53 protein-coding genes (2 of these 53 cut by a window edge) are annotated in these 55,267 nt (G+C 72.2%); 22 read left to right on the forward strand and 31 right to left on the reverse strand.

Annotated elements, in window-relative coordinates; genetic code table 11:
• The 3 genes from ACWGN5_RS12270 to ACWGN5_RS12280 form a co-directional block, all read right to left on the reverse strand.
• Positions 1-743: the 5' portion of a nuclease gene (locus tag ACWGN5_RS12270; RefSeq protein ID WP_453513814.1), read on the reverse strand. Its footprint begins 169 nt before the window's first position; only the first 743 of its 912 coding nucleotides appear in the window; its start codon is at positions 741-743; its stop codon lies beyond the left edge, outside the window.
• Between the two features lie 99 nt (positions 744-842).
• Entirely contained in the window at positions 843-1,124 is a 282-nt protein-coding gene (locus ACWGN5_RS12275; RefSeq protein WP_453513815.1) for a DUF397 domain-containing protein, read from the reverse strand.
• On the reverse strand, positions 1,106-1,939 hold the full coding sequence (locus ACWGN5_RS12280) for a helix-turn-helix domain-containing protein (RefSeq protein ID WP_453513816.1): 834 nt from the start codon (positions 1,937-1,939) through the stop codon (positions 1,106-1,108). Before ACWGN5_RS12280 ends, ACWGN5_RS12275 begins: the two co-directional genes overlap by 19 nt.
• A gap of 132 nt (positions 1,940-2,071) precedes the next feature.
• Between ACWGN5_RS12280 and ACWGN5_RS12285 the strand changes: the two genes are divergently transcribed.
• The 3 genes from ACWGN5_RS12285 to ACWGN5_RS12295 all read left to right on the forward strand — a co-directional run bounded on the left by ACWGN5_RS12285 (position 2,072) and on the right by ACWGN5_RS12295 (position 3,925).
• Positions 2,072-2,293, forward strand: coding sequence for a hypothetical protein (locus tag ACWGN5_RS12285; RefSeq protein ID WP_351183142.1), 222 nt, complete (start codon positions 2,072-2,074; stop codon positions 2,291-2,293).
• Positions 2,290-2,505, forward strand: a complete 216-nt coding sequence (locus tag ACWGN5_RS12290) for a hypothetical protein (RefSeq protein WP_030317441.1) — start codon at positions 2,290-2,292, stop codon at positions 2,503-2,505. The genes ACWGN5_RS12285 and ACWGN5_RS12290 overlap by 4 nt, the downstream gene beginning before the upstream one ends.
• Positions 2,506-2,626: 121 nt before the next feature.
• Positions 2,627-3,925, forward strand: coding sequence for a S8 family serine peptidase (locus ACWGN5_RS12295; protein WP_453513819.1), 1,299 nt, complete (start codon positions 2,627-2,629; stop codon positions 3,923-3,925).
• 37 nt (positions 3,926-3,962) lie between these two features.
• On the opposite strand, the gene ACWGN5_RS12300 is transcribed toward ACWGN5_RS12295, so the two are convergent.
• Positions 3,963-4,886, reverse strand: coding sequence for an RNA polymerase sigma-70 factor (locus ACWGN5_RS12300; protein ID WP_453513932.1), 924 nt, complete (start codon positions 4,884-4,886; stop codon positions 3,963-3,965).
• A 65-nt stretch (positions 4,887-4,951) separates the two neighbouring features.
• On the reverse strand, positions 4,952-5,425 hold the full coding sequence (locus ACWGN5_RS12305) for a carboxymuconolactone decarboxylase family protein (RefSeq protein WP_453513820.1): 474 nt from the start codon (positions 5,423-5,425) through the stop codon (positions 4,952-4,954).
• 142 nt (positions 5,426-5,567) lie between these two features.
• Between ACWGN5_RS12305 and recO the strand changes: the two genes are divergently transcribed.
• The 4 genes from recO to ACWGN5_RS12325 all read left to right on the forward strand — a co-directional run bounded on the left by recO (position 5,568) and on the right by ACWGN5_RS12325 (position 9,380).
• A complete protein-coding gene (gene recO, locus ACWGN5_RS12310) occupies positions 5,568-6,317 on the forward strand; it encodes a DNA repair protein RecO (RefSeq protein ID WP_030684767.1) in 750 nt (249 codons plus the stop codon).
• A 110-nt stretch (positions 6,318-6,427) separates the two neighbouring features.
• The gene (locus ACWGN5_RS12315; protein WP_453513822.1) at positions 6,428-7,951 is read left to right on the forward strand and encodes a RodZ domain-containing protein; all 1,524 of its coding nucleotides are present in this window, start codon (positions 6,428-6,430) and stop codon (positions 7,949-7,951) included.
• A gap of 77 nt (positions 7,952-8,028) precedes the next feature.
• Positions 8,029-8,853, forward strand: coding sequence for an isoprenyl transferase (locus ACWGN5_RS12320; protein WP_453513823.1), 825 nt, complete (start codon positions 8,029-8,031; stop codon positions 8,851-8,853).
• Between the two features lie 20 nt (positions 8,854-8,873).
• Positions 8,874-9,380, forward strand: coding sequence for a hypothetical protein (locus tag ACWGN5_RS12325; protein WP_453513825.1), 507 nt, complete (start codon positions 8,874-8,876; stop codon positions 9,378-9,380).
• Between the two features lie 57 nt (positions 9,381-9,437).
• On the opposite strand, the gene ACWGN5_RS12330 is transcribed toward ACWGN5_RS12325, so the two are convergent.
• The 4 genes from ACWGN5_RS12330 to ACWGN5_RS12345 form a co-directional block, all read right to left on the reverse strand.
• Positions 9,438-9,848, reverse strand: coding sequence for a Fur family transcriptional regulator (locus ACWGN5_RS12330; protein ID WP_453513826.1), 411 nt, complete (start codon positions 9,846-9,848; stop codon positions 9,438-9,440).
• Positions 9,849-9,920: 72 nt separating this feature from the next.
• Positions 9,921-10,817 carry a metal ABC transporter permease gene (locus tag ACWGN5_RS12335; RefSeq protein ID WP_453513827.1) on the reverse strand — a complete coding sequence of 299 codons (897 nt, stop codon included), beginning with the start codon at positions 10,815-10,817 and terminating at the stop codon, positions 9,921-9,923.
• 2 nt (positions 10,818-10,819) lie between these two features.
• The gene (locus ACWGN5_RS12340) at positions 10,820-11,587 is read right to left on the reverse strand and encodes a metal ABC transporter ATP-binding protein (RefSeq protein WP_453513829.1); all 768 of its coding nucleotides are present in this window, start codon (positions 11,585-11,587) and stop codon (positions 10,820-10,822) included.
• Between the two features lie 11 nt (positions 11,588-11,598).
• Positions 11,599-12,564 (reverse strand): metal ABC transporter substrate-binding protein, encoded by a 966-nt coding sequence (locus ACWGN5_RS12345; protein ID WP_453513831.1) that lies wholly within the window; start codon positions 12,562-12,564, stop codon positions 11,599-11,601.
• Positions 12,565-12,719: 155 nt separating this feature from the next.
• Here ACWGN5_RS12345 and ACWGN5_RS12350 point away from each other — a divergent pair, with 155 nt between their 5' ends.
• Positions 12,720-14,099, forward strand: a complete 1,380-nt coding sequence (locus ACWGN5_RS12350) for a glycine--tRNA ligase (protein WP_369144149.1) — start codon at positions 12,720-12,722, stop codon at positions 14,097-14,099.
• Between the two features lie 64 nt (positions 14,100-14,163).
• Here the strand turns inward: ACWGN5_RS12350 and ACWGN5_RS12355 are convergent, their stop codons facing one another.
• From ACWGN5_RS12355 to ACWGN5_RS12370, 4 genes are all read right to left on the reverse strand, one after another.
• Entirely contained in the window at positions 14,164-14,856 is a 693-nt protein-coding gene (locus ACWGN5_RS12355; RefSeq protein ID WP_453513832.1) for a VC0807 family protein, read from the reverse strand.
• A gap of 108 nt (positions 14,857-14,964) precedes the next feature.
• On the reverse strand, positions 14,965-15,555 hold the full coding sequence (locus ACWGN5_RS12360; protein WP_453513834.1) for a TetR family transcriptional regulator: 591 nt from the start codon (positions 15,553-15,555) through the stop codon (positions 14,965-14,967).
• A gap of 17 nt (positions 15,556-15,572) precedes the next feature.
• Complete coding sequence (locus tag ACWGN5_RS12365; RefSeq protein ID WP_453513835.1) at positions 15,573-16,616, reverse strand: aldo/keto reductase; 1,044 nt, start codon at positions 16,614-16,616, stop codon at positions 15,573-15,575.
• Between the two features lie 67 nt (positions 16,617-16,683).
• Positions 16,684-18,120, reverse strand: a complete 1,437-nt coding sequence (locus tag ACWGN5_RS12370; RefSeq protein WP_453513837.1) for an MFS transporter — start codon at positions 18,118-18,120, stop codon at positions 16,684-16,686.
• Positions 18,121-18,221: 101 nt separating this feature from the next.
• Between ACWGN5_RS12370 and ACWGN5_RS12375 the strand changes: the two genes are divergently transcribed.
• Complete coding sequence (locus tag ACWGN5_RS12375; RefSeq protein ID WP_453513839.1) at positions 18,222-19,118, forward strand: MmyB family transcriptional regulator; 897 nt, start codon at positions 18,222-18,224, stop codon at positions 19,116-19,118.
• Between the two features lie 94 nt (positions 19,119-19,212).
• Here ACWGN5_RS12375 and ACWGN5_RS12380 read toward each other — a convergent pair whose 3' ends face one another.
• Positions 19,213-20,655 carry an MFS transporter gene (locus ACWGN5_RS12380; RefSeq protein ID WP_453513841.1) on the reverse strand — a complete coding sequence of 481 codons (1,443 nt, stop codon included), beginning with the start codon at positions 20,653-20,655 and terminating at the stop codon, positions 19,213-19,215.
• Between the two features lie 52 nt (positions 20,656-20,707).
• Between ACWGN5_RS12380 and dusB the strand changes: the two genes are divergently transcribed.
• The 3 genes from dusB to ACWGN5_RS12395 all read left to right on the forward strand — a co-directional run bounded on the left by dusB (position 20,708) and on the right by ACWGN5_RS12395 (position 26,476).
• The gene (gene dusB / locus ACWGN5_RS12385) at positions 20,708-21,844 is read left to right on the forward strand and encodes a tRNA dihydrouridine synthase DusB (RefSeq protein ID WP_453513842.1); all 1,137 of its coding nucleotides are present in this window, start codon (positions 20,708-20,710) and stop codon (positions 21,842-21,844) included.
• 357 nt (positions 21,845-22,201) lie between these two features.
• Positions 22,202-24,913 carry a pyruvate, phosphate dikinase gene (gene ppdK, locus ACWGN5_RS12390; RefSeq protein ID WP_453513935.1) on the forward strand — a complete coding sequence of 904 codons (2,712 nt, stop codon included), beginning with the start codon at positions 22,202-22,204 and terminating at the stop codon, positions 24,911-24,913.
• 528 nt (positions 24,914-25,441) lie between these two features.
• The gene (locus ACWGN5_RS12395) at positions 25,442-26,476 is read left to right on the forward strand and encodes a helix-turn-helix domain-containing protein (protein ID WP_453513844.1); all 1,035 of its coding nucleotides are present in this window, start codon (positions 25,442-25,444) and stop codon (positions 26,474-26,476) included.
• On the opposite strand, the gene ACWGN5_RS12400 is transcribed toward ACWGN5_RS12395, so the two are convergent.
• On the reverse strand, positions 26,446-27,603 hold the full coding sequence (locus ACWGN5_RS12400) for an alkaline phosphatase PhoX (protein WP_453513846.1): 1,158 nt from the start codon (positions 27,601-27,603) through the stop codon (positions 26,446-26,448). The genes ACWGN5_RS12395 and ACWGN5_RS12400 overlap by 31 nt on opposite strands.
• A gap of 158 nt (positions 27,604-27,761) precedes the next feature.
• Between ACWGN5_RS12400 and ACWGN5_RS12405 the strand changes: the two genes are divergently transcribed.
• The 3 genes from ACWGN5_RS12405 (at position 27,762) to ACWGN5_RS12415 (ending at position 29,816) form a co-directional block, all read left to right on the forward strand.
• Positions 27,762-28,808, forward strand: coding sequence for a hypothetical protein (locus ACWGN5_RS12405; protein WP_453513847.1), 1,047 nt, complete (start codon positions 27,762-27,764; stop codon positions 28,806-28,808).
• Positions 28,809-28,863: 55 nt separating this feature from the next.
• Complete coding sequence (locus tag ACWGN5_RS12410; RefSeq protein ID WP_351183181.1) at positions 28,864-29,307, forward strand: group III truncated hemoglobin; 444 nt, start codon at positions 28,864-28,866, stop codon at positions 29,305-29,307.
• An 89-nt stretch (positions 29,308-29,396) separates the two neighbouring features.
• Positions 29,397-29,816: a VOC family protein gene (locus ACWGN5_RS12415; protein ID WP_453513848.1), complete on the forward strand. Its 420-nt coding sequence runs from the start codon at positions 29,397-29,399 to the stop codon at positions 29,814-29,816.
• 1 nt (position 29,817) lies between these two features.
• On the opposite strand, the gene ACWGN5_RS12420 is transcribed toward ACWGN5_RS12415, so the two are convergent.
• The 6 genes from ACWGN5_RS12420 to ACWGN5_RS12445 form a co-directional block, all read right to left on the reverse strand.
• Positions 29,818-30,582: an SDR family NAD(P)-dependent oxidoreductase gene (locus ACWGN5_RS12420; RefSeq protein WP_453513850.1), complete on the reverse strand. Its 765-nt coding sequence runs from the start codon at positions 30,580-30,582 to the stop codon at positions 29,818-29,820.
• A 5-nt stretch (positions 30,583-30,587) separates the two neighbouring features.
• Positions 30,588-32,015, reverse strand: coding sequence for an MFS transporter (locus tag ACWGN5_RS12425; protein ID WP_453513937.1), 1,428 nt, complete (start codon positions 32,013-32,015; stop codon positions 30,588-30,590).
• A gap of 86 nt (positions 32,016-32,101) precedes the next feature.
• The gene (locus tag ACWGN5_RS12430) at positions 32,102-32,686 is read right to left on the reverse strand and encodes a TetR/AcrR family transcriptional regulator (protein ID WP_453513851.1); all 585 of its coding nucleotides are present in this window, start codon (positions 32,684-32,686) and stop codon (positions 32,102-32,104) included.
• Positions 32,687-32,723: 37 nt separating this feature from the next.
• On the reverse strand, positions 32,724-33,056 hold the full coding sequence (nirD, locus tag ACWGN5_RS12435; RefSeq protein WP_453513852.1) for a nitrite reductase small subunit NirD: 333 nt from the start codon (positions 33,054-33,056) through the stop codon (positions 32,724-32,726).
• Positions 33,053-35,584, reverse strand: coding sequence for a nitrite reductase large subunit NirB (nirB, locus tag ACWGN5_RS12440; protein ID WP_453513853.1), 2,532 nt, complete (start codon positions 35,582-35,584; stop codon positions 33,053-33,055). The genes nirD and nirB overlap by 4 nt, the downstream gene beginning before the upstream one ends.
• A complete protein-coding gene (locus tag ACWGN5_RS12445) occupies positions 35,581-37,107 on the reverse strand; it encodes an FAD-dependent oxidoreductase (protein ID WP_453513855.1) in 1,527 nt (508 codons plus the stop codon). The genes nirB and ACWGN5_RS12445 overlap by 4 nt, the downstream gene beginning before the upstream one ends.
• Positions 37,108-37,348: 241 nt before the next feature.
• On the opposite strand from ACWGN5_RS12445, the gene ACWGN5_RS12450 reads away from it, so the two are divergent.
• Positions 37,349-38,134, forward strand: a complete 786-nt coding sequence (locus tag ACWGN5_RS12450) for a sulfite exporter TauE/SafE family protein (protein ID WP_453513856.1) — start codon at positions 37,349-37,351, stop codon at positions 38,132-38,134.
• A gap of 16 nt (positions 38,135-38,150) precedes the next feature.
• Here the strand turns inward: ACWGN5_RS12450 and ACWGN5_RS12455 are convergent, their stop codons facing one another.
• The 5 genes from ACWGN5_RS12455 to ACWGN5_RS12475 form a co-directional block, all read right to left on the reverse strand.
• Complete coding sequence (locus ACWGN5_RS12455; RefSeq protein ID WP_453513858.1) at positions 38,151-38,768, reverse strand: class F sortase; 618 nt, start codon at positions 38,766-38,768, stop codon at positions 38,151-38,153.
• A 96-nt stretch (positions 38,769-38,864) separates the two neighbouring features.
• Positions 38,865-39,413 carry a hypothetical protein gene (locus ACWGN5_RS12460; RefSeq protein ID WP_453513860.1) on the reverse strand — a complete coding sequence of 183 codons (549 nt, stop codon included), beginning with the start codon at positions 39,411-39,413 and terminating at the stop codon, positions 38,865-38,867.
• A gap of 250 nt (positions 39,414-39,663) precedes the next feature.
• Positions 39,664-40,071 carry a hypothetical protein gene (locus tag ACWGN5_RS12465; protein ID WP_453513862.1) on the reverse strand — a complete coding sequence of 136 codons (408 nt, stop codon included), beginning with the start codon at positions 40,069-40,071 and terminating at the stop codon, positions 39,664-39,666.
• A complete protein-coding gene (locus tag ACWGN5_RS12470) occupies positions 40,068-41,771 on the reverse strand; it encodes a right-handed parallel beta-helix repeat-containing protein (protein WP_453513864.1) in 1,704 nt (567 codons plus the stop codon). Before ACWGN5_RS12470 ends, ACWGN5_RS12465 begins: the two co-directional genes overlap by 4 nt.
• 28 nt (positions 41,772-41,799) lie before the next feature.
• Entirely contained in the window at positions 41,800-42,561 is a 762-nt protein-coding gene (locus tag ACWGN5_RS12475; RefSeq protein WP_453513866.1) for an aminotransferase class IV, read from the reverse strand.
• Positions 42,562-42,727: 166 nt separating this feature from the next.
• On the opposite strand from ACWGN5_RS12475, the gene ACWGN5_RS12480 reads away from it, so the two are divergent.
• Genes ACWGN5_RS12480 through cutA form a run of 3 tightly spaced genes read left to right on the forward strand, consistent with a single transcriptional unit; the run spans position 42,728 to position 47,126 of the window.
• Positions 42,728-44,461 carry an ABC transporter ATP-binding protein gene (locus ACWGN5_RS12480; RefSeq protein WP_453513867.1) on the forward strand — a complete coding sequence of 578 codons (1,734 nt, stop codon included), beginning with the start codon at positions 42,728-42,730 and terminating at the stop codon, positions 44,459-44,461.
• Complete coding sequence (locus ACWGN5_RS12485; RefSeq protein WP_453513868.1) at positions 44,458-46,410, forward strand: ABC transporter transmembrane domain-containing protein; 1,953 nt, start codon at positions 44,458-44,460, stop codon at positions 46,408-46,410. The genes ACWGN5_RS12480 and ACWGN5_RS12485 overlap by 4 nt, the downstream gene beginning before the upstream one ends.
• Positions 46,407-47,126: a divalent cation tolerance protein CutA gene (gene cutA, locus ACWGN5_RS12490; RefSeq protein WP_453513869.1), complete on the forward strand. Its 720-nt coding sequence runs from the start codon at positions 46,407-46,409 to the stop codon at positions 47,124-47,126. Before ACWGN5_RS12485 ends, cutA begins: the two co-directional genes overlap by 4 nt.
• On the opposite strand, the gene ACWGN5_RS12495 is transcribed toward cutA, so the two are convergent.
• The 4 genes from ACWGN5_RS12495 to ACWGN5_RS12510 all read right to left on the reverse strand — a co-directional run bounded on the left by ACWGN5_RS12495 (position 47,113) and on the right by ACWGN5_RS12510 (position 52,561).
• On the reverse strand, positions 47,113-49,218 hold the full coding sequence (locus ACWGN5_RS12495) for a molybdopterin oxidoreductase family protein (protein WP_453513871.1): 2,106 nt from the start codon (positions 49,216-49,218) through the stop codon (positions 47,113-47,115). The genes cutA and ACWGN5_RS12495 overlap by 14 nt on opposite strands.
• Before the next feature lie 109 nt (positions 49,219-49,327).
• The gene (locus ACWGN5_RS12500) at positions 49,328-50,977 is read right to left on the reverse strand and encodes an FG-GAP repeat domain-containing protein (RefSeq protein ID WP_453513873.1); all 1,650 of its coding nucleotides are present in this window, start codon (positions 50,975-50,977) and stop codon (positions 49,328-49,330) included.
• A 146-nt stretch (positions 50,978-51,123) separates the two neighbouring features.
• Complete coding sequence (locus tag ACWGN5_RS12505) at positions 51,124-51,807, reverse strand: SanA/YdcF family protein (RefSeq protein ID WP_453513875.1); 684 nt, start codon at positions 51,805-51,807, stop codon at positions 51,124-51,126.
• A 31-nt stretch (positions 51,808-51,838) separates the two neighbouring features.
• On the reverse strand, positions 51,839-52,561 hold the full coding sequence (locus ACWGN5_RS12510; protein ID WP_453513876.1) for an aquaporin: 723 nt from the start codon (positions 52,559-52,561) through the stop codon (positions 51,839-51,841).
• 117 nt (positions 52,562-52,678) lie between these two features.
• Here ACWGN5_RS12510 and ACWGN5_RS12515 point away from each other — a divergent pair, with 117 nt between their 5' ends.
• Complete coding sequence (locus tag ACWGN5_RS12515; RefSeq protein WP_453513879.1) at positions 52,679-53,140, forward strand: N-acetyltransferase family protein; 462 nt, start codon at positions 52,679-52,681, stop codon at positions 53,138-53,140.
• Positions 53,141-53,145: 5 nt separating this feature from the next.
• On the opposite strand, the gene ACWGN5_RS12520 is transcribed toward ACWGN5_RS12515, so the two are convergent.
• Complete coding sequence (locus ACWGN5_RS12520) at positions 53,146-53,535, reverse strand: hypothetical protein (RefSeq protein ID WP_453513881.1); 390 nt, start codon at positions 53,533-53,535, stop codon at positions 53,146-53,148.
• 174 nt (positions 53,536-53,709) lie between these two features.
• Here ACWGN5_RS12520 and ACWGN5_RS12525 point away from each other — a divergent pair, with 174 nt between their 5' ends.
• Positions 53,710-54,543, forward strand: coding sequence for a sirohydrochlorin chelatase (locus ACWGN5_RS12525; RefSeq protein WP_453513883.1), 834 nt, complete (start codon positions 53,710-53,712; stop codon positions 54,541-54,543).
• 35 nt (positions 54,544-54,578) lie between these two features.
• On the forward strand, positions 54,579-55,267 hold the 5' portion of the coding sequence (locus tag ACWGN5_RS12530) for a deoxyguanosinetriphosphate triphosphohydrolase (protein ID WP_453513885.1). 640 nt of this gene lie beyond the right edge of the window; 689 of the gene's 1,329 nt are visible here — the first part of the coding sequence; the start codon lies at positions 54,579-54,581; its stop codon lies beyond the right edge, outside the window.

A 55,267-nucleotide genomic window follows, 5' to 3' on the forward strand; every position in this document is an offset into this window, starting at 1 on the left:
GTGGTGTGGCCGAGCGAGAAGTACTCCTTCAGACGGCGGAAGAGCTTGGGGAGGATCACCACGTCATCGGTGATCGACTGCATCCCGGCGATCTTCGCCCCGGTGACGGTCACGTCGCCCAGAGCGTCGGCCGCGATGCTCCAGATGCCCACGCCGATCCCCATCTGCGCCTCCACCTTGCCGTCGGCCAGCGCGTCGCGCAGCACGGGAAGGAGGCCCTGGTAGAACGTCGGATACGCCAGACCCAGGCTGAGCAGGTGGTAGTTGGCCGTCCTCTCCTTCACGAGCCTCGTCGACACGTCCAGCTCGTAGCCGCTCGCCCCCGGCGGGTCCCCCGGGCAGGCGAACGCCACGCAGCGGCCGAAGACGTCGGCGCCGTTGGTGAGGATGAAGCCCGGGACCGACTCCGGGGTCGCGGAGATCATGTCGTGGGGGTGATGCGGGTCGGGGGTGCGCCGGATGTCACGGAAGCCGAGGAACGTCAGCAGCGCGTCCGTGGCCTCGTCGCCGAACTTGGGCGGCTGGCGCTTCTCGTCCCCGTAGTTCCCCGTGTAGTGGGTCTCCAGCGCGTCGATGCCTTCGAGTCGGATGTCGACGTGGCCGTCGCGCTCCGGCTGCGGCTTCTCGCAGCCCCGGACGAGCTTCCACTCGCCCACGTAGTCCGGGATGAAGGGGACGGTGTCCCCGTCGGGGGCCGTACGGCCCGAGAGATGGAAGGATCCCTTGATCAGCAGCATGGGCATGGTGACTCCCACGGCGATGTGTGTGCGGCATGGAAGGGAACCGGTCCTCCTCCTTCCATGCTGCGACCGCGCGCGGCTGACCGCCATCCGGCGCAGGCGTCAGGCGACGCCGCCCTCATGGACCGCGCCGACGAAGGACGCCCAGGCGGCGGCCGGCACGACCAGGACGGGGCCGTCGGTGACCTTGCTGTCCCGGACGGGGACGACGCCGGGGACGTTGTCGAGGACTTCGACACAGTCCCCGCCCTCGCCGTTGCTGTAGCTGCTCTTCCGCCAGGCGGCGCTCGTGAAGTCGTACGTGACCTCGACGCAGTCGCCGCCCTGACTGTTGCTGTAGGAGCTCTTGAACCACTGGGCGTTGCTCAGGTCGTACGCGCGCATCGTCTGAAGTCCTCCGCCGCCGACTCGATCAGTGCGAGGGAAGCCTCCGGCGACAGCGTGGCGACCCTGAGCAGATCGTAGGCGCGCTGTGCCTGCTTCACCACAGCCGGATCGTCAAGGAGAGTTCCCGAAAACTCCGTCTCTGTATAGGCCGTTGGCGGTGCGTCCTCGAACTCCATGAGCTTGAGGGTGCCGGTCATCCAGGCGTGTGCCCCGACCGATCGGGGCAGGACGGTCACCAGCGCCCGCCGCTGCCTGGCCATCGACGCGATGTGGTCCAGTGCGGCCGCCATCACCGATGCACCGCCCATCGGCGTCAGCACCGCGTTCTCGTGGAGGATGACCCAATACTCGGGGCTTGTAGTGCCCGCGAGGATCCTGGCCCGTTCGATCCGTGAAGTGACCTTCTCCTCGATGTACTCCTCCGTGGCGAGCGGGTTGCCTCCCAGGGTCACCGCCCGCGCGTACTCGGCCGTCTGCATCAGACCCGGGATCACCAGCGGAGCGAACTCGCAGATCTTCGTCGCCACCCTCTCCAGCTCCGCGACCTCGCTGAAATAGGACGCGTACGGCGACTTGTCGATGAGTCCGCGCCACGTACGTTCGAAAATACCGCCGGTTTGTAGGACTTCGTCGATTCGTACCGCCACATCCAACTGCGGCTTTCGAATTCCCTGCTCGAACAGGCCGATGTACCCCCCGGATACGAACACCCGTCTGCCCAGCTCGCCCTGGGTGAACCCCGCCTCCTCCCGGCGTTCCTTCAGGAGTTCGCCGAAGAACTCCCACACGTCCTGCTGCCTGCTCTTGGCCATGGGTTAACTCCCCAACCCTACCCCGCAGTTGTACGGGCTGCGCGTCTGCCGATTCTACGGATCTGCCCCCACCCTGGAGAGGCGAAGCGGGAAATGGATTCAGAAAGGCATACGTTGGTGAAGGAAGACATCATGAAGACGACCACGGGGGCAGTCGGAACCGCACAAGAGGCAGTGGCGGAATTGCGCGAGGCCCTCGCGAGGGCGGGAATCACGCTCCCCTCGCTCGGGCTCGACGTCGTCACCCTCGCGGCCGACCCGCCGCGGCCGCTCGTGGAATTGGGATGCTGCACGGTGGAAACGGCCCGGCTCCTCGCCGCCGCCGTACTGCCGAGGGAGGAGAGTCGATCGTGACGCTGCCCATCGGGTCGTACGTCGTCGAGATCCGTACCGGACGGGTCGGGAGGGTCATGGGGCACGAGGGCCCCTATGTGCAGGTGCGTCCGCTGGGGGGCGGGCGGGAGTGGGACGTGGAGCCGGACGGGGTCCGGGAGGCCACCTCGGCCGAGCGGCTCAGCGCGGCCACCGCGCACGTCAACGCCCGCAGTCGGGGCGAGGTGCCCTGACGGCCCTCACCTGTTAGTCCATCCGCCGCGCCCGCGCTGCACGCGCCGCGCCGCCCCGGTTACGTGGTCCTCGCGAACCAGTGCGAGTTCGTTGACCACGAAAGGAATCGAGGTGTTCGGCATGGCGAGACCGGCGTACCGGCTGGCTGCGGTGACCGCGGCCGCAGGCGCGTTGCTGGCGGGGGGACTCACGGGGGCCGAGGCGACCGGGGGGCGCGCCGCCGAGCCGGAAGGGCGGTACGTCGTCCTCCTCAAGGACTCGGCCCGTGACCGGCTCGACACGGTCGTGCGGGGGCACGGGCGGGACCACGGGGTGCGGGCGGGCTTCCGCTACCGGCACGCGCTGGTGGGGTACTCGGCGGTGGTGCCGGAGTCCCAGGTGGCCGCGCTGCGGGCGGACCCGAACGTCAGGGCGGTCGCCCCGGACCGGCCCGTCCAGGCCACCCAGCAGGTGCTGCCGACCGGGGTGAACCGGATCGACGCCGACGTGAGCAGTGCGCTCTCCGGGAACGGGTCGGGTCAGGTGGACACCGCGGTGGCGATCCTCGACACCGGGATCGACACGGGGCACCGCGATCTCAACGTGGCCGGCGGGTTCAACTGCATGGATCCCTCGCGGCCGAACGTCTACCGGGACTTCAACGGCCACGGCACCCACGTGGCCGGTACGGTCGCCGCCCGGGACAACGGCGACGACGTGGTCGGGGTCGTGCCCGGCGCCCGGCTGTACTCGGTGAGGGTGCTCGGCGCCAGCGGCCGGGGCTCCACCGCCAACATCCTCTGCGGGCTCGACTGGCTGGCGGACAACGCCGCCGGGCTCGGCATCAAGGTCGCGAACATGAGCCTCGGCGGCGACGGCGCCGACGACGGCAACTGCGGCTTCACCAACAACGACCCGGAGCACCAGGCGATCTGCCACGTGGTCAACGACGTCGGCGTCACGATGGTCGTGGCGGCAGGAAACGACGGCAACGACCTGGCCGACCACATCCCCGCCGCCTTCGACGAGGTCCTCACCGTGACCGCCATGGGCGACTACAACGGGCAGCCCGGCGGCGGTGGCGCCGCGACCTGCCGGGCCGGTACGGACGACGCCGCGGCCGACTTCTCCAACTTCGCCGTGAGCGACCTGGACGCCGCCCACACCATCGCCGGTCCGGGCGTGTGCATCCGGTCCACCCGCAACCACGGCACCACCGTCGTCTACTCCGGTACCTCGATGGCCTCACCGCACGTGGCCGGCACGGCCGCGCTGTGCCTCGTCAGCGGGCACTGCACGACCCCGACTCCGGCCGGGGTGGCCGCCACGCTGCGTGCCGACGCGGCGCTCCGGCCCGCTTCGTACGGCTTCGCCGGCGACCCGAACTCGCCCATCACCGGGCGTTACTACGGGCACCTCGTCCACGCCGGCGGCTACTGAGCACCCGCCCGCCCGCTGACGGTGTCCCCGAGCACCGTCAGCGGGTGCGGCGGCGTGCCTGCTGTGCCTCGCGGGTGATGGCCCACGCGTCGGCCACCGGGCCGAGGTGGCCGAGCTTGTCGGGGTTGAGGATCGAGCGGATCGCCTGGATCCGGCCGTCCAGGACGTCGAGGACGAAGACCTGCAGGATCCGGCCGTCGCGGTCGCGGTAGACCGCGCCCGGCTGGCCGTTGACCTCGTGCGGCTCGCAGGTGATGTCGAGGTCGAAGAGGGTGGGGAAGACCGTGCCCAGGAGCCGTGCCACCTTCTCCGCGCCCATGATGGTCCTGGCGAGGTTCGGGGCCTTGCCGCCGCCGTCGCCGACGAGCTGGACGTCGGCGGCCAGGAGGTCCTGGAGCCCGCCGATGTCCCCCTCCTTGAGGGCGTCGAAGAAACGGGTGGCGAGTTCCTGGCGCTCCTGGCGGTCGGCCGCGAACCGGGGACGTCCGTCGTGCATGTGCCGCCTGGCCCGTACGAGCAGCTGCCGACAGGCCGCCTCCGAGCGGCCCACGGCCTCGGCGACGTCCTGGAAGTCGAAGGCGAAGACCTCCCGCAGGAGGAACACGGCCCGTTCCAGGGGGCTGAGCCTTTCGAGCAGCAGCAGCGCGGCCATGGAGACCGAGTCGGCCAGCTCCACCGCGCGCGCCGGGTCCTCGTACGGATCGCTGAGCAGCGGCTCGGGGAACCAGGGGCCGACGTACTCCTCGCGCCGGACCCGCGCCGAGCGCAGGACGTCGATCGACAGGCGGGTGACCGTGGCCGACAGGAAGGCCTTGGCCGAGTCGGGCCGGGTCGAGGAGCCGTCGAAGCGCAGCCAGGTCTCCTGGACGGCGTCCTCGGCCTCGCTGACGCTGCCCAGGATCCGGTAGGCGATCGAGAACAGCAGCGGGCGCAGTTCCTCGAACTCCTCGACCTTGCTCATGCTCATGGCGGCTTCCTCTCCCCGTACCGGCAACGCTTCATGATCATCCAGGCGGGCGGTGCCTGTCAGTGGAACTGGCCGGGCACGTAGTCGCCCGCCGGCTGCCGGGTGATCGCGTTCAGGCGGTTCGCCATGTTCATGAAGGCGATGTGGAGGACGAGGGCCATGAGCTGCTCCTCGTCGTAGTGGAGGGCCGCCCGCGCCCAGACCTCGTCGCTGACGGCGCCGGCCCCGTCGGCGACCCGGGTGCCCTCCTCGGCGAGTTCGAGCGCGGCGCGCTCGGCCTCGGTGTAGACGGTCGCCTCGCGCCAGGCCGCCACCAGGTTGAGCCGCACCGGGGTCTCGCCGGCGTGGGCCGCGTCCTTGGTGTGCATGTCGATGCAGGCGGCGCAGCCGTTGATCTGGCTCACGCGCAGCGCGACCAGTTCCTGGACCGGCGCGGGAACCGTCGACTGCTTGATCTGCCCGCCCAGCGCCATGAGGTGCTTCAGGGCCTTGCCGAAGGCGGGGTTGGTGAAGACGTTCAGTCGGGCGTCCATGGGGTGCTCCTCGGTGTGGGGCGCTGGCTGGTTACACCCACGAGACGAGACAGCCCCGGACCCTGTGACACGGGTGAATGTGACCTGCGTCTCCCTCGGGCCGTGCGTCCTGTCCGCCGTCGCCGTACGGGAGAATGGGCGCATGAGTCTGTTCCGCGACGACGGCATCGTGCTGCGCACCCAGAAGCTGGGTGAAGCGGACCGCATCATCACGATCCTCACGCGCGGTCACGGCCGCGTACGCGCCGTCGCGCGGGGCGTACGCCGGACGAAGTCGAAGTTCGGGGCGCGCCTCGAACCCTTCTCGCACGTGGACGTGCAGTTCTTCGCCCGGGGGAGTGAGCTGGTCGGACGCGGGCTGCCGCTCTGCACGCAGAGCGAGACCATCGCCGCGTACGGCGGCGGGATCGTCACCGACTACGCCCGGTACACCGCCGGCACCGCCATGCTGGAGACGGCGGAACGGTTCACCGACCACGAGGGCGAGCCCGCCGTGCAGCAGTACCTGCTGCTCGTCGGCGGGTTGCGGACGCTCGCCCGGGGCGAGCACGCGCCGCACCTCATCCTCGACGCCTTCCTCCTCCGCTCCCTCGCCGTGAACGGCTACGCGCCCAGCTTCGAGGACTGCGCGAAATGCGGACTCCACGGGCCGAACCGGTTCTTCTCGGTCGCGGCGGGCGGGGTCATCTGCGGCGACTGCCGGGTGCCTGGAAGCGTCGTCCCCTCCGCGGAGGCCATCGGCCTGCTCAGCGCGCTGCTCACCGGCGACTGGGCGACGGCGGACGCGTGCGAGCCGCGCCACGTCAGGGAGGGCAGCGGACTCGTGTCCGCCTATCTGCACTGGCACCTGGAGCGCGGCCTGCGCTCCCTGCGGTACGTGGAGAAGAGCTGACGGGCGGCGTCCTCGTCTACGCTGCTCGACGGACACGAGGGACCTGACCGGCCGGGGTGCATCCGCCGGCGTCACGCACGGGCGGCCGTGCGCAGGGGGGAGTGCGGGCGATGGAGAACGGCGCGGACCTGCCGCGGCGGATCGGTGTCTACGACGTCGAGCGGGAGCTGGGCGCGGGCGGCATGGGGACGGTCTACCTCGCCCGGTCACCGGGCGGCCGGGCCGTCGCGGTCAAGGTGGCCCGCCCCGAACTCGCGGCCGACCCGCACTTCCGCCGACGGTTCCGCGCGGAGGTCGAGGCCGCCCGCAGGGTCGGCGGTTTCCACACGGCCCCGGTCGTGGACGCCGACCCCGACGCGAAGGTGCCGTGGCTGGCCACCGCGTACATCGCCGGACCCACGCTCGCCGAGCTGATCGAGCGCGAAGGGCCCATGGACGAGGGGCGGTTGAGGGCGCTCGGGGCGGCGCTGGCCGAGGCGCTCCAGGCCGTCCACGCCTGCGGGCTCGTCCACCGGGACCTGAAGCCGGGGAACATCATCATGGCCGAGGACGGTCCGCGCGTCCTCGACTTCGGCATCGCGCGGGCCGTGGAGTCCACCCGGCTCACCGCCACCGGGGCGGCCTTCGGCACTCCCGGCTACCTCGCGCCCGAGCAGGCGCAGGGCGAGGAGGTCGGCGGGGCCGCCGATGTGTTCGCGCTCGGCGCGGTGCTCGTGGCGGCGGCCGGAGGCCGGGCGTTCGGCGTCGGGACGCCCATGGGGCTGATGTACCGGTCGGTGCACGAGCCCGCGGATCTGTCGGCGCTGCCGGAGGGGCTGCGGCCGCTGGTCGCCGCCTGCCTGTCCAAGGACCCGGCGGACCGCCCCACGCCGGAGGCACTCCTGACGACCCTCGGACCGACCCCGGACCCGGCCCCGAGCTCGACCCTCGTACGGGACCAGGACCCGGGCCCGGCCCCCGTACGGGATCAGGACCCGGCCCCGAGCCCGGCCGCCGCGCCGACCCCGAGCCCGGACCCCGTACCGGCCCCCGACCCGGCCCCGAGTCCGACCCTCGTACCGGCCCCCGACCCGGCCCCCAGCCCCGCCCCCGTGCCCGAGCCGGACACGCGGGTGCTCACCGTGCCCGATCGGGCGCGGCCCGTTCCTGGTGGGGGCTCGCGCCGGTCCCGTGCCGTCACCCTGGCGATCGTCGCCGTCGCCGTCGTGGGCGTGCTCGGGGGTGGTTTCCTCGCCTTCAAGCAGCTGGGGGACGAGGACGGCAAGGGCGCCGGGCCCACCACCGCCGCTTCCAGCCCTTCCGGACCCTCGCAGGCCACGTCACCGCCCTCCTCCCCGTCGTCCACGCCCGCCCCCTCCCGGGCGAGCGCGGCCCCCAAGGACCGGGTCACCGTCGCCCTGACCGGGACCCAGGAGGACGGGAAGAGCTGGGTGTCGGTGAAGGGCCAGGACGGCACTCTGCTGTTCGACGGACTCCTGGGCGTCGGCGAGACCAAGACCTTCACCGACAAGAACGCGATCGATCTGGTCCTCGGCAACGCCCACGCCGTCCAGCTCGTCGTCAACGGCAAGCAGGTCCCGAACGACTTCCAGCCCGGCCAGGTCGAACGTCTGACCTACAACAGGGACGACTAGACCAAGAGCGGCCCTCCCGCCGTGGGAAACTCGACTACGCGTGAAGTACGGCACCACCTCTTAGGAGATTCATCGCCATGGCCATCGCACGACTTCTCGGGCGCCAGCGTCGGGAGTACAGCACCCCCGAGCCCCACCCGTCCGGTGCCCGCCCGCCGAAGCTCCAGTCGGAGCTCGTCCCGGAGCACGTCGCGATCGTCATGGACGGCAACGGCCGCTGGGCGAAGGAGCGCGGCCTGCCGCGCACCGAGGGGCACAAGGTCGGCGCCGAGCAGGTGCTCGACGTGCTCCAGGGCGCGATCGAGATGGGCGTGGGGGCGATCTCGCTGTACGCCTTCTCCACGGAGAACTGGAAGCGGTCCCCCGAGGAGGTCCGCTTCCTCATGAACTTCAACCGCGACTTCATCCGCAAGACCCGTGACCAGCTCGACGCCCTCGGCATCCGGGTGCGCTGGGTCGGCCGGATGCCGAAGCTGTGGAAGTCCGTCGCCAAGGAGCTCCAGGTCGCCCAGGAGCAGACCAAGGACAACACCAAGCTCACGCTCTACTTCTGCATGAACTACGGCGGTCGCGCCGAGCTCACCGACGCGGCACAGGCGCTCGCCGAGGACGTGAAGGCCGGCCGGCTCGACCCGGCGAAGATCACCGAGAAGACCATCCAGAAGTACCTCTACTACCCGGACATGCCGGACGTGGACCTGTTCCTGCGGCCCAGCGGCGAGCAGCGCACCTCCAACTACCTGATCTGGCAGAGCGCGTACGCCGAGATGGTCTTCCAGGACGTGCTGTGGCCCGACTTCGACCGCCGCGACCTGTGGCGGGCCTGTGTCGAGTACGCCCAGCGCGACCGCCGCTTCGGCGGCGTCGACCCGGCGGACCTCGCGGTCCTCGACAAGGCGTGACGGGGCCGGGGGGACACGTGATGGAGCTGGTGTACACGCCGACGCGCGAGGACATCACCGACGCGGTGCGGATGCAGCTGCGGCACGGCTCGTTCCGGGTGCTGCGGTGGCTGCTGCCCGTCGGCACCGTGCTCGCGTTCCTGGCCGCGGCCCTGTTGCTGACGGGGCCCGGAGAGCCGGACGTCGGGGGCGCGGTCCTGCTGGGTTCGCTCGGGCTGCTCACGCTCGTCCTCAGGCCGCTGACCCTCTGGCTCACGGCCCGCCTGATGTACGCGATGATCGAGCGGCAGGGGGAGCACCGGGCCCGGATCGACGAGGGCGGGGTCCACTGGACGACCCGGGACAGCGACGTCGTGGCCCGCTGGCAGCTGACGCCCCGCTACGTCGAGACGCCGACGCAGTTCGTGCTGTTCTCCGGCGACAAGGGCCGGGCCGGCGTCGCCGCCCTGCCCAAGCGCGGTGTCACCGACCCGGCCGACGTCGACCGGCTCCGCGAGGTCCTGGACCGGAACCTCACCCGTCTGTGACGGGTACGCGAAGGGCCCGCACCGAATCGATCCGGTGCGGGCCCTTCGTCTGTCAGGTCACTTCCCGGCGCAGTCCGCGCAGGTGCCGAAGATCTCCACGGTGTGCGCCACGTTCACGAAGCCGTGCTCCGACGCGATCGTCTCGGCCCACTGCTCGACCATCGGGCCCTCCACCTCCACGGCCTTGCCGCAGACGCGGCAGACGAGGTGGTGGTGGTGGTCGCCGGTCGAGCAGCGGCGGTAGACCGTCTCGCCGTCGCTGGTGCGCAGTGCGTCGACCTCGCCCGCGTCCGCGAGGGACTGGAGCGTGCGGTAGACGGTGGTGAGCCCGACGGAGTCGCCGCGGTGCTTGAGCATGTCGTGCAGCTCCTGGGCGCTGCGGAACTCGTCCACCTCGTTCAGTGCCGCCGACACCGCGGCCCGCTGCTTGGTCGAGCGGCCGCGTACGGGGGGTCCTGCCGTCGCCACGGGGGCCTCCTTGGATGCTTGTCTGCCCCCGCCATTCTGCCAGCCCCCCGTACCCCCGGGATCAGCCCCGGATCAGACCTTCACGTCGTCCGTCGGCCGCCGGGTGGCCGGAACACAGCGGGTGTCGCAGTCCGCGATGGCCTGCTCGGCGGCCTTCGCCCGTCGTTTGGCGAGCGGGGCGGCCAGCAGGGTCAGCACGATGAAGATCCCGATCGCGTACAGGACGATCGTCGCGCCGGGCGGCACGTCCTGGTAGTACGAGGTGACCGTGCCCGCCAGGGTGACCGTGATGCCGGTCGCCACCGCGAGGACGAAGGTCGCGCGGAAGGACTTCGACAGCTGCTGGGCCGCCGCCACCGGCACCACCATGAGCGCGCTGACGAGCAGCAGGCCGACGACCCGCATGGCGACCGTGACGGTCACCGCGGCGGTGACCGCGATGAGCAGGTTCAGGGCGCGGACCGGCAGGCCGGTGACCCGGGCGAACTCCTCGTCCTGGCTGACGGCGAAGAGCTGGCGGCGCAGGCCGACCGTGACGAGGACCACAAAGGCGGCGAGGATGCCGATCGCGGTGATGTCCTGCGTCGAGACGGTGGAGAGCGAGCCGAAGAGGTACGAGCTCAGGTTGGCGTTGGAACCGGTCGGCGAGAGGTTGATCAGCAGGACGCCGCCGGCCATGCCGCCGTAGAAGAGCAGCGCGAGCGCGAGGTCGCCGCGGGTCTTGCCGTACGCCCGGATCAGTTCCATCGCGACCGAACCCGCGACGGCGACGAGGGTCGCCATCCAGACCGGGCTGGAGTTCAGCAGGAAGCCGAGGCCGACACCGGTCATCGCGACATGGCCGATGCCGTCGCCCATCAGGGCCTGGCGGCGCTGCACGAGGTAGATGCCGACGGCGGGCGCGGTGATGCCGACGAGGACGGCGGCGAGCAGCGCCCGCTGCATGAAGGCGGGTTCGAGGAAGTCCATGATCAGGTCAGCAGTCCCGTACGGAGCGGCTCGTCGGCCGCGTGCGGATGAACGTGGTCGTGGCCGGGCAGCGCGTGCTGGCCGAGGGCCTGCGGCGGCGGGCCGTCGTGGACGACGCAGCCGTCGCGCAGGACGACCGCGCGGTCGATGAGCGGCTCCAGGGGGCCCAGCTCGTGCAGGACGAGGAGGACGGACGTCCCGCCGGCGACCTGCTCGCGCAGGGTCGCGGCGAGGATCTCCTGGCTGCCGAGGTCCACGCCGGCCATCGGCTCGTCCATGATCAGGAGTTCGGGCTCGGAGGCGAGCGCGCGGGCGATCAGGACCCGCTGGTGCTGGCCGCCGGAGAGCGCGGAGACGGAGTCCCCGGCCCGGTCGGCGAGGCCGACCAGCTCCATCGCGCGGTGGACGGCGGCCTTGTCGGCCTTGGACGGCAGGCCGAACCGGCGGCGGGCGAGCCGGCCGGAGGCGACGACCTCGCGGACGGTGGCGGGCACCCCGGCGGACGCGGTGGTGCGCTGCGGCACGTAGCCGACGCGGGCCCAGTCGCGGAACCGCTTCCGCTCGGTGCCGAACAGCTCGATCGTGCCGCCGGTCAGCGGCACCTGGCCGATGATCGCGCGGACGGCGGTGGACTTGCCGGAGCCGTTGGCGCCGAGCAGGGCGACGACCTCGCCGCGGCCGACGGTGAGGTCGACACCCCGCAGGACGGGGCGCGCGCCGAGGGCCGCCGTGGCGCCGCGGACGGAGATGACGGACTGGTCGTCGCTCACAGGGGGGCCTCCTACTTGGCGCCGAGCGCGGTCTTCAGCGCGGCCAGGTTGGCCCGCATGACCTCGATGTAGTCATCGCCCTTGGACTGCTCGGTGATTCCCTCCAGCGGGTCCAGGACGTCGGTCTTGAGGCCGGTGTCCTGCGCGAGGGTCTTCGCGGTCTTGTCGCTCGCGAGGGTCTCGAAGAAGACCGTGGTGACCTTGTCGTGCTTCGCGATGTCCTGGAGTTCCTTGACGCGGGCGGGGCTCGGCTCGGACTCGGGGTCCATGCCGGAGATGCCCTCCTGCTCCAGGCCGTACCGCTCGGCGAGGTAGCCGAAGGCGGAGTGGGTGGTGATGAAGGTCTTCGTGGCGGTGTTCTTCAGGCCCGTCTCGAAGTCGGTGTTCAGGTCGCCGAGCTTCTTCACCAGGGCTTCGGTGTTCTTCTTGTAGTCGGCGGCGTGGTCCGGGTCCGCCTTCTCCAGGGCGCTGCCGACGCCCTTGGCGACCTCGGCGTACTTCACGGGGTCGAGCCAGATGTGGGGGTCGGCGCCGGCCTCGGACTCGTGGTCGTGCCCCGCCTCCTCGCCGCCGTGGTCGTGGCCGACCTCGGTGCCGTGCTCCTCGAGCTTGGTGAGGGTGGCGGCGTCGACGGTGTTCTTCACGCCGGCCTGGGCGATGGCGTCGTCGACGGCGGGCTGGATGCCCTTGAGGTAGAGGATGACGTCGGCGTCGCCGAGCTCGCCGATCTGCTTCGGCTTGAGCTCCAGGTCGTGGGGTTCGACGCCGGGCTTGGTGAGCGTGTTGACGGCGACGTGGCCGCCGCCTATCTGCTCGGCCAGGTACTGCATGGGGTAGAAGGACGCCACCACGTCCAGCTTGCCGTCGCTTCCCTTGTCCGCGGCGTCGGAGGTTCCGGAGCAGGCGGAGAGGGAGACGATGCCGAGCGCGACGGCTCCGGCGAGGGCGGTGCTGGGTATCAGGCGACGTACGTTCATGACACTCATTTTCAACAAAGTTGGAAACGGTTGTCAATTGCCTTCCCTGTGTTCCGGGCCACCCGGGCTCCGCCGGGGAACCGATTTGATACGGGGGGCGTGCGCGCCGGTAACCTGTGGCATTCGCACTTCGTCGTCGTAATGAAGAGAGCACCGTGGCCGCCGACAAGATCGACACCATCGTCAGCCTGAGCAAGCGCCGTGGCTTCGTCTACCCGTGCAGCGAGATCTACGGCGGCCAGCGTGCCGCCTGGGACTACGGGCCGCTGGGTGTCGAGCTGAAGGAGAACATCAAGCGCCAGTGGTGGCGTTACATGGTCACCGCGCGCGAGGACGTCGTCGGCATCGACTCGTCGGTCATCCTGGCCACCGAGGTCTGGGAGGCCTCCGGCCACGTCGCCACCTTCACCGACCCGCTGACCGAGTGCACCTCCTGCCACAAGCGCTTCCGCGCCGACCACCTGGAGGAGGCGTACGAGGAGAAGCACGGCCGTCTCCCCGAGAGCCTCACCGACCTCAACTGCCCCAACTGCGGCAACAAGGGCACCTTCACCGAGCCCAAGCAGTTCTCCGGCCTGCTCTCCACGCACCTCGGCCCGACCCAGGACACCGGCTCCGTCGCGTACCTGCGCCCCGAGACCGCCCAGGGCATCTTCACCAACTTCGCCCAGGTGCAGACCACCTCGCGCAAGAAGCCCCCGTTCGGCATCGCGCAGATGGGCAAGTCCTTCCGGAACGAGATCACTCCGGGCAACTTCATCTTCCGCACGCGCGAGTTCGAGCAGATGGAGATGGAGTTCTTCGTCAAGCCGGGCGAGGACGAGCAGTGGCAGGAATACTGGATGGAGCAGCGCTGGAACTGGTACACCGGCCTGGGTCTCCGTGAGGAGAACATGCGCTGGTTCGAGCACCCGGCGGAGAAGCTCTCCCACTACTCGAAGCGCACCGCCGACATCGAGTACCGCTTCTCCTTCGGCGGCAGCGAGTGGGGCGAGCTGGAAGGCGTCGCCAACCGCACCGACTACGACCTGAGCGCCCACTCCAAGGCCTCCGGCGCCAACCTCACGTACCTGGACCAGGAGTCCGGCGAGCGCTACACGCCGTTCGTCATCGAGCCCGCGGCCGGTGTCGGCCGCACGATGCTGGCCTTCCTGCTCGACGCGTACATCGAGGACGAGGCCCCGAACGCCAAGGGCGTCATGGAGAAGCGCACCGTGCTGCGCCTCGACCACCGCCTGGCCCCGGTCAAGGTCGCGGTCCTCCCGCTCTCCCGCAACCCGCAGCTCTCCCCGAAGGCCAAGGGCCTCGCGGCGGACCTGCGCCAGAACTGGAACATCGAGTTCGACGACGCCGGCGCCATCGGCCGCCGCTACCGCCGTCAGGACGAGATCGGCACGCCGTACTGCGTCACCGTCGACTTCGACACCCTCGACGACAACGCGGTGACCGTGCGCGAGCGCGACACCATGAAGCAGGAGCGCGTCTCCCTCGACCAGATCCAGGGCTACCTGGCCAGCCGCCTCATCGGCTGCTGAATCTGATCGCAGACACGGGGAAGCCCCCGGTTCCGAGGACGGAACCGGGGGCTTTCCCCTGTGGTCAGGCGGTTGCGGCGGCCGCCGCCTCGGCCTCGGCCTGACGCCGGGCCCCCTCCGCCGCGCGGCGCTTGCCGAACCAGGCCGTCCACACGGCGAGGGCGCCCAGGACGCCGTAGATCATGATCGGGCTGAGCGTGACCATGGTCTTCGTCGGCAGCGCGTACGCGAGGGCGATCCGGACGAGCGCCTCGGCCACGTACGCCACGCCCCACACCAGCGTCATCGTGCGCATGGTGGAGCGGAAGCCCTCGAACTGCCACATGCCGTTCCACCAGGCCGTGGACTCCGGGGTGCCGTCCGTCGCGAACTTGCGGCCGAAGTAGAACATCAGCGGGCGCGGGGCAAGGAGCGTCCCCAGACAGAGCAGGCCGAACAGGCCCGTCACCGAGGAGTCCTTGATCAGCAGCGCGCGTGCGGTGTGCGCGCCGACCAGCGAGACGACGGCCGTGATCACCAGGAACACCAGGGTGACCATGGCGAACTCGTCGATCTTGCGGCGCCAGGCCGCCATGATCGCCGTGTCCAGGACCGGCCAGGCGCTGCTCAGGAGCAGCGCGGAGAACTCGGACCAGCCGTGGTCCTCGGTGAGCGTGTTGTACGTGAGGATCGGCGCGACGACGTTCAGGCCGATGGTGAGGACCCAGCCGATCGCGGATGCCCCGCCTGATCGAGCCGGTTTGGCGGGTGCGGACATGGTTCCCCCTGGGAGTGCATACGGTCGCGGTGCGGGAGAAGGCTAGTCATGCACCGGACAGGGAAGGGGAAACTCCACGCCAAATGATCTTCAAGAGGGACGCGCTTCTCAGGCCTTCAGTGCCCGCTGGACCAGGGAGACGACCGCCGTGAACGTGGACTCCACGTCCGGGGCCGACCACTCGGCGGCGTGCGCCGGGTTGTGGAAGCGGTCGGTGGCGTGGAAGACGGCGCGGGCCGTGGTCGCGAAGTCCCGCTCCGGCGCCGCGAACAGGCCCTCGCGGTGACCGTCCTCCAGGATGCGGGCGATCTGCTCGACGAGGTGCTCCTCGTGTCGGTCGACCACCGCGCTGTTCTCACCGATCAGCACCTGGAAGGTGGCCATCAGCTCGGGATCGCCGCCCGCCTTCTTGCGCTTCAGCGCGAACAGGGCCGTGAGCCAGCCGGTCAGCCGCTCGTCCGCCGGACCCGCGGCCTCGACGTACGGCCCGAGGGCCACGATCGTCCGCTCCAGCCACCGCTCGGTGACCGCCTCGCGCAGCGCCGCCTTCGTACGGAAGTGGCGGTAGACGCTGCCGTGACTGACGCCGAGCACCCGGGCCACGTCGACGACCGTCGCCTTCCCCGGCCCGTAGCGCCGCAGCACCTCCTCGGTGGCTTCGAGGATGCGCTCTGCGGTCAGGGTCTCGGTGGCGGCCATGAGGACGACAGTACCCGTCAGTGCTCGCTGTCCAGGTGGGCCATCTGGGCCTCCGGGTAGCGGGCGCCGGATGCCGCGCCCGCCGGGACGGCCTCCTCGATCGCGGCCAGGTCGGCGGCGTCGAGCGTGACGTCCAGGGCGCCGAGCGCCTCGGCGAGCCGGTCGCGGCGGCGGGCGCCGACCAGGGGAACGATGTCCTCGCCCTGCGCGAGCACCCAGGCGATCGCGGTCTGGGCGACCGTGACGCCCTTGGCCTCGGCAACCGCGCGGAGCCGCTCCACCAGGTCGAGGTTGCGGTCGAGGTTCTCGCCCTGGAAGCGCGGGGACATCCCGCGGAAGTCGCCGCGGCCGAGCTCCCGGTCCCGGGTGAAGTGGCCGCTGATCAGGCCCCGGGAGAGCACCCCGTACGCGGTGATGCCGATGCCCAGCTCGCGGGCCGTCGGCAGGATCTTCTCCTCGATGGAGCGGGAGATCAGGCTGTACTCGATCTGGAGGTCCGCGATCGGGGCCACGGCCGCCGCCCGGCGCAGGGTGTCCGCGCCGACCTCGGAGAGGCCGATGTGCCGCACGTGGCCCGCCTCGACCAGCTCGGCGATGGCGCCGACGGTCTCCTCGATCGGCACGTCGGGGTCGACGCGGGCGATCCGGTAGATGTCGATGTGGTCGGTCCCGAGGCGCTGGAGCGAGTACGCCGCGAAGTTCTTCACGGCGGCCGGGCGGCCGTCGTACCCGGTGAAGCCGCCCTCGACCGTGCGCAGGGCGCCGAACTTCACGCTGGTCAGCGCCTGCTCGCGGGCGGCGGCCGGCGCCGTCCGCAGTGCCTCGTTGATGAGCAGCTCGTTGTGGCCCATCCCGTAGAAGTCGCCCGTGTCGAGCAGGGTGACGCCGGCGTCCAGGGCCGCGTGGATCGTCGCGATCGACTCGGCCCGGTCGGCCTCGCCGTACAGGGCGGACATGCCCATGCAGCCGAGGCCGAGCGCGGAGACGACGGGGCCGGTGGCGCCGAGGGGACGGGTGGGGACGGTCTTCTTCGATGCGGGGGTCTTCGCTGTGGTGGTCATGGAACAACCATGACATGTGCGATGACAGATTTCAATATCTGTCACTCCATCTTTCGTGGTTCGGGAGTCACCGCACGGTACGAGGGAGGCGCAGGCTCAGCAGCAGCGTCAGCGCCACCACACCCAGCTGGACCAGGAGCGTCGTCCGCAGCGCCCCACCCATGTCGGCCGGCGAGGCCGCCAGCGACAGGAAGAGCGAACCCAGCGTCGCCACGCCCAGCGTCAGCGCCGACTGCTGCGTGGTCACCATGACCCCGCTGCCCACGCCCGCCCGCTCCGACGGCACCTCGGAGAGCACCACCCGGAACAGCACCGGCAGCTGGAGCCCCTGGCCGAGACCCGCCACCGCCATCCCCGGCACCAGGTCCCAGACGGACAGCCCCTGCCAGTCCCGCGCCACCGACCAGACGATCGCCGCGATGCCGAGCCCCTGGAGCAGCGCCCCCACCGGCACGATCCGGGTGCCCCAGCGCCGTACCAGACGCGGCCCCGCCAGCGAGGCCCCGAAGAACGCGAGCGCCATCGGCACGAGCGCCAGGCCCGAGGCCACCGCGCCCATTTCCAGGCCCTGCTGGAGCGCCACCGCGATCACGAACATGAAGCCGCTGAAGCCCAGCGACAGCGGCAGCACCACCGCGAGCCCGCGCCGCAGCGGGACCAGGGCGAGCAGGCTCGGCGGGACCAGCGGCACGGCGCCCCGGCGGTCCGCCCGCCGCTCCACCCACCAGAAGGCCCCGGCCGCGAACGGGAACACCGCGAGCGACACCCAGGTCCACAGCGGCCAGCCCGCCGCCCGGCCCTCCGTCAGCGGCGCGAGCAGGGTCAGCAGCGCGAGCGCGAGGAGCAGCGTGCCCGGCACGTCCACCGGCGCGGGCCGGTCCGAGCGGGTCTCCGGCACGGTACGGACGGCGAGCGCCAGGCCCGCCACCGCCACCGGCACGTTCACCAGGAACACCGCGCGCCAGCCCGAGCCCGCGATGTCGGCGGTCACCAGCACCCCGCCCAGGATCTGGCCGCCCGCCATCGCGAGACCGGCGGTCGCCCCGTACAGGCTCAGCGCCCTCGCCCGGCGCGGCCCCTCGGTCGAGGAGTGGATGGTCGCGAGCACCTGCGGCAGCATCAGCGCCGCCGCCGCGCCCTGCGCCACCCGCGCCGCGACCAGGGTCCAGGCGTCCGGGGCGAGCCCGCAGGCGAGCGAGGTGAGGCCGAAGGCGGCCATGCCGGCGAGGAAGAGCCGGCGGCGGCCGAAGAGGTCGCCGAGCCGCCCGCCGAGGACGAGCAGCACGGAGTACGCCAGGCCGTACCCGGCGACGACCAGTTCGAGGAGCGCCGGCCCCGCGGCCAGGTCGTGGTCGATGGACGGCAGGGCGACGTTGACGATGAAGAAGTCGATGAGGGGGAGCGCGGCCCCGAGCAGCACGGTGAACAGGCCGAGGGCGCCGAGCGCCGGGGTCTGGCGGCCGGCCGGGGCGGCGGTACGGACGGAAGGGGAGGTCGTGGTCACGGGACCGAGCCTCCGCCTCCGCTCAGCCTGGTACCAGAGTGTCCTTATCCTGGTACAAGCACTACCTGGAAACCGGCTGACCACCCCGGCACCCTGGAGGCATGACCGTCATGGCCGAAGCTCCGCCCGAAGAGGACGTCCGGCGCCACGAGCTCGCCGCCTTCCTGCGCTCCCGCCGCGAGCGCATCACCCCCGAGCAGGTCGGTCTGCCCCGGGGCCGGCGCCGCCGCACCCCCGGACTGCGCCGCGAGGAGGTCGCGCACCTCTCCGCCGTCGGCGTCACCTGGTACACCTGGCTCGAACAGGCCCGGGACATCCAGGTCTCCCCGCAGGTCCTGGACGCCCTCGCCGAGGCCCTGCTGCTCGACCCGACCGAGCGGACCCACCTCTTCGCGCTCGCCGGGGCGACCGATCCGCACCCCGAGGCGACCTGCTCCGCCGTCACGCCCACCCTGCGCCGGCTCCTCGACCAGTTGGAGCCCGTCCCGGCCGCGATCCAGAACAGCCGCTACGACTTCCTCGCCCACAACCGCACCTTCGGGCAGCTCTTCTGCGACCTGGACGCGCTGCCCCGCGAGGACCGCAACTCCGTCTGGCTGGCCTTCACGAACGAGGACTTCCGGACCTCGGTCACCGATCTGCCCGAGGTCATGCGCGCGCTCGCCGGGAAGCTCCGCGCCGCCATGGCCGAGCACCTGGCCGAGCCCGCCTGGAAGGAGCTCGTACGCCGCCTGGAAGAGGCCTCGCCCGAGTTCCGGGAGCTGTGGGCGCGGCACGAGGTGGTCGCCCCCGGCGGCCGCGTCAAGGTCATCCGCAACGCCCGCGTCGGGCTGCTCAGCTTCGAGCACACCAACCTCTGGCTCGGCCCGAACGCAGGGACCCACCTCGTCACGTACGTCCCCGTGGACGACGCCACCCAGGCCGGCGTCGCCCGCCTCCTCGACCTGGTCGTCCGGGAGCGGGCCGACCGGGGCGAGGAGGCTCTGGCCGTGGCCTGAGGGATCCAAGATCCTGGATCCAAGATCCAAGATCCTGGATCCTGGATCCAGAATTCAGGCTCCAGAATTCAGGATCCGTATTTTGGATCCAGGATCAGGCCGAGGGCGCCTTGGCCATCGCCTGAGACCCGCCCTCCGCCGAGCCCTCCGGCGCCAGGCACCGCGCCGTCCGCTCCGCCGTGCGCCGCGCCCACGGGCCGCTGGTCAGCGCGCCGACCACCAGGACGGCGAGCCCGCAGCCCGTGATGATCCAGTAGCCGGGGCGGGCCGCCGCCACGAACGCGTCCGCCTCCGGCACGGCGCCGAGTCCCGCCGCCAGGACCGCGCCGATCACCGCGACGCCGAGGGTCTGCCCGACCTGGCGGCTCGTCGAGGCCACCGCCGCCGCCACCCCGGCCTGCGCCCGGGGCATCCCGGAGACGGCGGTGTTCGTGATGGGGGCGTTCACCAGGCCGAAGCCGATGCCGAAGACCACGTACCCGGTGAGGAGCAGCGGATCGCTCGTCTCGGCCTCGAAGGCCGCGAAGAGCAGCGGCCCCGCCGCCATCGCAGTCCCCGCGAGCAGCAGCGAGAGGCGCGGCCCGCGCGCCGCCGTGAGCCGCCCCGACAGCGGGGCGAAGACGAAGGTCATGCCGGCCAGCGGCAGCATCCAGAGCCCGGCCTCCAGGGGGGAGAGACCGCGTACGTCCTGGAGGTACAGGGTGTTCAGGAAGAGGAAGCCGCCGAGCGAGGCGAAGGCGCAGACCGCGATCACGGTGGCCCCGCTGAACGGCGCGCTGCGGAAGAACCGCAGGTCGATGAGGGGCTCCTCGCGGCGCGGCTCGTAGAGGAGGAGTCCGACGAGCGCGACGGCGGCGATCCCGGCGAAGAGCGGGTCGGTCTCGATGATCGCGTACGTGAGCGAGGCGAGGAGCGCCGTCACCAGGAGCTGCCCGACCGGGTCGGGACGCCGGGGGCGGGGTGCGCGGGACTCGGGGACGTACCGCAGGGTCAGGAGCAGGGCGACGAGGGCGACCGGCAGGTTCACCCAGAAGATCGCCCGCCAGTCGACCGACTGGACCAGCACACCGCCCACCAGGGGTCCGGCGGCCATGGAGATGCCGACGACCCCGCCCCAGACGCCGATGGCACGCGCGCGTGCCGCCGGTTCCGTGAAGGTGTTCGTGATGATCGACATGGCGACCGGGTTCAGCATCGAGCCGCCCACCGCCTGGACGGCCCGGAAGGCGATCAGGGCCTCCAGGTTCGGCGCGAGGGAGCAGAGCAGCGAGCCGAGGGCGAAGACGGCCAGGCCGGTGACGAAGACCTTGCGGCGGCCGATCCGGTCGGCGGTGGAGCCCGCGAGCATCAGCAGGGAGGCGAGGACCAGCGTGTAGGCGTCGATCACCCACTGCATGCCGGCGACGGTGGCGCCGAGATCGCGCCGCATCGCGGGCAGGGCGACGTTCAGCGCGGTGTTGTCCAGGCTGACGATGAGCAGGCTCATGCAGCAGATGGCGAGGACGACGAGACGGCGGCTCCGTGTGAGCTCGGGCATGTGCGGATCGTATGGCTGTCTAAGAAACTCCGCAGTGCGGGACAATGGCCGAATGACCGCGTTCACCCCTCTCGCCATCGGGCCGCACATCGTGCAGCCGCCGGTGGTGCTCGCCCCGATGGCCGGCATCACCAACGCCCCCTTCCGTACCCTCTGCCGTGAGTTCAGCGGCGGCAAGGGGCTGTTCGTGAGCGAGATGATCACGACGCGCGCCCTGGTCGAGCGCAACGAGAAGACGATGCAGCTCATCCGTTTCGACGAGACGGAGAAGCCGCGCTCGATCCAGCTGTACGGCGTGGATCCGGTGACGGTCGGCAAGGCCGTGCGGATGATCGTCGACGAGGACCTCGCCGACCACATCGACCTGAACTTCGGCTGCCCGGTCCCCAAGGTGACCCGGAAGGGCGGCGGCTCGGCCCTGCCCTACAAGCGGCCGCTGCTGCGGGCGATCCTGCACGAGGCCGTGTCCAACGCGGGCGACCTGCCGGTCACGATGAAGATGCGCAAGGGCATCGACGACGACCACATCACCTATCTCGACGCGGGCCGGATCGCCGTCGAGGAGGGTGTCACCGCCATCGCCCTGCACGGCAGGACCGCCGCGCAGCACTACGGCGGCACGGCCGACTGGGACGCGATCGCGCGGCTCAAGGAGCACGTGCCGGAGATCCCGGTGCTCGGCAACGGCGACATCTGGTCGGCGGACGACGCGCTCCGGATGATGCGGGAGACGGGCTGCGACGGCGTCGTCGTGGGCCGCGGCTGCCTGGGCCGCCCGTGGCTCTTCGGGGACCTCGTCGCGGGCTTCGAGGGCACCGGAGCGTACGCCCAGCCGGGTCTGCGGGAGGTCGCGGACGCGATGGTGCGGCACGCGCGGCTGCTCGGCGAGTGGCTGGGCGACGAGGCACGCGGTGTCATCGACTTCCGGAAGCACGTGGCCTGGTACCTGAAGGGCTTCGCGGTCGGCTCCGAGATGCGCAAGAAGCTCGCGATCACCTCTTCTCTGGACGAGCTGCGCGCTCAGTTGAGCGAGCTCGACCTGGACCAGCCGTGGCCGGTGGGTGCGGACGGCCCTCGGGGCCGTACGTCCGGAAACAACCGAGTTGTCCTGCCGGACGGCTGGTTGAAGGACCCCTACGACTGCGCCGGGGTGAGCGAGGACGCCGAGCTGGACACGTCCGGAGGCTGAGATTCCGCCCCTTCCGGGGGAGTGATCCTCGCCACCCTTGAGGGGGGTGGTGCTCAGATGAGCAGGTTACGGGTAGCTGCAAAGGCTGAAGGGGTGGCACTGAGTGCCACCCCTTTTGCGTTCAAGAGTTGAACGCAAGTGCTCGATTGGGCGCTCATGTGAGCGGCTAAGTGCTGGATTGGGCCAACTGGCCTTCGGGGCGTGAAACCGGAAGCTTCGCCTCGGTAACTTTCGAAGTGCTGGCGGACGGGTGGTTAAGACCGTGTGACCGGCAGGCGTACCTCCCCAGAAGCCTTCGATCTGGGTATGTTCCTCGCCGTCAGGGCAGCCAACCGAGTCATCGAGGAGTCGGGACCCGTGTCGGAAATTAATGATCAGAAGTTCGTCTACGACTTCACCGAGGGCAACAGGGACCTGAAGGACCTGCTCGGTGGCAAGGGCGCCAACCTCGCCGAGATGACCAACCTCGGCCTGCCGGTGCCTCCGGGCTTCACGATCACCACCGAGGCGTGCAAGGTCTACCTCGAGAGCGGCTCGGAGCCGGTCGAGCTCCGCGACGAGGTCACCGCGCACCTCGACGCCCTCGAGCAGCAGATGGGCAAGAAGCTCGGCCAGGCCGACAACCCGCTTCTCGTCTCGGTCCGCTCGGGCGCCAAGTTCTCCATGCCGGGCATGATGGACACCGTCCTCAACATCGGCCTCTCCGACGAGTCGGTGGCCGGCCTCGCCCGCCAGGCCGACAACGAGCGCTTCGCCTGGGACTCGTACCGCCGCCTGATCCAGATGTTCGGCAAGACCGTCCTCGGCGTCGACGGCGAGCTCTTCGAGGAGGCCCTCGACGAGGCCAAGGCCGCGAAGAAGGTCGCCAGCGACACCGACCTGGACGCCGCCGACCTCAAGAAGGTCGTCAAGCACTTCAAGAAGATCGTGAAGGCCCAGACCGGCCGCGACTTCCCGCAGGACCCGCGCGAGCAGATGGACCTCGCCATTGAGGCCGTCTTCAACTCCTGGAACACGGACCGCGCCAAGCTGTACCGCCGCCAGGAGCGCATCCCGGGCGACCTCGGCACCGCCGTCAACGTCTGCTCGATGGTCTTCGGCAACCTCGGCCCCGACTCCGGCACCGGCGTCGCCTTCACCCGCGACCCCGCCTCCGGCCACCAGGGCGTCTACGGCGACTACCTGCAGAACGCGCAGGGCGAGGACGTCGTCGCCGGCATCCGCAACACCGTGCCGCTGGCCGACCTCGAGTCGATCGACAAGAAGTCGTACGACCAGCTCATGCACATCATGAACACGCTGGAGACCCACTACAAGGATCTCTGCGACATCGAGTTCACCATCGAGCGCGGCCAGCTCTGGATGCTCCAGACCCGTGTCGGCAAGCGCACCGCCGGTGCCGCCTTCCGCATCGCCACGCAGCTCGTGGACCAGGGCCTGATCGACGAGGCCGAGGCGCTCCAGCGCGTCACCGGCGCCCAGCTCGCCCAGCTGATGTTCCCCAAGTTCGACGAGAACGCCAAGGTCGAGCAGATCGGCCGCGGCATCGCCGCCTCCCCGGGCGCCGCCGTCGGCAAGGCAGTCTTCGACTCGTACACGGCCGTCAAGTGGTCCCGCTCCGGCGAGAAGGTCATCCTGATCCGCCGCGAGACCAACCCGGACGACCTGGACGGCATGATCGCCGCCGAGGGCATCCTCACCTCCCGCGGCGGCAAGACCTCGCACGCCGCCGTCGTCGCCCGCGGCATGGGCAAGACCTGTGTCTGCGGCGCCGAGGAGCTGGAGGTCGACACCAAGCGCCGCCGGATGACCACGGCCGACGGCCAGGTCGTCGAGGAGGGCGACGTCGTCTCCATCGACGGCTCCACCGGCAAGGTCTACCTCGGTGAGGTACCCGTCGTACCCTCCCCGGTCGTCGAGTACTTCGAGGGCCGCATGCACGCCGGCGCCGACGACGCCGACGAGCTCGTCGCCGCCGTGCACCGGATCATGGCCTACGCCGACCGCGTCCGCCGCCTCCGCGTCCGCGCCAACGCCGACAACGCCGAGGACGCCTCCCGCGCCCGCCGCTTCGGCGCCCAGGGCATCGGCCTCTGCCGCACCGAGCACATGTTCCTCGGCGAGCGCCGCCAGTACGTCGAGCGCCTCATCCTCGCCGACACGGACGCCGAGCGCGAGGAGTCGTTGAAGGCGCTCCTCCCGCTGCAGAAGCAGGACTTCATCGAGCTCTTCGAGGCCATGGACGGCCTGCCCGTCACGGTCCGCCTGCTCGACCCGCCGCTGCACGAGTTCCTGCCCGACATCACCGAGCTCTCGGTGCGCGTCGCCCTCGCCGAGTCCCGCAAGGAGCCGCACGAGAACGACCTGCGCCTGCTCCAGGCCGTGCACCGGCTGCACGAGCAGAACCCGATGCTGGGTCTGCGCGGCGTCCGCCTCGGCCTGGTCATCCCCGGCCTGTTCACCATGCAGGTCCGGGCGATCGCCGAGGCCGCGGCCCACCGCATCGACGCCAAGGGTGACCCGCGCGCCGAGATCATGATCCCGCTCGTCGGCACCGTCCAGGAGCTGGAGATCGTCCGCGAGGAGGCCGAGCAGGTCATCGCCGAGGTCCGGGCGCAGACCGGCGTCGACCTGAAGCTCGCGCTCGGCACCATGATCGAGCTGCCGCGCGCCGCCGTGACCGCCGGTCAGATCGCCGAGGCCGCGGAGTTCTTCTCCTTCGGCACCAACGACCTGACGCAGACGGTCTGGGGCTTCTCCCGCGACGACGTGGAGGCCTCGTTCTTCACCGCGTACCTGGAGAAGGGCATCTTCGGCGTCAGCCCCTTCGAGACCATCGACAAGGACGGCGTGGGCTCCCTGGTCCGCAGCGCCGTCCAGGCCGGCCGCGCCACCCGCCCCGACATCAAGCTCGGCGTCTGCGGCGAGCACGGCGGCGACCCGGAGTCGGTGCACTTCTTCCACGAGGTCGGCCTCGACTACGTCTCCTGCTCGCCCTTCCGGATCCCGGTGGCGCGCCTGGAGGCGGGCCGTGCCGCGGCCGAGGCGAAGGGCAGCGACAGCCGCTGAGCCTGCTGAACCCCGGTTCAGCACCGGGCTTCACAGCCACCGGGGCCGCCGTCGGTCACCTCTTCCACCCTCACCGACGGGCGGCGGCTCCGGATTCACAAAGAGACGGGACGGACACCTTTTGTGCGGAGGTGTCCGTCCCGTTGTTTGTTCGTTTGTCGAGCTGATGTGAGTCAATGTTCAATTGCGGCCGATTGGATTATTGGGCGTTGAACTTGTTCTGATTCCTCAGCGCAAAGAACGGGGCGGGCGCGACCCCCGGATCCCCACCCGGAGGCCGCGCCCTTTACCGATGTCGGGCAGGTGAGCCGCAACCTCGCCGACCGCCGCCGGACGGGCAAAGCCCCCCACGGTCTTCACCACGTCACCTCGGTCCTGAAGGTTTCCTGCCCGACCCGTACAGCTTTTCGGTTCCCCCCTGATTGCCGCGATGCCTTTCAACTGTGGCTGAAACACCCTGGTAACGTGCAGTGATGCTGTGCATACTCGTCGTCGGGGGTGGTTGCGAGTGCACAGGTGGGGACCTTCATGCTGCGGATTCATTTCACCGGGAACGATTTGGCAGGGGTGCGGACGGCCGCCCGGCCGGACGTTCTGTGGGAAACGATTCTGAGCTTTCACCGTTTAAGGGACCGGCGCGGCCCCGTCGTCTACGGGGAATGGCGTACGGACGCCCGGCTGCGGCTCGGCGGTGAGACCCGGCTCCTCGCCGCGCTCGTCCCCAGCCGCGGCTATTTCCCCGACTTCCTCACGCCCGCCGAGGGCGTCCACGGCCTCGACGAGGGCCTCCAGGCCATCCGCGCCACCGAACACGGCCGGCTGCGCGACGAGCTCTCGCTCCTCGCCGCCGACCGCTCCGGCGGCCGGACCGTGCCCCACTCGCTGCGCGCCCTCGCGGACGGCGGCGCCGAGCCCTTCGACCGGCTCGTGGGGGCCCTGCGCAGCTACCACCGGGCCGCGATCGAACCGTACTGGCCGCACATCCGGGCCCGCGTCGAGGCCGACCGGGCCCGCCGCGGCCGCGCGCTCCTGGACGGCGGCGCCGAGGAACTCCTCGCCTCGCTGCCGCCGATGCTGCGCTGGCGCGCGCCCGTCCTGGAGGCGGACTACCCGGTCGACCGGGACGTCCACCTCGACGGTCGTGGGCTGCTGCTCCAGCCCTCGTTCTTCTGCCGGGGGACCCCGGTCGTCCTGCGGGACCCCGGGCTGCCGCCGGTCCTCGTCTACCCCGTCACGCACGGCGAGACGGCGACCGTCCGCGCGCCCGGCGGCTCCTCCCTCGCCAAGCTGGTCGGCCAGACCCGCTCGGCCGTCCTGCACGCCATCGGGGACGGCGGCACCACCAGCGAGCTGGCCCGCAGGGCCGGGGTGTCACTGGCCTCGGCCAGCCAGCACGCGGGCGTGCTGCGCGAGGCCGGGCTGATCGCGACCCTCCGCCACGGCAACGCCGTCCTGCACACCCTGACGCCGCTGGGCGCCGCCCTGCTCGGCGGCGCCCAACGGCAGGTCGACCTGCGGTGCTACGCGGGTAACTACGCGCGGAACGGGCCGGTCACCTCGTAGGTGATGCCGCCCGAGGAGCTGCCGCTCGTACCCCGCTGGCTGGAGAAGTACAGCCGCCGGCCGTCGGGGGAGAAGGCCGGTCCGGTGATCTCGGAGCCGGACTGGCCGTTGATCCGCAGGAACTGCGTGACGACGTCGTCCGGCGTGATGAGGCAGATCTCCATGGTGCCGCCGTCCTCCGCGACGTACAGGTCGCCGGAGGACGAGCCGGTGATGTTGTCCACGCCGGTGAGCGGGGCGCCGCCGCCGACCACCAGCGAGTCGTCGTAGGCCAGTTCGTAGGTGCCGGCGGCCAGGTTGACCTGCCACACCCGGTTGTCGCCCTTGGTGGTGAACCAGACGGTGTCGTTCGCGTAGTGGCAGCCCTCGCCGCCGTTGAAGTGCTTGGCGGCGGAGACCTGGGTGCGGGTGGTGGTCGGGGAGCCGTCCGGGTCCGGCACGTTCTGCCAGCCGAAGGTGCCGGAGGTGCCGGAGCCGGCGGTGAGGACCTGGAGGGTGCCGGAGGAGAGGTTGCCCCAGGTCGTCGGGATGAACCGGTAGAAGCAGCCGTCCGACTCGTCCTCGGTCAGATAGACCACCCGGCGCACCGGGTCGGCCGCCGCGGCCTCGTGCTTGAACCGGCCCATCGCGTCCCGGCGGGTGGCGGTGCCGCCCCACGGGTTCGTCTCGTAGACGTAGCCCAGGGACACCTCCTCGCAGGACAGCCAGGTGTTCCACGGCGTCTTGCCGCCGGCGCAGTTCTGGCGGGTGCCGGACAGGATGCGGTACGCGCCGGTGATCGTGCCGGCCGCGTCGAACCTCACCGCGCTCGCCCCGCCGCTCGGGTTGATCTCCGAGTTCGAGACGTAGATCCAGCCCGAGCCGTCGACGAAGCAGGCGCCGCCGTCGGGGGCGTTGTGCCAGGCGTACGAGGTGCCGGTCACGGTCTGGCCGGACCGGGCGATCACCCGGCTGGTGAAGCCGGCCGGCAGCTGGATGCCGTTGGCGTCCGCCGCGCCGAGCGCCCCGTAGGGGCCGGCGCCGGGCTGGGCGGGGGCGGCGACGGCCGCGCTCTGCCACAGGCTGCCGCCGAAGGCGGCGGCCGAGGTGCCGATGACCGCTCCCCGCAGGAAACTGCGTCGCTCCACGTCTCACTCCTCAGAAGGGTGAACCGCCCCGCCGCACCGGTCGGGCGACGGGGTCGCGCGCTTCCGGAACCTAGGAGTACGGAATTGACTGGGCGTCAACGAGCGGTGAAGCGCAGGCGGGCGGCCGCTGTCGGTGCGGGGCGCTAGGTTCTCTCGGCATGGACGTCGACGCACACCTGCTCGATTCGGTCGCGCTGCCCGGAGCGCGTGAACTGGTCTACGGCTGCCCCTTCGAGGAGCGGGGGACGGGCCGGCACCGGGCCCTGCTCCTGCACGGGGCCGATCTCGAAGTGCACGAACTGGAGGCGCTGTTCGCGGGGGACCGGGCGCCGGCCGCCGTCTTCCCGCTGCCCTGGCCCGGCTGGGGCGGGGGAGCCCACTCGGTCCACCCGGACCTCGCCTTCGCGGTCTTCTCCGGACAGCGTTCGGTGCGGGCGGTGCGCGCCGACGGCACGACACGGTGGGTGTACGAGCACGCCTGCTGGGACCAGGCGGTCGGCCACCCGCACACCGGCGACGAGCGGCAGGTCTGCCCGGGGAGCGAGTCCGGCTCCAGCGGGGTCTCCCGCGACGGCCGCTTCGTCTGGGCCCATGTCGTCCTGGAGGCGGGGGACGACCCCGACGACTACCTGGAGGGCTGGGTCGTCCTCGACGCCGAGGACGGCCGCGAGCTGGCCCGGCTCCCCCTGCCGGACAGCGTGGCCTCCGGTTCGTGGCACCTCGCCCACCCCGACGGCGTGCACATGGGCCTGTGCGTCGGCATGGGCCAGGACGGCGTCCTCGTGTACTGGGGGCGCTGGGACGGGCAGCGGCTCACCGTCCACGACGGGCTGAACGACGGGCTCGACCGCATCCTGTTCGACGTCCACCCCGACCACACCGGATTCCTCACGATCGAGCACAACGGCAACGACCTCCAGCTGCACGCCCTCGACGGCACGGTCCTCGCCGAGAACGAGGACGTCCGCTGGGACCACGCCTGCGGCTTCCTCGACGGCGACACCGTCCTCGCCGCCACCCAGGTTCCGTACGACTCCGATCCCGAGGGGCACGGCACCTGGCTCCTCGACGCCCGCACCCTGGAGAGACGCGGACGCGTCCGCTACCCCTCGGGCCCGGCCGACGTCCCGGTCCGTCCCCTCGGCGACGGCACCTGGCTCACGTACGACACCACGACCGACACCGTCCGCCGCTGGACCGCCTGAGGCCGGGGACCTTCGGCACTGGGGCCCGGTCCCGGCGCGGGGGACACTGGGGGGCATGCGTGCCACCCGGGACATCAGCGACCGCCACGACCTCGACGTGCTGCTGCGCCGCTTCTACGGCGCCGCCTTCGCCGACCCGCTCATCGGGCCCTTCTTCACCGAGATCGCCGGGACCGACCTGGAGGTCCACCTGCCGCGCATCGCCGACTTCTGGGAGCGCGCCCTCTTCCGTACCGCCGACTACGGCCGCGACGCCTTCGCCCCGCACGCCGCCCTCCACTCCGCCCGGCCGCTCACCGCCGCGCACTTCGGCCGCTGGGTGCAGCTGTGGCACGCCACCGTCGACGGGCTCCACCAGGGGCCGCGGGCCGAGCGGGCCAAGGCGCAGGGCGAGCGGATCGCGCTGGCCATGCTGAAGCGGCTGGGCGACGGGTCGACGGAGGGCACCGGCGGCGGGTTCGTCCCGCTGGCGGCGCTCGAACTGCGTTCCGTGGCCTGAGCGAAAAGAATCCTCGGGAGAGCGATGAGTTCCGAGGGGCAGGCCCGTCTTACCTCTCGACAGCACCGAACGAGAGAGACGAGAGCGCCATGGCCCCGCAGATGATCTTCGTCAACCTGCCCGTCAAGGACGTCGACGCCAGCAAGGCCTTCTTCGAGGAGCTCGGCTTCTCCTCGAACCCGCAGTTCAGCGACGAGACCACCGCCTGTGTGGTCTTCAGCGACACGATCTTCGCGATGCTCCTGGAAGAGCCCAAGTTCCAGTCCTTCATGGCGCCCGGCAAGGAGATCTCCGACGCGACCAAGACCACCGAGGTCCTGGTCACGCTGAGCGCCGAGAGCCGGGAGAAGGTCGACCAGCTGGCCGACCGCGCCCTCGCCGCCGGCGGCGGCCCGGCGAAGGAGCCGATGGAGATGGACTTCATGTACGGCCGCTCCTTCACCGACCTGGACGGCCACCACTGGGAGGTCTTCTGGATGGATCCGGCGGCCGTCCAGGGCCAGGGCTGATTCAGGCCGAGACGCCGCCGTCGATCACCAGGTCCGTGCCGACGGCGGAGCCCGCGTCGTCCGACGCGAGGTACAGCACCGCCGCCGCCACCTCGGCCGCCGAGGAGATACGGCCGAGGGGCGACTGCTCCTTCATCCGGACCTCCCGCTCGGCCTCGGTCTCGCCGGGCTGCAGCGACATCGTGGACTCCGCCGCGCCGGGGCTGACCGCGTTGATCCGGACCCCGTCGGCGATGTGGTCCAGGGCCGCGGCCCGGGTGAGCGCCGAGACCGCCGCCTTGGAGACCTGGTAGCCGAACACCCCGGGGATCCGGACGTGCGGGCCCAGGTTGGACGCGATGTTCACGATGGCCCCGCCGCCGTTCGCCCGCATGTGGCCGACCTCGGCCTGGAGCGCGTGCAGAACGCCCGTCACGTTGATGTCGAGCAGCGTCCGCCAGTCCTCCAGCGGGAAGTCGGCGGCGCTGTGGCCGCCGCCGCGGAAGACCCCCGCGTTGTTCACGGCGACGTCCAGGCCGCCGTAGAGCTCGACCGTGCGCCGGACCAGCTCCCGGGTCGACGCGGCGCTCGCCACGTCGGCGGTCACCGCGGCGGCGGTGCCCCCGGCGGCCTCGATCAGGGCGACCGTCCCGTCGAGGGACTCCGCCGTACGGCCGGCGACGACGACCTTCGCGCCCTCGGCGGCGAAGGCGAGCGCGATGGCCCGGCCGAGACCGGAACCCGCGCCGGTGACGAGGACGGTGCGGTCGGTGAAGCGTGCGGACATGGTGGTCAGCCTTTCTGGTGGAGGAACGTGGTGGCGGAGAGGGCGGTGAACAGCACGGCCGCGGCCGCCAGCGACACCGCGTCGCCGCCGAGGGTGAGCAGGGCGGCGAAGAGCACGGTCGGCCCGAGCTCCATCGCCGTGTTCAGGACGCCGCCCGCGAGGCCGGCGCGGTGCGCCGGGACCCCGTCGGTGGCGAGGACGGCGGCGCCCGCGAAGGACAGGGCGCCACCGGCGGGCAGCAGGACCAGGCCGGGCAGCAGTCCGTACGCGTACGGGACGGACGTCTCGAAACCGGTCGCCGCGAGCAGCCCGAGCCCGGCGGCGGCCGTGCCGAGCCCGGCGGCGGTCACCCGCCCGGGGCCGCACCGCCCGATCAGCGGGCCCGCGAGCCGGCCCGCGCCGAGCAGGGCGACCGCGAAGGGCACGAAGGCGGCGGAGGTGAGCAGCGCGGACCAGCCGCGCTGCTGCTGGAGCGCCAGGGACAGCAGGACGAAGACCGTGGCCGTGCCGGCGGCGGTGAGACCGATGGCCGCGAGGCCGAGGGCGCGGCGGCCGTCGCGCAGGAAGTCCGGGGGCAGCAGCGGGTCGGCGGCCCGCCGCTCGACGGCCCCGAAGGCGAGGAGCAGCCCGATCCCGGCGAGCAGCGGCACGAGGACCGGGGCGGAGCCCCAGGGGTGGGCGTCGGTGAGGACGAGCCCGTAACTGGCGAGCGTGATCCCGAGGGTGGCGAGGAGGGCACCGGGGAGGTCGAGGGGGCGGGCGGTGCCGGGGCCGGGCGTCGGCCGGGTGGGGCCGGTGTTGGGCCGGGTGGGGCCGGGGTTGGGCGTCGGCCGGGTGGGGCCGGGGTCCGGTGTCGTCTTCGGAAGGAGCCTCGGCGCCAGGGTCAGGGCCGTCGCCGTCACCGCGATCGGGACCGCGAAGGTGCCGCGCCAGGAGGTGGCCGCCGCGATGACCCCGGAGAGCAGGTTCCCCGCGGTCGCGCCGAGCACCGAGAGCCCGCCCCAGGTGGCCATCGCCCTGCCGTACGCGGCGGGTTCCGGGTACAGCGCCCGCAGCACCGTCATCGCGGCCGGGGCCACGAGCGCCGCGCCCACGCCCTGCCCGAACCGGGCGGCGAGCAGCGTCCCGTACCCGGGGGCCAGCGGTGCGAGGGCGGAGGCGGCGCCGAAGACCAGGAGCCCGGCCGTGAGGACCCGGCGCCCGCCGGAGCGGTCGGCGAGCCGGCCGCCGAGCAGCAGGAGTCCGGCGAAGGTCAGCCCGTAGGCGGCGCTGAGCAGGATCAGTTCGGCGCGGTCGAGCCGGAACTCGGCGCCGATGCGGGGGAGGGGGACGGCGAGGGAGGCGAGCGTGAAGATGAGCGTCGTCTGCACGGCTCCGAGGAGCAGGAAACCCCGGCGGCCGGTGGCCTCCCGAGCGTCCCGCACCGTGGTCATCGACATCCGAACCCCCCGAAATTGAACTTGACCGTACGTTCCAGAATGGGCCCCGAAGAAAGGGCGCCCCCGTGGGCGCCCCTTCCTCAGTCCAACAGCCCCAGCGCCTGCTCCGCCGCGTCCGTGACCCGGCCGGGCTCGCTCGACACCTTGCCGACCACCCGGATCCCCTGCAGCAGCACGAGCAGCATCCGGGAGAGCGCCCGCGGGTCCCGGTCGGCCGGGAGCTCACCCCCGGCGCGGGCCCGGACGAGCGCCCCGTACAGCAGCGTCTCGATCTGCTCCCAGCTCAGCTCGACCCGGCGCGCGACCACCGTGTCGTGCGGGCCCAGCTCCGCCGCCGAGTTGGTGACGAAGCAGCCGTTCAGACGCTCCCCGTCGGCCGCCGCCTCGGCGGCGAAGCGGCGGACGAGCGCCCGTACGGCCGGCAGTGCCGGGCCCGGCGCGGACAGCTCCTCGACGATCCGCGGGTCGCGGGTCTCCAGGTAGCGGTCCATCGCCTTCAGATACAGCTCGTGCTTGTTGCCGAAGGTGGCGTAGATGCTGGCGCGGCCGATGCCGAGGTGCTCCACGAGGTCGGACATCGTCGTCGCCTCGTAGCCGCGCGCCCAGAACAGTTCGAGCGCTGCCTGGAGCGCGGCCTCCGGATCGAATTCCTTGGTCCTGGCCACGAGAAGACCGTACGACCATCTGGAACGCTCGGTCAAGTTACTTGGTGCGCACCGGATACACCGCCACCGCGACCTCCTCGTCGTCCAGGCACCGGCCCGTCTCCAGGTCGAACCGCTGCTTCAGGAGCGGCGAGGCCACGAACGGCCGCCCGGCCGCCGAGCCGATGAGCCCCCGGGACAGCACCTGCGCCCCCGTGAACGGATCGCGGTTGTCGATCGCGTACGTCCGCCCCGAACGGTCCCGGAAGACGGCCACCTGCCGGCCGTCCGGCAGCAGCGCCGCCACGCCCCGGCCGGGCGTCAGCCGGGCCTCCTCGCAGACCGCCATCCAGGAATCGGGGGAGACGGAGAGCTCAAGGGTCGTCGTCATCGGGAAGTGGCCCCTTCCAGGTTTCCGATCGTGAGGATCGTGAGGTCCGGCTTGATCTGGTCGCGCTCCGGCACGAACCGGACCGACGGGTCCGGCGCCCCCGGCGCGTTCACGAAGGAGACGAAGCGCCGCAGCCGCTCCGGGTCGTCCAGGGTCTCCGCCCACTCGTCCCGGTAGTCGGCGACGTGCGCGGCCATCAGTGCCTCCAGCTCGTCGCAGAGCCCGAGCGAGTCGTGCACCACCACGTCCTTGAGGTGGTCGAGCCCGCCCTCCAGGCGCTCCAGCCAGGTCGACGTCCGCTCCAGGCGGTCCGCCGTCCGGATGTAGAACATCAGGAACCGGTCGATGAGCCGCACCAGTTCGGCGTCCGAGAGGTCCTGTGCGAGCAGGTCCGCGTGGCGCGGGGTCGCGCCGCCGTTCCCGCCGACGTACAGGTTCCAGCCGTTGGCCGTCGCGATGATCCCGAAGTCCTTCGACTGGGCCTCCGCGCACTCGCGGGCGCAGCCCGAGACCGCCGACTTCAGCTTGTGCGGGGCGCGCAGGCCCCGGTAGCGCAGCTCAAGCTGGATCGCCATCTTCACGGAGTCCTGGACGCCGTAGCGGCACCAGGTCTGCCCGACGCAGGACTTCACCGTGCGCAGCGCCTTGCCGTACGCGTGCCCCGACTCGAAGCCCGCGTCGACCAACCTGGTCCAGATCGAGGGCAGTTGGTCCACCCGGGCGCCGAAGAGGTCGATCCGCTGACCGCCGGTGATCTTCGTGTAGAGCCCGAAGTCGCGGGCCACCTCGCCGATCACGATCAGCTTGTCCGGGGTGATCTCGCCGCCGGGGATGCGCGGCACCACCGAATAGGAGCCGTTGCGCTGCATGTTGGCGAGGAAGTGGTCGTTGGTGTCCTGGAGGGAGGCCTGCTCGCCGTCCAGGATGTAGCCGCCAATGCCGAGTGTCGGGGCGAGGGACGCCAGGATGGAGCCGACGGTCGGCTTGCAGACCTCGCAGCCCTCGCCGCCCCGCGCCTCCTCGCGCCCGTGCGAGTCGAGCAGCGCGGCGAAGGAGGTCAGCCGCAGGGTGCGGGCGATCTCGTACAGCTCGCTCCGGGTGTACGAGAAGCAGCCGCAGAGCCCCTTGTCGGTGGCGGCCGGCAGCAGCTTCTCGATCGTCTTCACGCAACTGCCGCAGCCCGTACCGGCCTTCGTGCACTTCTTCACCTCGGGCAGGCTCGTGCACTGACCGATCGCGTGCTTCGTCACGTTGTGGCAGGAGCAGATCACCGCGTCGTCCGGCAGCGCGGACGGGCCGAGCGCCACCGGGGCGCCGGCGCCCGCCGGGAGCACCAGCTGCTCGGGGGAGACCGGCGGCACGGAACCCGTGAGCGGGCGCAGCAGCCCGTACTGCTCGGCGTCGCCGACCAGGACACCGCCCAGCAGCACCCCGTCGCCGGAGATCACCAGCTTCTTGTAGACGCCCGAGCGGGAGTCGGAGTACACGACGTCGAGACAGCCCTCGGCCGTGCCGTGCGCGTCGCCGAACGAGGCCACGTCCACGCCGAGCAGCTTCAGCTTCGTCGACATGTCGGCCCCCGTGAAGCCGTCCACCGTCTCCTCGGCGATCGCGGCCGCCGCCGTCTGCGCCATCTCGTAGCCCGGCGCGACCAGGCCGTACACCCGGCCGTCCGAGGCCAGCGCGCACTCGCCGATCGCGAACACCGCCGGGTCGGACGTCCGGCACAGCTCGTCCACGGCGATGCCGCCGCGCTCGCCGACGTCCAGGCCGCAGTCCCGGGCCAGCTGGTCCCGGGGGCGCACACCCGCCGAGAACACGACCATGTCCGTGGCCAGTTCGGAACCGTCCGACAGCTTCATGCCCGTCACGGCGCCGTCCGCCGTCACGACCTCCTGCGTGCCCGTCCCCGTGTGGACGGTCAGCCCCATCCGCTCGATCGTCCGCAGCAGGGCCGCGCCGCCGCCCTCGTCGACCTGCACCGGCATCAGACGCGGCGCGAACTCCACGACGTGCGTGTCCAGACCGAGGCCCTTGAGCGCGCCGGCCGCCTCCAGGCCGAGCAGACCGCCGCCGACGACCGCGCCGGTCCTCGCCGTCTTCGCGTACTCCTCGATCGCGAGCAGGTCTTCTATCGTGCGGTAGACGAAACAGCCCGTCGCGTCCTTGCCGGGGACGGGCGGCACGAAGGGGTACGAGCCGGTGGCGAGGACGAGCGTGTCGTACGCGAAGACCCGCCCGGAGCGGGCGGTCACCGTCCGGGCCGCGCGGTCGACCGTCTCGGCCGGGTCGTCCGTGTACAGCTCGATGCCGTGCTTCTCCATGAAGCCGTCCTCGACCATCGACAGGTCCTCGGGGGTCTTCCCCGAGAAGTACGAGGTCAGCTGCACGCGGTCGTAGGCCGGGCGCGGCTCCTCGCAGAGGACCACGATCCTGGCCCGCTCGGTGACGCCACGGTCGGCGAGCGCCTCCAGGAACCGCTGGCCGACCATTCCGTGGCCGACCAGGACGATGGTGGGGGTGGTCATGAGGAGCCTCCGTCGTGGGTGAGCAGGTGGAGCAGGGGGGCCGCGTCGGGCAGGGCCTCGTCGCCCTCCCAGGCCCTTGCGAGCGCGCCGACGGCGGCGAGGTCGCCGAGGAGGACGCCCCCGACGAGCCGGTCACCGCGGACGACGACCTTGCGGTAGGCGGCGCGCGTGGCATCGGTGAGCTGGACGACGTCGTCGCCGGGCTCGGGGGTGACCTGCCCGAAGGCGGCGAGGTCGAGGGGGCGGGGGCCGCCGAGGGTGAGGCGGGTGAGGGCGCGGGTGCCGGTGTATCGCGCCGGGGCGGAGTCCGTTGTGGGCAATCGTCCGCCAGGGGCGGAACGGGTGGGCACAACGGACGGCACCTTTGCGGGTGCCTCCGCTTCCGACCCCTCGGCCCGCACCGGATGCGCGGCGCCCTCGGGGTGCGGGTCGGTCCGGAACGCGGAGGCGCCGCTGGGCGCGCCGTCCCGTGTGCCCACCCGTCCCGCCCCAGCGGGACGATTGCCCACACGGGGGTGGGCGCCGTCCGGTGTGCGCGCGGGGGCGTCAGCCAAGGCGCCGTCCGGTGTGCGCGCGGGGGCGGGGTCACGCCCGCCGTCCCGTGTGTGCGCGGGCGCGGGGGCGGTGGCCCGGGTCTCTGACAGGAGGACTTCCGTCAGGACGTCCGCCTGTTCCAGGGCCGGGCCCGCCAGGCCGTACACGCGCCCCCCGTGCTCCGCGCAGTCCCCGATCGCGTGGATGTACGGGTCCGACGTGCGGAGCGCGTCGTCGACCACGATGCCCGTCGCGACGGTCAGGCCCGCCTCCCGGGCCAGGGCCACCCGGGGCCGGACCCCGCACGCCAGGACCACGACCTGCGCGTCGAGGACGAAGCCGTCGGCGAGTTCGACCGCCGTCACCGCCCCGTCCCGCTGCCGCAGGCCACTGACCCGGCACTCGGTGTGCACCTCGACCCCGAGGGCCTCGACGTGCTCCCGGAGCAGCGCCGAGGCCTGCTCGTCGAGCTGCCGTTCCATCAGGCGCTCGCCCTGCTGCGCCAGGACGACCTCGGCACCGAGCGCGGCGAGGGCCCGCGCGGCGGAGACGCCGAGGAGACCGCCGCCGATGACGACCGCCCGTACCCCAGGCCGTACCAGCGCGCGCAGCTCCAGGCAGTCGTCGAGGGTGCGGAAGGGGTGGACCCCGGAAGGGAGGGCCGCCCCGCGGGCCCCGCGCAGCGGCGGGAGGACCGGGTTGGAGCCCGTGGCCAGGACCAGCCGGTCGTACCCGACGAGCGAGCCGTCCGCGCACTCGACGGTCCGGGCCGCGCGGTCGATCCGTACCGCCCGCACCCCCAGCCGTACCGGCTCCCGGGTCCCGGGCAGGGCGATGACCTCGGGGGCGTACCGTCCGGCGAGGACGTCGGCGAGGAGCACCCTGTTGTACGGGGCGTGCGGTTCCTCGCCGAGGAGGGTGACGGGCAGGCGCTGGGCGAGCCGGGCGCCCGCCGTTCCGCCCCCGACCACCACGATCCGTGTACTCATACCGGAAGGGTGCGGGGCCGGTGTTACCCGTCGGCATCCCGACTGTTTCCCGTACGGAACGCTGATCTCCGTCCGTCGGGCCCGGCGCTGTGAGGCCCGCCGGATCAACGCGCGGTCAGTCTCGGCCCAAGCGCGCCTCAAGGACACCGCTCCCGTATACGGGCCGCCGCAAGCTCAGACGTAGCTCAACGATCAGCGGATCGATGGACGGGGCAACGATCTCCTCCCTAGGCTCACGGCCATGCCCGAGATCTCGCTGACAGCCCTGGTCCTGCTCTGCCTCGCCGCGCTCGTGGCGGGGTGGATCGACGCCGTGGTGGGCGGTGGCGGGCTGCTCCTGCTGCCCGCCCTGCTCCTCGGGCTGCCGCACGTCCCGGCCGCGCAGATCCTCGGCACCAACAAGGCCGTCGCCATCGTCGGCACCACCGGGGCCGCCGTGACCTACGTCCGCAAGGCGCCCGTGCGGGTGTGGACGGCGGTACGGATCGGGCTCGCGGCCCTCGCCGGCTCCATGGGCGGCGCGTTCTTCGCGGCCGGGATCAGCAGCGACGTACTGCGCCCGGTGATCATGGTGGTGCTGCTCGCGGTCGCCGCCTTCGTGATGCTGCGGCCCTCCTTCGGCGCGAAGACCGAGGGGGAGGAGCGGGCGCCGCTGACCCGGGCGCGGATCCTGACCGCGATCGTGGTCGTCGGCGGCGGCATCGGCTTCTACGACGGGCTGTTCGGGCCGGGCACCGGCACCTTCCTGGTCCTCGCGCTGACCGCCGTGCTCCACCTGGACCTGGTGACCGCCTCCGCCACCGCGAAGATCGTGAACGTCTGCACCAACGCGGGCGCGCTCGCCATGTTCGCCTACCAGGGCAGTGTGTACTGGCAGCTCGCGGGCGTGATGGCCGTCTTCAACCTGGTCGGCGGGACGGTCGGGGCGCGGATGGCGCTGAGCAAGGGCGCCGAGTTCGTGCGCGGGGTGCTGCTGGTCGTCGTGCTCTCGCTGGTCGCGAAGCTGGCCTTCGACCAGTGGGCCTGATTCCGGCGGACCCCGGCTACCTCACGCCGATGAGGTGGCCGAAGGCGACCACGTTCCCCTGGTAGCCGTTCTTCTTCGAGAAGCCGCCGCCGCAGGTGATCACCCGGATCTCGGCCCGGTCGGCCTCGGCGTACACCTTCTTGTCCGGGAAGTTCTTGTTGTCGTAGACCTCGATCGCGTCGACCGTGAAGACGGCGGTCTTCCCGTCCGCCCGGTCCACCTCGATCCGGTGGCCCTTCCTGAGCGCGCCCAGCGTGTAGAAGACGGCGGGCCCGTCGGCGTTGTCGACGTGGCCGGCGACGATCGCGGTGCCCTTCGCGCCGGGCGTGGTGCCGTCCCCGTACCAGCCGGCCATGTTCCGGTTCGCGGCCGGCGGCACGTCGAGCGCGCCGTTCTCCGCGAGCCCGAGCCGCATCATCGGGGCGTCCACGTCGGTCTCGGGGATCCGCAGCCGGACCGGCGCGGAGGGCGGCAGCGGGTCGGCGGCGGCGTCGGTGTGCACGCTCGGCCCGGCGGCGAAGGCCTGCGCGGCCGACGGCACGGGCGGGGTGACGTTCTCCGAGCCGTTCTGGACGAGCCAGAGTCCGGCGCAGGCGGCCACGGCTATGCCCCAGCCCTTGGTCCTGTTGCTCACCTGGGTTCCCTGATTCCCTCGGTCGCTTCGTGGATGTGGCCCTGCCCCCGCCGGGCCGTGTTCGGGCGCGCGGCGGGGGCAGGACGGGCGGTGGTCTCAGTGGCCCTGCGCGCCGCTCGCCCGGCGACGCAGGAGCACGACCCCGCCGACGGCAGCCGCGGCCAGCACCGCCACGCCTGCCGTGACCTGGGCGGTGTCGGGGCCGACGCTGCCCCCGACACCGGTCTGGACGTGGCCGCTGGGACTCCGGTGCTTGACCCACAGGTCGCCCCGGGCGGTCTTGCCGTTGTCGCAGGCCACGCTGATCCAGTAGGAGCCGGACTTGACGTGCTCCGGCACCTTGAACTGTCCGACCACGACCTCCTTGTGCGTGCTCGGGTTGAGCTGGAACTCGCCCGCGCCGAGCGAGTTCGCGTCCCCGACGCCGTGGCCGTGCTTGCCGCAGGCGAGCGTGTTCACGGTGACGGTCTCGCCCGGAGACGCGGACGACGGGAAGATCTCCAGCGTCCCGTTGCTCCCGCTCGACTGGTGGCTCTCGTTGTTCCATTCCTGGTTGTCGTTCGCGTACGCCGCGGGGGCGCCGAACGCCCCTATCGCGAGGACCGCCAGCGCGGTACCGGTGAACAGGCGGGCAGTGGTGCGCATGGGGGTCCTCCGGGGCGCGCGAGCGGTCATGCCGGCTGGTCCTGCCGGGAGGGACATCCCGGAGCCGGACCTTCTGAGACCGAGATAAGAGCCGCGCCGCCCGCCCCGCCTGCTGATGGGGCATCAGGATTGGTCCGTTCGATACGGTGTGTCGACTGGATTTCCGACATTTCCGCAGGTCAGAGCTGTTCACAGGGTGTCAGCTGACGGGCCGTGCCGAACGGGTGATCACCGGAGAGGCCCCCCGGGGTCATCCGATCCCCGTCAGCCCCCCGATCGCCGCCACGGCCCACTCCTGCGCGCCCGCCGCCGTCCCGGCCGCGACCCCCGTCGCGACGGGGGCGAGTGCGCCCCGCAGGGTGGTGAGCGCACGGCGCAGTCGGCCCGGCTCGACGGGCTCGGGCCCGGTGATCTCCGCCAGGACCTCCTCGGCCGCCTCCTGGGTGCCCAGGCGGTCCTGCTCGGCGAGGCCGGCCCGGGGGAGCTCCCGGAGGAGTTCGTTCACCCGCTCGGCGAGCGTCTCGTACCCCGGTGCGACCGTGCTGTTGCTCTGCTGGTTCTGCGTGACGGTCTCGTTGTTCCAGGCGAACTGGGAGTGCGAGACGCCATGGTTGAAGACCGGTCCGTCGCTGCGCGGGGTGTTCTGCTGGTCGCTCATCGGGAGGAATCGTCTCCTTCGGTTTGCTGGTTCTGGGTGACGTGGTCGTTGTTCCAGGCGAACTGGGCGCCGTGGACGTCCCTGTGGAACACCGGACCGATCTGGTTGACGACCGTCGGGGGCTGGTCGACCGTGCGGATGGTCCTGCGGACGACCGGCAGTGTTGTGCGCAGCGAGACGAGCTCGACGCGGCTGTTGTGCAGGACGGCGGGTCCGCCCGTCCCGTTCACGGAGCAGTCCACCAGGCGGCCGGAGCTCTGGTCGGCGAAGGCGGCGCCCGCGCTCGCGCAGTCGGTGAACTCACTGTTCGCCACGTCCAGGTAGCCGGACTCGCTCCCAGCCAGGCCGGTTCCCTCGGAGCCGTTCACGGTGAGGTTCCTCGCGGAGAGCCTCCCCTTGCCGGCCGCGGCGGCCCCGCCGATGCTCACGGCGGTTACGGTGCTGTCCTGCACGAGCACCCGTGCCTCCTCGCCCGCGAAGAAGCCCACCGCCCCGTACTCCGCCGTCACGCCCTTGAGCGTGACCCTCGACTCGCCGAGCGCGGTCACCGCGGTCTCGAAGTCACGCAACACCACGTCGGAGAGGTCGGCCGTCGTGCCGCCGTCACCCTTGGTGTCCAGGCCCAGCGTGCAACGGTCCACCCGGACGCCCTCGAACACGGCCCCGGACCCGTTCCAGACCCGCAGCGCGGAGTTCGTCAGGTCCTGGATCCGGACGCGCGTGAAGTGTCCCCTCGCGCCCTCGGTGACGGCGATGCCGACGTTCCCTCCCGCGACCCGGCAGCCGTGCACCTCCGGTGCTCCGCCCTTCGTCGAGAACACCGAGACGTTCCTCGCGTTCAGGACCTCGCAGTCCTCGAAGCGGCCCCCGGCCGCGCTCTGGACGTTGATGCCGGTGTCCCGGCAGTCGGTGAGGACGCAGCCGCGCACCAGGGGGTCCGCCCCGTGCGCGACGGCGATCCCGTGCTGGGCGTCGGTGACGCGCGTGCTGTCGACCGAGCCCCGGGACTGCTCGGTGAACATGACCCCCTCCGCGTGCACGGCGGTGATCGCGCAGTCCGCGACGGTGAGGTGCGCCCGGGCGTCCGCGATGAGCGCCGCGTTTCCCGTGCCGGTCAGCTCGCAGCCGAGGACCTCGGCGCGCGCGTCGCTCACGCGCAGGCCGTGGATCCGGCTGCCCTCGATCCGGCTGCCCCGGACCACCACGTGGGAGCCCTCCAGCACGGCGATCGCGTTGTCGGCGGCGTCGGTGAACCGGCACCGCTCGACCAGACCGCCCGCACCCGTGAAGACCGCGCGGCCGTGCAGGACCACGCTCTCGCGCAGGGTGACGGCGGTGCGCGGGCGCGCGTGCACGGCGACCGAGCCCGGCGCCCGGATCTCCGTGTGCTCCAGGGTCAGCGTGCCCGCGTGGCAGCCGACGACGTCGGCGTCCCGGCCGACCAGGGTGAGGCCCTGGACGACGACCTGTCCGTACGCGTCCAGGGCCGCGCCCCGGCCCCGGCCGACCAGGACGGAGCCCGGGCCCTCGGCCGCGACCAGCCGCACCTCGCCCCGGACGGTGAGCGCCTCCTCGTACTGCCCGGGCGCGATCTCGATCAGGGCCGCCCGGCCCCGTGCGGCCGCCGCGCGGAGCGCCGACGCGATGTCGCGGTGGGCCCGGCGGCCCCCGTGCGGCGAGACGACGTATCTCGCGACCATCCCGTTGCTCCCCCCGGTCCCGCTCGTCCTAGAGCTCGTCCCACTCCACGGAGTCGTACGCCGAGTACACCCGTCCCATGAGCTCCTCGTCCACCGCGAACGTGGTCTCGTCGATCGCCGTCACGGGCGCGATCGTCCGGGAGTTGGTCACGAACGCGGCCCGGAAGCCCGGGAGATCGGCCAGTGTGACCGGGCGCCGGACCGAGGGCAGGCACGGCTCCAGGAGGGCCATGGTGATGCCGGCGAGGCAGGGCGCCGACGGCCAGACCACCGAAGTGCCGTCCCAGAAGGCGATGTTGGTGACCGCGCCCTCGGCGACCTCGCCGTACGGGGAGGTCAGCAGGGCCTCGTCGAAGCCGGCCCGCCGGGCCGCGTCGCCGTGGAAGCGCTGCCCGAAGCCGCCCAGGTGCTTGATGTGCGGCGCGGGCCGCCAGTAGTCGACGGTCGTCAGGCGCTGCGGGGCGCCGGGGCCGTCGGGGGCCGGGTCGGCGACGGTCACTGCGGTGCGGACGCCCGGGTACACGTACACCCGGACCGAGGCGTCCCGCCGCCCGGCGTTCGCGAGGGCCCCGGTGACGCGTTCGCGCACCCGCCCGCCGTCGAGCTTCCGGTCGAAGAGCTCGCGGGTCGAGCGGTCGAGCCGGTCGAGGTGGAGCGCGAGGCCCCGGACGCGCCCGTCCCGTACCTGCATCGCCGTGAAGTGGCCGTAGCCGCTCGTGAGGGCCGCGAGGAGCTCCGGATCGGCCGCCGGGGCTCCGTCGATCTCGATGTGCGGGGGAGGTGTCGTCATGCCTTCACCGTACGGCGCCCGCACGGCACTTGGCCCTGATCGGCTCGTCCTCCGGCCCGCACGCGGCCGCGCGCGCGTGGCCCGGCAGGCAGCACGTGGCCTCGATCCCGCGCCCCGGCGGACCGCACTTGACCTCAACCAAACTTGAGGTATCACGATCGCCGACATGCTGTTCCGACTGCTCGTCCCCCGCCTCCGGCCGTACCGGGCCCTCCTCGTCCTCCTCGTCGTCCTCCAGCTCGTCCAGACCCTCGCCTCCCTCGCCCTGCCCACCCTCAACGCCGGCGTCATCGACCACGGCGTCCTGCGCGGCGACACCGGCCGCGTCCTCTCCGGCGGCGCCGCGATGATCGCCGTCACCCTCCTCCAGGCCGCCGCGGCCGCCGCCGCCACCTACACCGGCGCCAGGATCGCCATGGGCGCCGCCCGCGACCTGCGCTCCGAGGTCTTCCGCCGCGTCCAGGACTTCTCCGCCCGGGAGCGCGGCCGCTTCGGCGCCGCCTCCCTCATCACCCGGACCACCAACGACGTCCAGCAGATCCAGACCTTCACCGTCCTCGTCCTCACCATGCTGGTCGCCGCCCCGCTGCTCTGCGCCGGCGGACTCGTCATGGCCCTGCGCCAGGACGTGCCGCTCGCGCTCGTCCTGTTCGCCTTCGTGCCCGTGATGACCGGCGCCGTCGGCACCGTCGTGCTCCGCATGCGGCCCCTCTTCCGCGGCATGCAGGAGCGCGTCGACCGGGCCAACCGCGTGCTGCGCGAACAGATCACCGGCGTCCGGGTCGTCCGCGCCTTCGTCCGCGACCGGCACGAGCGGGAACGATTCGCCGGGGCCAACGACGAACTCCTCACCGTCGGCCTCAAGGCCGGCCGGCTCCAGGCCCTCATGTTCCCCACGGTCCTGATCGTCTGGCAGCTGACGACCGTCGCCCTCGTGTACGTCGGCGCCCACCGCATCGACTCCGGCGCCCTCCAGCCGGGCGGCCTCGTCGCCTTCCTCGGCTACCTCCTGCAGACCTCCATGTCCGTGATGATGGTCCTCTTCCTCCTCATGCACATGCCGCGCGCCGAAGCCGGCGCCGAGCGCGTCCGCGAGGTCCTCGACACCCGCTCCTCCGTCACGACGCCCACCCACCCCGTCCGGGCCCTCCCCGGCACCGGCCGCCTCGACCTCGACGGCGTCGGCTTCCGCTACCCGGGCGCCGAGGAGTCCGTCCTCCACGACGTCGGCCTCGTCGCCCGCCCCGGCGAGACCACCGCCGTCATCGGCTCCACCGGCAGCGGCAAGTCGACCCTCCTCGGGCTCGTGCCCCGGCTCTTCGACGCCACCGACGGCGAGGTCCTCGTCGACGGCGTCGACGTCCGGCAGGTCGACCCGGCGCTGATGGCACGGACCGTCGGACTCGTCCCCCAGAAGCCGTACCTCTTCTCCGGGACCGTGGCGACCAACCTCCGGTACGGCCGACCCGAAGCGACCGACGAGGAGCTCTGGCACGCCCTGGAGGTCGCCCAGGCCGCCGACTTCGTCCGCGCGCTCGACGACGGCCTCGACGCCCCCGTCTCCCAGGGCGGCACCAACTTCTCCGGCGGCCAGCGCCAGCGCCTCGCCATCGCCCGCGTGCTCGTCGCCCGCCCCCGCGTCTACCTCTTCGACGACTCCTTCTCCGCCCTCGACCCCCGCACCGACGCCCGGCTCCGCACCGCCCTGCGCGAGGAGACCGCCGACGCGACCGTCGTCGTCGTCGCCCAGCGCGTCTCCACCATCCGGCACGCCGACCGGATCGTCGTCCTCGACCACGGCCGCACCGTCGGCACCGGCACCCACACGTCCCTCATGCGGGACAACCCCACCTACCGGGAGATCGTCCTCTCCCAGCTCACCGAGGAGGAAGCCGCATGAGCACGGCGACCGAGACCCGCACCACCGGCCCCGCCACCCCCTCCACCCCTGCCCAGGGGCCCGCGAAGACCCCCGCCCCGGGGCCCGCGAAGACCCCCGCCCCGGGGCCCGCGAAGACCCCCGCCCGCACCGGCCCCCCGGCCCAGCGCGGCCCCGGCCTCGCCACCCCCTCCCTCGAACGCTCCCTCTCCTTCCGCTCCTCCGGCCTCCGCCTCCTGCGCACCCTCGCCCCCGACCGGGCCCTCCTCCTCGCCGTCCTCGCCGCGGGCACCGCCGCCGTCTCCCTCTCCGTCCTCGGCCCCCTCCTCCTCGGCCGCGCCACCGACCTCGTGATCACCGGGGCGAGAGGAACCACCGGCGTCGACTTCCCCGCCGTCGGCCGGATCCTCGCCCTCTCCGTCGCCGTCGTCACCGGCTCCTCCGCCCTCACCTGGGTCCAGCTCCGGATCGCCACCACCGTCGTCCAGCGCGCCGGACACCGCCTCCGCGAACGGGCCCAGCACAAACTCGCCAGGCTGCCCCTCACCTACCTCGACGGACAGCCCCGCGGCGAGGTCCTCTCCCGCACCACCAACGACATCGACAACATCACCCAGACCCTCCAGCAGGCCTTCAGCCAGATGACGCGCGCCCTGCTCACCCTGGCCGGCGTCCTCGTGATGATGTTCTGGATCTCCCCGGTCCTCGCCCTCGTCGCCCTCGCCACCGTGCCCGTCTCGGTCGCCGTCGCGGCCTTCGTCGGCAAGCGCGCCCAGCCGCAGTTCGTGCGGCAGTGGGCCGTCACCGGCCGGCTCGGCAGCCACGTCGAGGAGATGATCACCGGCCACACCGAGGTCGTCGCCTTCGGCCGCCGCGCCGAGGCCGTGCGCCGCTTCGACGAGCTCGGCGAGGAGCTCTACCGGGCGAGCTTCCGCGCCCAGTTCGTCTCCGGCTTCATCCAGCCCGCGCTGACCTTCGTCGGCAATCTGAACTACGTCGCCATCGCCGTCGTCGGCGGCCTGCGGGTGGCGAGCGGCACCCTGTCCGTCGGCGACGTGCAGGCCTTCATCCAGTACTCGTACGACTTCAACGGCCCCATCACCCAGGTCGCCGCCATGGCCAACCTCCTCCAGTCCGGCGTGGCCTCCGCCGAGCGGGTCTTCGACCTCCTCGACGCCGAGGAGGAGACCCCGGAACCGGCCCGGCCGCGCAAGCCCGCCGAACTCCGCGGCCGGGTCTCCTTCGAGCAGGTCGCCTTCCGCTACGAGGACGGCAAGCCGCTCATCGAGGACCTGTCGCTCACCGTCGAACCCGGCCGGACCGTCGCCATCGTCGGCCCCACCGGCGCCGGCAAGACGACCCTGGTCAACCTCCTCATGCGCTTCCACGACGTCACCGGCGGCCGCATCACCCTCGACGGCGTCGACACCGCCGCGATGACCCGCGAGGAGCTCCGCTCCGCCACCGGCATGGTCCTCCAGGACGCCTGGCTCTTCGGCGGCACCATCGCCGACAACATCGCCTACGGAGTCCCCGGCGAGGTCTCCCGCGAGCGGATCGTCGCCGCCGCGAAGGCCGCCCACGCCGACCGCTTCGTCCGCACCCTGCCCGACGGCTACGACACCGTCCTCGACGAGGACGGCGGCGGCCTCAGCGCCGGCGAGAAGCAGCTCGTCACCCTCGCCCGCGCGTTCCTCTCCGACCCCGTGATCCTCGTACTCGACGAGGCCACCAGCTCCGTCGACACCCGCACCGAACGCCTCGTCCAGCAGGCCATGACCTCCCTGCGCGCCGGCCGCACCAGCTTCGTCGTCGCCCACCGGCTCTCCACCATCCGCGACGCCGACACCATCCTGGTCATGGACGAGGGCGCCATCGCCGAGCAGGGCACCCACGAGGAACTCCTCGCCACCGGAGGCGCCTACGCCCGGCTGCACGCCGCCCAGTTCGCCCGTACGGTGGAGACGTGATCGTCACCGTCCGCACCACCACCGACGCCCGCGCCAAGGCCGACGCCCTGGCGCGCGGCGCCGTCGAGGCCCGCCTCGTCGCCTGCGCGCAGATCTCGGGACCCGTCACCTCCGTCTACCACTGGCACGGCGCGATCGAGACCGCCGAGGAGTGGGAGGTGGTGTTCAAGACCACCGAGGCCCGCTACCAGGCCCTCGAAGCCCACCTCCTCGCCGCCCACGACTACGAGACGCCCGAGATCCTCGCCACCCGGGTGACCCGGGTCAGCGAGGGGTACGCCCGGTGGGTGGAACGCGAGACCGCAGGGGCCGCGGAGATCGCGACCCCTGCCCCCGACGAGCGGCCGTTCTTCGTGTACGGGACGCTGCGCCCGGGCGCGTACAACCACGACCGGTTCCTCGCCGGCCGGATCGGCACCGAGGCGGACGCCGTGCTGCACGGGGCCGTCCTGCACGACGGGCCGGGCTATCCGTACGTCGTCCCGGCGGCCGAGGGCAAGGTCGTCGGCACCCTGCTCACGCCCTCGGCCGGCGACTACAGCGACCTGTTCGGGCTGCTCGACCGCCTGGAGCTGCCCGTCGGCTACGAGCGGGTGGCGATGGACGTCGTACGGGTACGGGACGGGGCGCGGGTGTCCGCCTGGGTGTTCCTGGCGGCGCCGGACGCGCCCCTGGGCCCCGTCATCGAGAGCGGCGACTGGTTCATGCGCCCGTAGCCCCCTTTTCGGTGACGGCCTCCAGCCGGACCGCGCACACCTTGAACTCGGGCATCCGCGAGACCGGGTCGAGGGCCGGGTTCACCAGGGTGTTCGCCCGCCCCTCCCCGTACCAGTGGAAGGGCATGAAGACGGTGTCCGGCCGGATCGACGCGGTGATCCGGGCCGGGGCGACGGCCCGCCCGCGCCGCGAGACCACCGCGATCCGCTCGCCCTCGGCGACCCCGAGCCGCTCGGCGAGCCGCGGGTGCAGCTCCACGAAGGGGCCGGGCGCGGCGGCGTTCAGCTCGTCGACCCGCCGGGTCTGGGCCCCCGACTGGTACTGGGACACCACCCGGCCGGTCGTCAGGACCACCGGGTAGTCGGCGTCCGTCTCCTCGGCCGCCGCCCGGTGCACCACCGGCACGAACCGGGCCCGCCCGTCGGCCGTCGCGAACCGGTCCAGGAACAGCCGGGGCGTCCCCGGGTGCCCGGGCTCGGGGCAGGGCCAGAAGACGCCCTGCTCCTCCTCGATCCGCCGGTAGCTGATGCCCGCGTAGTCGGCGGGGCCGCCCGCGGAGGCGCGGCGCAGCTCCTCGAAGACCTCCTCCGGATCGGTCGGGAAGCCCTTCTCCCAGCCGAGCAGCCCGGCGAGCGCGTGCAGCACCTCCAGGTCGCTGCGGATGCCCTCGGGCGCGGTGAGGGCGCGGCGGCGGAGCAGTACCCGGCCCTCCAGGTTGGTCATCGTGCCCGTCTCCTCCGCCCACTGGGTCACGGGCAGGACGACGTCGGCGAGTTCGGCGGTCTCGGAGAGGACCACGTCGGCGACGGCGAGGAAGTCGAGCGACCGGAGGCGCCCCTCGACGTGCGCGGCGCGGGGCGCGGAGACCACCGGGTTGGAGCCCATGAGGAGCAGCGCCTTCACCTCGCCGCCGAGTGCGTCGAGGAGTTCGTACGCGCTCCGCCCGGGCCCCGGCAGCGACTCCGGGGCGACGCCCCACACCCCGGCGACGTGGGCGCGGGCGGCCGGGTCGTCGAGCTTGCGGTAGCCGGGCAGCTGGTCGGCCTTCTGGCCGTGCTCGCGGCCGCCCTGGCCGTTGCCCTGGCCGGTGAGGCAGCCGTAGCCGCTGAGCGGGCGGCCGGCCCGCCCGGTGGCGAGGCAGAGGTTGATCCAGGCGCCGACGGTGTCGGTGCCCTTGGACTGCTGCTCGGGGCCGCGGGCGGTCAGCACCATGGCGTTCTCGGCGTCGCAGAACATCGCGACGGCCGCGCGGAGCTCCGGCACGGACACCCCGGTGATCCGCTCGACCTGCTCGGGCCAGTGGGACATGGCCCCGGCGCGGGCGGCCTCCCAGCCGTCGGTGCGGTCGGCGACGAAGGCCTCGTCGACCCGCCCCTCGGCGACCACCAGGTGCAGCATGCCGAGGGCGAGGGCGAGGTCCGTTCCCGGGCGCGGCGCGAGGTGGAGGTCGGCCTGCTCGGCGGTGCGGGTGCGGCGGGGGTCGACGACGATCAGCTTCCCGCCGTTCTCCTTCAGCTCCGTGAGGTAGCGCAGGGCGGGCGGCATGGTCTCGGCGAGGTTGGAGCCGACGAGGATGACGCAGCCGGTCCTCGGGATGTCCTCCAGGGGGAAGGGGAGTCCCCGGTCGAGGCCGAAGGCCCGCTGGTGCGCGGCCGCGGCGGAGGACATGCAGAAGCGGCCGTTGTAGTCGATCTGCGAGGTGGCGAGGACGAGCCGGGCGAACTTGCCGAGGGTGTACGCCTTCTCGTTGGTGAGGCCGCCGCCGCCGAAGACCCCCACGGCATCGGGACCGTGGTCGGCGCGGGTCCGGCGCAGCCCGTCGGCGACGGCGGCGAGTGCCTCCTCCCAGGACGCGGGCTCCAGGGCCCCCGTGTCAGGGCGTCGGACCAGGGGCTCGGTGAGCCTGACCCGGGAGGAGAGTACGGAGGGGGCGGTGCGGCCCTTGCCGCACAGGGCGCCCCTGTTGACGGGGAAGTCGGTCCGCTCGACCACCTCGGCGGGCAGCTCCGGGGCGCCGGTGGGGCGGAGCGACATGCCGCACTGCAGGGCGCAGTAGGGGCAGTGGGTGGGCACGGTGGCGGCGTCGGACATGCCGCCAGGATGCGTCCGGCGTGTTACGCGGGGCGGCGCGGCGTATTACGGGCGCGGTGCTCTCCGCTCAGTTCGGTGCCCGCCTCAGGGTGAGGCGGGCACCGTGACGTCAGCTGACGTCGTCGTACTTCCAGCCGGTGGCGATCTTGACGCGGGCGCCGAACGTGGCGGAGCCGCGCAGACCGGTGGCCGTGTAGCGGTACACGTCGCCGCCGGGGGTGACGGCGACCAGGTCGGCCCGGCCGTCGCCGTTCATGTCGCCGGGCGAGGCCAGGTGGTCGTACCCGCCCCAGCCCGCGCCGATGAGGACGCGCGCGGCGAACGGCGCGGTCGCCGAGCCGGTGCCGGGATGCACGTACAGGCGGTCGCCGTCCCGGGAGACGAGGTCGGGGCGGCCGTCGCCCGTGACGTCCCCGGTGCCGACCAGCGTGTCCGCCTGCCAGCCCGTGGCGACCTTCACGGCCGCGCCGACGCGCGGCGGGCTGTAGTCCTTCAGACCCGGGTGGAGGAACAGGTTGCCCCACAGGTCCAGGCCGAGGACGTCGGCCTTGCCGTCCTCGGTGACGTCACCCACCGAGACGATCTCGGCGTAGTTGTAGAAGGCCGCGCTGGTGGAGACCTCGCCGCCGCGGTCGCTCATCAGGCCGGGGTTGTAGGCGGTCAGCACGGTGGCCCGGTCGGCCTCGTCGAGGCCGTGGGTGTTGTGCACCCGCCAGTACTGCTCTCCGGCCCCGCCGTACTGCTGGGGCGCGGTGAGCGTGCCGTTGGACAGCGTCCCGACGGTGTAGGCGGTGCCCGCCGCGTTCACGGCGAGCAGGCTGTGCTTGCCGAAGGCCGGTACGCCGCCCTGGCCGAGGTAGTACGAGAGGTTCTGGCCGCCGCCGCCGTAGTACGTCCGCGTCCCGAACTTCCCGCCGCCGACGGAGAGGTACTTGTAGAAGGCGCCGCTGTACGTGCGGGCCAGCAGGTCGCCCTTGCCGTCGCCGTTCAGGTCGTCGGTGCCGATGACCTGGTTGTACGTGTTCCAGCCGCCGCCGATCCGGACGCGGGCCTTGAACGGGGCGGTGGCGGAACCCGTGCCCTTGTAGAAGTACAGGTCGCCGGCCGGCGTCCGGGCGACGAGGTCGGCGATCGCGTCGCCGTCGAGGTCGTTGGTGCCGACGAGCTGGTCGTAGCCCTGCCAGCCCTCGCCAACCTTGACGCGCGACTTGAACGGACCCGTGTAGTCCACCGTGCCGCCCTTGCCGGCGTACAGGTAGAGCGCGCCGGACGGGGTACGGGCCAGCAGGTCCTGGAATCCGTCCTTCGTCAGGTCGCCGGGCGCGAGGACCTTGTTGTAGATCTGCCAGCCCTTGCCCTGCCAGACGAGCGCCTTGTCGGTGGCCGTGGGGCTCACCGTGGAGTGCAGCCGGAGCGTGCCGTCGGAATGGATCGTCAGCAGGTCGGGGGCGTCGGTGCCCCACAGGTTGTCCGCCGCCAGGATCTCCTGGCTGACGCTGCCGGCGAGGTCGTCGGCGCCGATCGTGAAGGGCGCGCTGGTGCCGGTCTTCGACAGGGCGATCGTCAGCTTGCCGGTGGCGGCCGAGCGGTAGATACGGTCGCTGCGGCCGTCGCCGTCCCAGTCGAACCGGGGCTTCGCGGGCGTGGCGGTGGCTCCGGCCGGGGCCGCGGCGGCGGTGGAGACGGGGCCGGCGGACACCAGGCCCACGCCGAGCGCGAAGGCCGTGCAGGCCGCCAGCCGGTGGTGCGTATGAAGCAAAGGTCCCTCCTGGGACACGGTGGAAGGGCACACCGGGATCCCCGGAGGCGTCCGGATCGTAAGGTCCGCGAGGAACGGAAAAGAAGATCCTCCGCGTACAACCTTTCGCCGACACCCGGTCGGCCGCCCTCAGGAACCGGCCGATCTCAGGAACCGGCCGAGGCCAGCGCCTCGGCGACGCCCTTCTCCTGCGGGCCCAGGAAGTGGGGATCGGGGCGGAGTCCGGCGTCGAGGGCGGCCTTGGCGGCGGCGAACAGTTCGCGGGTGGTGCCGTAGTACCAGGTGCGGTCGTGGGGTTCGGGGACGCCGACCCCGTACGAGTCGACCCCGGCCCGGTCGCACAGCGCGACGGCCCGCTTGATGTGGAAGTCCTGGGTGACGAGGACGGCCCGGTCGACGCCGAAGACCTTCCGGGCGCGGACGCAGGAGTCCCAGGTGTCGAAGCCCGCGTAGTCGCTGACGATCCGGCCGTCCGGCACCCCGCGCGCGGTGAGGTACGCGCGCATGGCGCTCGGCTCGTCGTACGCGGTCCGGCTGTTGTCGCCGGTGACGAGGAGGACCCGGACCCTGCCCGTGCGGTACAGCTCGGCGGCGGTGTCGAGACGGTGCGCGAGGTACGGGGTGGGGCGGCCGTTCCAGAGGCCGGCGCCGAAGACGACGGCGACGTCCCGGGCGGGCACGTCGGCGGTGGTACGGATCTTCCCGGCGGCGGCGGTCTGCATCCAGGTGGCCGGTGCGAGGGCGAGGACGGCGCCCAGCATCACGGCCTGGACGGTACGGCGGCGGGCCCGGGTGGTGCGGGGGACCAACCGGGTGAGCCGTGCCGGCATGCGGAAACCTCCGGTGAGCGGGGAACTGGTGTCACCCGGTCCGACGCGCCTCGGCGGCGTTCGGTTCACCGGAAGCCCGGTCTGTTCCGTACAACACACCCGCGAGGCCCATCCCGAGGAGCATGCCGAGCAGTTGCGCGGCGGCGAAGGCGGGGACGGAGGCGGGGGCGATACCGGTGAAGGAGTCGGAGAAGGCGCGGCCGAGGGTGGCGGCCGGGTTGGCGAAGGAGCCGGAGGAGGTGAACCAGATCGCCGCCGCGATGTATCCCGCGACGGCGACCGGGGCGAGCCCGGGGCGGCCGATGTGCCGCAGCCCCCGCACGACGAGGACGAGGCCGGCGGTGGCGACGGCCTCCCCGAGCAGCAGGTGCAGCGCCGAGCGCGGCTCGGTGGCCCAGGAGCCGGGCGCCCGCCCGAACATGGCCTCGGCGAGCAGGGCTCCGACGACGGCCCCGGCGAGCTGGGCGCCGATGTAGGCGAGGGCGTCACGTCCCCGGGTCTCGTGCCGCCGGGACCACCACTCGGAGAGGGTCACGACGGGGTTGAAGTGGGCGCCGGAGAGCGGGCCGATGAGGGCGATGAGCAGGCCGAGGCCGAGGGCGGAGGCGGCGGCGTTGGCGAGCAGCCGGACGCCGATGTCCTGGCTGAGGGAGTCGGCGCGGATGCCGGAGCCGACGACGACGGCGACGAGGGAGGCGGTGCCGATGAACTCGGCGGCGACGCGCCGGGACAGCGCGGGCGGGGACATTCTCATAGTGGAAAAGATATTCCGTGATTCGGAACGAAAAAAGGGGGGAGGGGAGGGGGGTGGCCTCCGCGCCCCGGAGAAATCGCATGCGGTCGCCGCGCGCGTCTGCGAGGATGCGGCGCCGTGAAGATCAACAACCTTGCCATCCGCCGCGCGGTCGACTCCGATGCCGCCGCGGTGGCCGATGTGTGGCTGCGTTCCTACACGGCGGCCCTTCCGGGCGTGCGCCGAGCCCATACGGACGAGGAAGTCCGGTACTGGCTTAGGGAGGTCGTCGTCCCCGGCCAGGAGACGTGGGTGGCGACGGTCGACGGGGCGGTCGTCGCGATGATGGTGCTGGACGGCGAAGACCTCGATCAGCTCTACATCGATCCGCCGTGGCGCGGCCAGGGCATCGGCGACCGTCTGGTGGATCTGGCCAAGCAGCGTCGTGCGGCCGGCCTGACGCTGTGGACGTTCCAGGTCAACGCCCCGGCGCGGCGTTTCTACGAACGGCACGGCTTCGTGGCCGTCGAGCACACCGACGGGCAGCGCAACGAAGAACGCGAGCCGGATGTCCGGTACCTCTGGCGTCCGGAGAACTGACCCGCTCAGGCCCCGGGGTCGACTTCGGGGTGCGTGAACCGCAGGGGCTTGCCCAGCGACCGGGCGTAGGCGATCTCCGCTCGGGTGCTGTCTCCGACGTAGTCGCCGACCACGAGCACCTCGTCGGCGAGCCGGATCTTCGCCCGGTGCAGATCGTCGAGCCGGACCTTCAGCGCCTCGGCCTCGACGGGATCGGACCAGAGTTCGTGCGGCGACTTCAGGTCACAGCCCGGTTTGACGACGATCCTTCCGGCCTCGGTCTCCCGCAGATCGGCCTCGTTCATCTCGGCCATGAAGCGGGTGGAGCCGCAGATCACGACGATGCGCGGGAGGCTCAACAGCTCCTTCGCCTCGGCGAGCTTCTCTTCGGGGGTGCGCAGCGGCGGGAATGACACCGGTTCCTCCTGGTGGTGCGGTCCGAGGTCGTCATGTGACGAACGACGTGGACACCCTCACGACAGCACTCCAGGCGCCGTCTGGCATCACCTGCACGGAATCGGTGAGCGGACGGAAAAGAGCCGTGACCCCGCCGCAACGGCCAGGCAACGCGCCCCCGGCACGATCGGTCCATGACGGACCCGGACCGCACGTTCGACAGCGCCGCCGAGCTGCTCGGCAGGATCACCGAGCAGCTCGGGACCCAGCTCGGCCGCGTACGCCCGTACGGCCCCCGCCGCGAGGAGGCACACCCGCCCATGAAGCCCACCCTCGTCGCCGTGGGCCACGGCAGCCGGGACCCCCGCGCCCGCGCCACCCTCTCCCGCCTCCTCGACCGGGTCCGCGAGCTCCGCCCCGGGCTCGACGTCCGCCTCGCGCACATAGAGCTGAACGCCCCGCTCCTCGGCGAGACCCTCGCGGACCTCGCGGCCGAGGGCCGGGACGCCGTCCTCGTCCCCCTCCTCCTCGCCCCCGGCCACCACGTCACCCACGACCTGCCCGCGGCGGTGGCGGCATCGGCCGCGACCGCCCGCGTCGCCGAACCCCTCGGCGCCCACCCGCTCCTCGTCGAGGCCCTCGCCGACCGCCTCGCCGAGGCCGGCTGGACCCACGACGGCGACCGCGGCGTCGTCCTCGCCTCCGCCGGCTCCCGCGACCCCCGGTCCCGCGCCGAGATCCGCCGGATCGCCGCCCTCCTCGGCGAGCGCCTCGGCGGCGTCCCGGTCGTCCCGGCGTACGCCTCCGCCGCCGCGCCCACCGTCCCCGAAGCCGTCCGTGCCCTCGAAGCCAGGGGCCGCCGGGTCGCGGTCGCCTCCTGCTTCACCGCCCCGGGCCTCTTCGCGAGCCGGGCCGCCGCCCACGCCCCCTGGATCGCCTCGGACCCGCTCGGCGCGCATCCGGCCCTCGCCCGCCTGGTCCTGCACCGTTACGAGAAGGCCCGCGTCCGGGAACTCGCCGCCGTCTGAGCTCTTCTGTCGGTCCCTCCGGTTACCTTCGAGACATGGAAGGCATCGAGGACACCAAGGGCAGCGCAGACATCGCAGGCATCACCGACACCCCGGGGTACGACTCCGCCGCGACCGAGCGCTGGGCCGCCGAGCCCGACAAACGCCCCGGGCGCACCGCCTTCCAGCGGGACCGCGCCCGCGTGCTGCACTCGGCGGCGCTCCGCCGGCTCGCCGGCAAGACGCAGGTCGTCACCCCCGGCACCAGGAGCCACGCCTGGGACGCCAGCCCCCGGACCCGGCTCACCCACTCCCTGGAGTGCGCCCAGGTCGGCCGTGAGCTGGGCGCCGCCCTCGGATGCGATCCCGACCTCGTCGAGGCGGCCTGTCTCTCCCACGACATGGGCCACCCGCCGTTCGGGCACAACGGCGAGCAGGCGCTCAACGACGTCGCGAAGGACTGCGGCGGCTTCGAGGGGAACGCGCAGTCGCTCCGCCTCCTCACCCGCATCGAGCCCAAGCGCTTCGTCAAGGACGACGAGGGGGAGCTCGTCAGCGTCGGGCTCAACCTCACCCGCGCCGCCCTCGACGCGGCCACCAAGTACCCGTGGGCGCGCGGCGGTCACCCCGAGGACCCCGGCTCGCCGAAGTTCGGCGTGTACGAGGACGACCTGCCGGTCTTCGAGTGGATCCGGCAGGGCGCCCCGGCCCACCGCAAGTGCTTCGAGGCCCAGGTCATGGACTG

It is taken from the genome of Streptomyces sp. NPDC055815 (assembly GCF_053616475.1).

What these genes read in the sequence shown, in the direction of transcription:
- ACWGN5_RS12465 (WP_453513862.1), bottom strand. Translation starts at nt 40,071, where the DNA reads ATGAGCGACCAGCAGAACACCCCGCGCAGCGACGGACCGGTCTTCAAC.
- dusB (WP_453513842.1), top strand. Translation starts at nt 20,708, where the DNA reads ATGACCGCGTTCACCCCTCTCGCCATCGGGCCGCACATCGTGCAGCCG.
- ACWGN5_RS12410 (WP_351183181.1), top strand. Translation starts at nt 28,864, where the DNA reads ATGCGTGCCACCCGGGACATCAGCGACCGCCACGACCTCGACGTGCTG.
- ACWGN5_RS12470 (WP_453513864.1), bottom strand. Translation starts at nt 41,771, where the DNA reads ATGGTCGCGAGATACGTCGTCTCGCCGCACGGGGGCCGCCGGGCCCAC.
- ACWGN5_RS12445 (WP_453513855.1), bottom strand. Translation starts at nt 37,107, where the DNA reads ATGAGTACACGGATCGTGGTGGTCGGGGGCGGAACGGCGGGCGCCCGG.
- ACWGN5_RS12495 (WP_453513871.1), bottom strand. Translation starts at nt 49,218, where the DNA reads ATGTCCGACGCCGCCACCGTGCCCACCCACTGCCCCTACTGCGCCCTG.
- recO (WP_030684767.1), top strand. Translation starts at nt 5,568, where the DNA reads ATGAGTCTGTTCCGCGACGACGGCATCGTGCTGCGCACCCAGAAGCTG.
- ACWGN5_RS12525 (WP_453513883.1), top strand. Translation starts at nt 53,710, where the DNA reads ATGACGGACCCGGACCGCACGTTCGACAGCGCCGCCGAGCTGCTCGGC.
- ACWGN5_RS12425 (WP_453513937.1), bottom strand. Translation starts at nt 32,015, where the DNA reads ATGACCACGGTGCGGGACGCTCGGGAGGCCACCGGCCGCCGGGGTTTC.
- ACWGN5_RS12505 (WP_453513875.1), bottom strand. Translation starts at nt 51,807, where the DNA reads ATGCCGGCACGGCTCACCCGGTTGGTCCCCCGCACCACCCGGGCCCGC.
- ACWGN5_RS12295 (WP_453513819.1), top strand. Translation starts at nt 2,627, where the DNA reads ATGGCGAGACCGGCGTACCGGCTGGCTGCGGTGACCGCGGCCGCAGGC.
- ACWGN5_RS12335 (WP_453513827.1), bottom strand. Translation starts at nt 10,817, where the DNA reads ATGGACTTCCTCGAACCCGCCTTCATGCAGCGGGCGCTGCTCGCCGCC.
- ACWGN5_RS12280 (WP_453513816.1), bottom strand. Translation starts at nt 1,939, where the DNA reads ATGGCCAAGAGCAGGCAGCAGGACGTGTGGGAGTTCTTCGGCGAACTC.
- ACWGN5_RS12325 (WP_453513825.1), top strand. Translation starts at nt 8,874, where the DNA reads ATGGAGCTGGTGTACACGCCGACGCGCGAGGACATCACCGACGCGGTG.
- ACWGN5_RS12345 (WP_453513831.1), bottom strand. Translation starts at nt 12,564, where the DNA reads ATGAACGTACGTCGCCTGATACCCAGCACCGCCCTCGCCGGAGCCGTC.
- ACWGN5_RS12355 (WP_453513832.1), bottom strand. Translation starts at nt 14,856, where the DNA reads ATGTCCGCACCCGCCAAACCGGCTCGATCAGGCGGGGCATCCGCGATC.
- ACWGN5_RS12460 (WP_453513860.1), bottom strand. Translation starts at nt 39,413, where the DNA reads ATGCGCACCACTGCCCGCCTGTTCACCGGTACCGCGCTGGCGGTCCTC.
- ACWGN5_RS12450 (WP_453513856.1), top strand. Translation starts at nt 37,349, where the DNA reads ATGCCCGAGATCTCGCTGACAGCCCTGGTCCTGCTCTGCCTCGCCGCG.
- ACWGN5_RS12275 (WP_453513815.1), bottom strand. Translation starts at nt 1,124, where the DNA reads ATGCGCGCGTACGACCTGAGCAACGCCCAGTGGTTCAAGAGCTCCTAC.
- ACWGN5_RS12360 (WP_453513834.1), bottom strand. Translation starts at nt 15,555, where the DNA reads ATGGCCGCCACCGAGACCCTGACCGCAGAGCGCATCCTCGAAGCCACC.
- ACWGN5_RS12320 (WP_453513823.1), top strand. Translation starts at nt 8,029, where the DNA reads ATGGCCATCGCACGACTTCTCGGGCGCCAGCGTCGGGAGTACAGCACC.
- ACWGN5_RS12485 (WP_453513868.1), top strand. Translation starts at nt 44,458, where the DNA reads ATGAGCACGGCGACCGAGACCCGCACCACCGGCCCCGCCACCCCCTCC.
- ACWGN5_RS12475 (WP_453513866.1), bottom strand. Translation starts at nt 42,561, where the DNA reads ATGACGACACCTCCCCCGCACATCGAGATCGACGGAGCCCCGGCGGCC.
- ACWGN5_RS12315 (WP_453513822.1), top strand. Translation starts at nt 6,428, where the DNA reads ATGGAGAACGGCGCGGACCTGCCGCGGCGGATCGGTGTCTACGACGTC.
- ACWGN5_RS12415 (WP_453513848.1), top strand. Translation starts at nt 29,397, where the DNA reads ATGGCCCCGCAGATGATCTTCGTCAACCTGCCCGTCAAGGACGTCGAC.
- ACWGN5_RS12420 (WP_453513850.1), bottom strand. Translation starts at nt 30,582, where the DNA reads ATGTCCGCACGCTTCACCGACCGCACCGTCCTCGTCACCGGCGCGGGT.
- ACWGN5_RS12365 (WP_453513835.1), bottom strand. Translation starts at nt 16,616, where the DNA reads ATGACCACCACAGCGAAGACCCCCGCATCGAAGAAGACCGTCCCCACC.
- ACWGN5_RS12305 (WP_453513820.1), bottom strand. Translation starts at nt 5,425, where the DNA reads ATGGACGCCCGACTGAACGTCTTCACCAACCCCGCCTTCGGCAAGGCC.
- ACWGN5_RS12375 (WP_453513839.1), top strand. Translation starts at nt 18,222, where the DNA reads ATGACCGTCATGGCCGAAGCTCCGCCCGAAGAGGACGTCCGGCGCCAC.
- ACWGN5_RS12480 (WP_453513867.1), top strand. Translation starts at nt 42,728, where the DNA reads ATGCTGTTCCGACTGCTCGTCCCCCGCCTCCGGCCGTACCGGGCCCTC.
- nirD (WP_453513852.1), bottom strand. Translation starts at nt 33,056, where the DNA reads ATGACGACGACCCTTGAGCTCTCCGTCTCCCCCGATTCCTGGATGGCG.
- ACWGN5_RS12405 (WP_453513847.1), top strand. Translation starts at nt 27,762, where the DNA reads ATGGACGTCGACGCACACCTGCTCGATTCGGTCGCGCTGCCCGGAGCG.
- ACWGN5_RS12510 (WP_453513876.1), bottom strand. Translation starts at nt 52,561, where the DNA reads ATGAGAATGTCCCCGCCCGCGCTGTCCCGGCGCGTCGCCGCCGAGTTC.
- ACWGN5_RS12395 (WP_453513844.1), top strand. Translation starts at nt 25,442, where the DNA reads ATGCTGCGGATTCATTTCACCGGGAACGATTTGGCAGGGGTGCGGACG.
- ACWGN5_RS12285 (WP_351183142.1), top strand. Translation starts at nt 2,072, where the DNA reads ATGAAGACGACCACGGGGGCAGTCGGAACCGCACAAGAGGCAGTGGCG.
- nirB (WP_453513853.1), bottom strand. Translation starts at nt 35,584, where the DNA reads ATGACCACCCCCACCATCGTCCTGGTCGGCCACGGAATGGTCGGCCAG.
- ACWGN5_RS12300 (WP_453513932.1), bottom strand. Translation starts at nt 4,886, where the DNA reads ATGAGCAAGGTCGAGGAGTTCGAGGAACTGCGCCCGCTGCTGTTCTCG.
- ACWGN5_RS12380 (WP_453513841.1), bottom strand. Translation starts at nt 20,655, where the DNA reads ATGCCCGAGCTCACACGGAGCCGCCGTCTCGTCGTCCTCGCCATCTGC.